The sequence below is a fragment of the Psychrobacter urativorans genome (assembly GCF_001298525.1).
Classification (GTDB): Bacteria; Pseudomonadota; Gammaproteobacteria; order Pseudomonadales; family Moraxellaceae; genus Psychrobacter; species Psychrobacter urativorans_A.
In genome coordinates this window covers 2133841-2191511 of the sequence record NZ_CP012678.1, presented here as the reverse complement: position 1 = coordinate 2191511, position 57671 = coordinate 2133841, and the positions used below count along the sequence as shown (strand labels likewise).

The 57671-nt window shown below is 41.3% G+C and carries 60 protein-coding genes (2 of these 60 only partly in view); 23 read left to right on the top strand and 37 right to left on the bottom strand.

All coding sequences use genetic code 11. The features are described from left to right. Nucleotides 1-1159, bottom strand: partial view of an NADP-specific glutamate dehydrogenase gene (gene gdhA / locus AOC03_RS09425; protein ID WP_062535399.1) — the 5' portion only. 188 nt of this gene lie to the left of the window's left edge; only the first 1159 of its 1347 coding nucleotides appear in the window; the start codon lies at nt 1157-1159; the stop codon falls past the left edge of the window. 639 nt (nt 1160-1798) lie between these two features. Between gdhA and AOC03_RS09420 the strand changes: the two genes are divergently transcribed. The 5 genes from AOC03_RS09420 to AOC03_RS09400 all read left to right on the top strand — a co-directional run bounded on the left by AOC03_RS09420 (nt 1799) and on the right by AOC03_RS09400 (nt 5490). Then, entirely contained in the window at nt 1799-2161 is a 363-nt protein-coding gene (locus AOC03_RS09420; RefSeq protein ID WP_062535395.1) for a roadblock/LC7 domain-containing protein, read from the top strand. 297 nt (nt 2162-2458) lie between these two features. Further along, a complete protein-coding gene (locus tag AOC03_RS09415; RefSeq protein ID WP_062535393.1) occupies nt 2459-2953 on the top strand; it encodes a PAS domain-containing protein in 495 nt (164 codons plus the stop codon). Nucleotides 2954-2956: 3 nt separating this feature from the next. After that, nucleotides 2957-3706, top strand: a complete 750-nt coding sequence (locus AOC03_RS09410) for a PhnD/SsuA/transferrin family substrate-binding protein (protein ID WP_062535391.1) — start codon at nt 2957-2959, stop codon at nt 3704-3706. A gap of 356 nt (nt 3707-4062) precedes the next feature. Next, a complete protein-coding gene (locus AOC03_RS09405) occupies nt 4063-4725 on the top strand; it encodes a hypothetical protein (RefSeq protein ID WP_062535389.1) in 663 nt (220 codons plus the stop codon). 150 nt (nt 4726-4875) lie between these two features. Further along, nucleotides 4876-5490, top strand: coding sequence for a hypothetical protein (locus AOC03_RS09400; RefSeq protein ID WP_062535388.1), 615 nt, complete (start codon nt 4876-4878; stop codon nt 5488-5490). A 21-nt stretch (nt 5491-5511) separates the two neighbouring features. Here AOC03_RS09400 and AOC03_RS09395 read toward each other — a convergent pair whose 3' ends face one another. Continuing rightward, nucleotides 5512-6120 (bottom strand): GNAT family N-acetyltransferase, encoded by a 609-nt coding sequence (locus AOC03_RS09395; protein ID WP_062535386.1) that lies wholly within the window; start codon nt 6118-6120, stop codon nt 5512-5514. A 26-nt stretch (nt 6121-6146) separates the two neighbouring features. Next, nucleotides 6147-6533 carry a tautomerase family protein gene (locus tag AOC03_RS09390; RefSeq protein ID WP_062535384.1) on the bottom strand — a complete coding sequence of 129 codons (387 nt, stop codon included), beginning with the start codon at nt 6531-6533 and terminating at the stop codon, nt 6147-6149. Between the two features lie 218 nt (nt 6534-6751). Here AOC03_RS09390 and AOC03_RS09385 point away from each other — a divergent pair, with 218 nt between their 5' ends. Next, the gene (locus tag AOC03_RS09385) at nt 6752-7000 is read left to right on the top strand and encodes a DUF2164 domain-containing protein (RefSeq protein ID WP_062535382.1); all 249 of its coding nucleotides are present in this window, start codon (nt 6752-6754) and stop codon (nt 6998-7000) included. Between the two features lie 99 nt (nt 7001-7099). Here AOC03_RS09385 and AOC03_RS09380 read toward each other — a convergent pair whose 3' ends face one another. Then, entirely contained in the window at nt 7100-8230 is a 1131-nt protein-coding gene (locus AOC03_RS09380) for an S-(hydroxymethyl)glutathione dehydrogenase/class III alcohol dehydrogenase (protein WP_062535380.1), read from the bottom strand. A 470-nt stretch (nt 8231-8700) separates the two neighbouring features. On the opposite strand from AOC03_RS09380, the gene AOC03_RS09375 reads away from it, so the two are divergent. Beyond that, nucleotides 8701-9249, top strand: a complete 549-nt coding sequence (locus tag AOC03_RS09375; RefSeq protein WP_062535377.1) for a manganese efflux pump MntP family protein — start codon at nt 8701-8703, stop codon at nt 9247-9249. Between the two features lie 56 nt (nt 9250-9305). Here AOC03_RS09375 and AOC03_RS09370 read toward each other — a convergent pair whose 3' ends face one another. The 10 genes from AOC03_RS09370 to AOC03_RS09325 form a co-directional block, all read right to left on the bottom strand. Then, a complete protein-coding gene (locus tag AOC03_RS09370) occupies nt 9306-9746 on the bottom strand; it encodes a CopD family protein (protein WP_062536679.1) in 441 nt (146 codons plus the stop codon). A gap of 124 nt (nt 9747-9870) precedes the next feature. Further along, nucleotides 9871-10569 (bottom strand): molybdate ABC transporter permease subunit, encoded by a 699-nt coding sequence (gene modB / locus AOC03_RS09365; RefSeq protein WP_062535375.1) that lies wholly within the window; start codon nt 10567-10569, stop codon nt 9871-9873. A gap of 37 nt (nt 10570-10606) precedes the next feature. Further along, a complete protein-coding gene (modA, locus tag AOC03_RS09360; RefSeq protein ID WP_084785830.1) occupies nt 10607-11503 on the bottom strand; it encodes a molybdate ABC transporter substrate-binding protein in 897 nt (298 codons plus the stop codon). Between the two features lie 137 nt (nt 11504-11640). Then, nucleotides 11641-12180: a molybdopterin synthase catalytic subunit gene (locus AOC03_RS09355; protein WP_157049307.1), complete on the bottom strand. Its 540-nt coding sequence runs from the start codon at nt 12178-12180 to the stop codon at nt 11641-11643. A gap of 2 nt (nt 12181-12182) precedes the next feature. Next, on the bottom strand, nt 12183-12470 hold the full coding sequence (locus AOC03_RS09350) for a MoaD/ThiS family protein (RefSeq protein ID WP_062535373.1): 288 nt from the start codon (nt 12468-12470) through the stop codon (nt 12183-12185). 36 nt (nt 12471-12506) lie between these two features. Continuing rightward, nucleotides 12507-13037, bottom strand: a complete 531-nt coding sequence (gene moaC / locus AOC03_RS09345; RefSeq protein ID WP_062535372.1) for a cyclic pyranopterin monophosphate synthase MoaC — start codon at nt 13035-13037, stop codon at nt 12507-12509. 37 nt (nt 13038-13074) lie between these two features. Beyond that, nucleotides 13075-13791 carry a molybdenum cofactor guanylyltransferase gene (gene mobA, locus AOC03_RS09340; RefSeq protein ID WP_062535369.1) on the bottom strand — a complete coding sequence of 239 codons (717 nt, stop codon included), beginning with the start codon at nt 13789-13791 and terminating at the stop codon, nt 13075-13077. Then, nucleotides 13784-14314, bottom strand: coding sequence for a molybdenum cofactor biosynthesis protein B (moaB, locus tag AOC03_RS09335; RefSeq protein ID WP_062535367.1), 531 nt, complete (start codon nt 14312-14314; stop codon nt 13784-13786). Before moaB ends, mobA begins: the two co-directional genes overlap by 8 nt. 56 nt (nt 14315-14370) lie before the next feature. Continuing rightward, nucleotides 14371-15522, bottom strand: coding sequence for a GTP 3',8-cyclase MoaA (gene moaA / locus AOC03_RS09330; protein WP_062535365.1), 1152 nt, complete (start codon nt 15520-15522; stop codon nt 14371-14373). A 141-nt stretch (nt 15523-15663) separates the two neighbouring features. Next, on the bottom strand, nt 15664-16953 hold the full coding sequence (locus tag AOC03_RS09325) for a molybdopterin molybdotransferase MoeA (RefSeq protein ID WP_062536673.1): 1290 nt from the start codon (nt 16951-16953) through the stop codon (nt 15664-15666). A 142-nt stretch (nt 16954-17095) separates the two neighbouring features. Here AOC03_RS09325 and AOC03_RS09320 point away from each other — a divergent pair, with 142 nt between their 5' ends. From AOC03_RS09320 to AOC03_RS09310, 3 genes are read left to right on the top strand one after another with little or no spacing between them, the layout of a single operon-like run. Beyond that, nucleotides 17096-19843, top strand: a complete 2748-nt coding sequence (locus AOC03_RS09320; RefSeq protein WP_062535362.1) for an alpha/beta fold hydrolase — start codon at nt 17096-17098, stop codon at nt 19841-19843. After that, nucleotides 19843-20997 (top strand): patatin-like phospholipase family protein, encoded by a 1155-nt coding sequence (locus AOC03_RS09315; protein ID WP_062535361.1) that lies wholly within the window; start codon nt 19843-19845, stop codon nt 20995-20997. Before AOC03_RS09320 ends, AOC03_RS09315 begins: the two co-directional genes overlap by 1 nt. Next, complete coding sequence (locus AOC03_RS09310; RefSeq protein WP_062535359.1) at nt 20994-21848, top strand: SDR family NAD(P)-dependent oxidoreductase; 855 nt, start codon at nt 20994-20996, stop codon at nt 21846-21848. The genes AOC03_RS09315 and AOC03_RS09310 overlap by 4 nt, the downstream gene beginning before the upstream one ends. A 27-nt stretch (nt 21849-21875) precedes the next feature. On the opposite strand, the gene AOC03_RS09305 is transcribed toward AOC03_RS09310, so the two are convergent. The 3 genes from AOC03_RS09305 to AOC03_RS09295 form a co-directional block, all read right to left on the bottom strand. Continuing rightward, nucleotides 21876-22772 carry a phosphatidate cytidylyltransferase gene (locus tag AOC03_RS09305; protein WP_162199620.1) on the bottom strand — a complete coding sequence of 299 codons (897 nt, stop codon included), beginning with the start codon at nt 22770-22772 and terminating at the stop codon, nt 21876-21878. Between the two features lie 34 nt (nt 22773-22806). Continuing rightward, nucleotides 22807-24489, bottom strand: a complete 1683-nt coding sequence (locus AOC03_RS09300; RefSeq protein WP_162199619.1) for a phosphatase PAP2 family protein — start codon at nt 24487-24489, stop codon at nt 22807-22809. 90 nt (nt 24490-24579) lie between these two features. After that, nucleotides 24580-25179, bottom strand: a complete 600-nt coding sequence (locus AOC03_RS09295; RefSeq protein ID WP_062535353.1) for a class I SAM-dependent methyltransferase — start codon at nt 25177-25179, stop codon at nt 24580-24582. Nucleotides 25180-25402: 223 nt separating this feature from the next. Between AOC03_RS09295 and AOC03_RS09290 the strand changes: the two genes are divergently transcribed. Together AOC03_RS09290 and AOC03_RS09285 are read left to right on the top strand one after the other, a co-directional pair. Beyond that, nucleotides 25403-25831, top strand: coding sequence for a hypothetical protein (locus AOC03_RS09290; protein ID WP_062535351.1), 429 nt, complete (start codon nt 25403-25405; stop codon nt 25829-25831). Nucleotides 25832-25952: 121 nt separating this feature from the next. Next, a complete protein-coding gene (locus AOC03_RS09285; protein ID WP_084785829.1) occupies nt 25953-26351 on the top strand; it encodes a DUF1971 domain-containing protein in 399 nt (132 codons plus the stop codon). A gap of 111 nt (nt 26352-26462) precedes the next feature. Here the strand turns inward: AOC03_RS09285 and AOC03_RS09280 are convergent, their stop codons facing one another. Beyond that, nucleotides 26463-26885: a hypothetical protein gene (locus tag AOC03_RS09280; protein ID WP_062535349.1), complete on the bottom strand. Its 423-nt coding sequence runs from the start codon at nt 26883-26885 to the stop codon at nt 26463-26465. 132 nt (nt 26886-27017) lie between these two features. Next, the gene (locus AOC03_RS09275) at nt 27018-28274 is read right to left on the bottom strand and encodes an SEL1-like repeat protein (RefSeq protein ID WP_062535347.1); all 1257 of its coding nucleotides are present in this window, start codon (nt 28272-28274) and stop codon (nt 27018-27020) included. A gap of 336 nt (nt 28275-28610) precedes the next feature. Here AOC03_RS09275 and AOC03_RS09270 point away from each other — a divergent pair, with 336 nt between their 5' ends. Beyond that, nucleotides 28611-29321, top strand: coding sequence for a DUF1345 domain-containing protein (locus AOC03_RS09270; protein WP_062535345.1), 711 nt, complete (start codon nt 28611-28613; stop codon nt 29319-29321). A gap of 76 nt (nt 29322-29397) precedes the next feature. Here AOC03_RS09270 and AOC03_RS09265 read toward each other — a convergent pair whose 3' ends face one another. Next, nucleotides 29398-30384 (bottom strand): glutathione S-transferase family protein, encoded by a 987-nt coding sequence (locus AOC03_RS09265; RefSeq protein ID WP_062535343.1) that lies wholly within the window; start codon nt 30382-30384, stop codon nt 29398-29400. 47 nt (nt 30385-30431) lie between these two features. Next, the gene (locus AOC03_RS09260) at nt 30432-31343 is read right to left on the bottom strand and encodes a pirin family protein (RefSeq protein ID WP_084785827.1); all 912 of its coding nucleotides are present in this window, start codon (nt 31341-31343) and stop codon (nt 30432-30434) included. Nucleotides 31344-31505: 162 nt separating this feature from the next. Here AOC03_RS09260 and AOC03_RS09255 point away from each other — a divergent pair, with 162 nt between their 5' ends. Beyond that, entirely contained in the window at nt 31506-32414 is a 909-nt protein-coding gene (locus AOC03_RS09255) for a LysR family transcriptional regulator (protein WP_062535341.1), read from the top strand. Nucleotides 32415-32437: 23 nt separating this feature from the next. On the opposite strand, the gene AOC03_RS09250 is transcribed toward AOC03_RS09255, so the two are convergent. Continuing rightward, entirely contained in the window at nt 32438-33178 is a 741-nt protein-coding gene (locus AOC03_RS09250) for a M15 family metallopeptidase (RefSeq protein ID WP_062535339.1), read from the bottom strand. Nucleotides 33179-33370: 192 nt separating this feature from the next. Next, nucleotides 33371-33862: a hypothetical protein gene (locus tag AOC03_RS09245; RefSeq protein ID WP_062535337.1), complete on the bottom strand. Its 492-nt coding sequence runs from the start codon at nt 33860-33862 to the stop codon at nt 33371-33373. Between the two features lie 376 nt (nt 33863-34238). On the opposite strand from AOC03_RS09245, the gene AOC03_RS09240 reads away from it, so the two are divergent. After that, entirely contained in the window at nt 34239-35045 is an 807-nt protein-coding gene (locus AOC03_RS09240) for an SEL1-like repeat protein (RefSeq protein ID WP_062535335.1), read from the top strand. A gap of 105 nt (nt 35046-35150) precedes the next feature. On the opposite strand, the gene AOC03_RS09235 is transcribed toward AOC03_RS09240, so the two are convergent. The 7 genes from AOC03_RS09235 to AOC03_RS09205 form a co-directional block, all read right to left on the bottom strand. Then, nucleotides 35151-35693: a DUF3124 domain-containing protein gene (locus AOC03_RS09235; protein ID WP_062535333.1), complete on the bottom strand. Its 543-nt coding sequence runs from the start codon at nt 35691-35693 to the stop codon at nt 35151-35153. Between the two features lie 27 nt (nt 35694-35720). Continuing rightward, nucleotides 35721-36422, bottom strand: coding sequence for a potassium channel family protein (locus AOC03_RS09230; RefSeq protein ID WP_062535331.1), 702 nt, complete (start codon nt 36420-36422; stop codon nt 35721-35723). A 128-nt stretch (nt 36423-36550) separates the two neighbouring features. Further along, a complete protein-coding gene (locus AOC03_RS09225; RefSeq protein WP_062535329.1) occupies nt 36551-38311 on the bottom strand; it encodes a TrkH family potassium uptake protein in 1761 nt (586 codons plus the stop codon). A 266-nt stretch (nt 38312-38577) separates the two neighbouring features. Further along, on the bottom strand, nt 38578-40098 hold the full coding sequence (locus AOC03_RS09220) for a catalase (protein WP_062535327.1): 1521 nt from the start codon (nt 40096-40098) through the stop codon (nt 38578-38580). A 333-nt stretch (nt 40099-40431) separates the two neighbouring features. Next, a complete protein-coding gene (locus AOC03_RS09215; protein ID WP_062535325.1) occupies nt 40432-42084 on the bottom strand; it encodes a sensor histidine kinase in 1653 nt (550 codons plus the stop codon). Between the two features lie 90 nt (nt 42085-42174). Further along, nucleotides 42175-42840, bottom strand: coding sequence for a response regulator (locus tag AOC03_RS09210; RefSeq protein WP_062535323.1), 666 nt, complete (start codon nt 42838-42840; stop codon nt 42175-42177). A 192-nt stretch (nt 42841-43032) separates the two neighbouring features. Next, nucleotides 43033-43617, bottom strand: coding sequence for a PepSY domain-containing protein (locus tag AOC03_RS09205; protein WP_062535322.1), 585 nt, complete (start codon nt 43615-43617; stop codon nt 43033-43035). A gap of 382 nt (nt 43618-43999) precedes the next feature. Here AOC03_RS09205 and AOC03_RS09200 point away from each other — a divergent pair, with 382 nt between their 5' ends. Next, on the top strand, nt 44000-44476 hold the full coding sequence (locus tag AOC03_RS09200) for a nucleoside deaminase (RefSeq protein ID WP_062535320.1): 477 nt from the start codon (nt 44000-44002) through the stop codon (nt 44474-44476). A gap of 137 nt (nt 44477-44613) precedes the next feature. Here AOC03_RS09200 and AOC03_RS09195 read toward each other — a convergent pair whose 3' ends face one another. Then, nucleotides 44614-45540, bottom strand: coding sequence for a bestrophin family protein (locus tag AOC03_RS09195; protein ID WP_062535317.1), 927 nt, complete (start codon nt 45538-45540; stop codon nt 44614-44616). Nucleotides 45541-45882: 342 nt separating this feature from the next. Further along, a complete protein-coding gene (locus AOC03_RS09190; protein ID WP_227514225.1) occupies nt 45883-46914 on the bottom strand; it encodes a D-cysteine desulfhydrase family protein in 1032 nt (343 codons plus the stop codon). A 251-nt stretch (nt 46915-47165) separates the two neighbouring features. Here AOC03_RS09190 and AOC03_RS09185 point away from each other — a divergent pair, with 251 nt between their 5' ends. Next, nucleotides 47166-47870, top strand: coding sequence for a hypothetical protein (locus AOC03_RS09185; protein ID WP_062535315.1), 705 nt, complete (start codon nt 47166-47168; stop codon nt 47868-47870). Between the two features lie 76 nt (nt 47871-47946). On the opposite strand, the gene AOC03_RS09180 is transcribed toward AOC03_RS09185, so the two are convergent. Beyond that, nucleotides 47947-48894: a DMT family transporter gene (locus AOC03_RS09180; protein WP_062535312.1), complete on the bottom strand. Its 948-nt coding sequence runs from the start codon at nt 48892-48894 to the stop codon at nt 47947-47949. 164 nt (nt 48895-49058) lie between these two features. Here AOC03_RS09180 and AOC03_RS09175 point away from each other — a divergent pair, with 164 nt between their 5' ends. Together AOC03_RS09175 and AOC03_RS09170 are read left to right on the top strand one after the other, a co-directional pair. Continuing rightward, nucleotides 49059-49580 (top strand): hypothetical protein, encoded by a 522-nt coding sequence (locus AOC03_RS09175; RefSeq protein WP_227514224.1) that lies wholly within the window; start codon nt 49059-49061, stop codon nt 49578-49580. Nucleotides 49581-49869: 289 nt separating this feature from the next. Further along, complete coding sequence (locus tag AOC03_RS09170; RefSeq protein ID WP_062535310.1) at nt 49870-50865, top strand: phosphatase PAP2 family protein; 996 nt, start codon at nt 49870-49872, stop codon at nt 50863-50865. 255 nt (nt 50866-51120) lie between these two features. On the opposite strand, the gene AOC03_RS09165 is transcribed toward AOC03_RS09170, so the two are convergent. The 3 genes from AOC03_RS09165 to AOC03_RS09155 form a co-directional block, all read right to left on the bottom strand. After that, nucleotides 51121-51666, bottom strand: coding sequence for a porin family protein (locus tag AOC03_RS09165; protein ID WP_062535308.1), 546 nt, complete (start codon nt 51664-51666; stop codon nt 51121-51123). 456 nt (nt 51667-52122) lie between these two features. After that, the gene (locus AOC03_RS09160; protein WP_062535306.1) at nt 52123-52629 is read right to left on the bottom strand and encodes an HdeD family acid-resistance protein; all 507 of its coding nucleotides are present in this window, start codon (nt 52627-52629) and stop codon (nt 52123-52125) included. Nucleotides 52630-52811: 182 nt separating this feature from the next. After that, entirely contained in the window at nt 52812-53525 is a 714-nt protein-coding gene (locus AOC03_RS09155) for a DarT1-associated NADAR antitoxin family protein (RefSeq protein ID WP_062536665.1), read from the bottom strand. Nucleotides 53526-53884: 359 nt separating this feature from the next. On the opposite strand from AOC03_RS09155, the gene AOC03_RS09150 reads away from it, so the two are divergent. The 4 genes from AOC03_RS09150 (at nt 53885) to AOC03_RS09135 (ending at nt 57443) form a co-directional block, all read left to right on the top strand. Beyond that, the gene (locus AOC03_RS09150; protein WP_062535304.1) at nt 53885-54892 is read left to right on the top strand and encodes a DUF1852 domain-containing protein; all 1008 of its coding nucleotides are present in this window, start codon (nt 53885-53887) and stop codon (nt 54890-54892) included. A gap of 52 nt (nt 54893-54944) precedes the next feature. Beyond that, entirely contained in the window at nt 54945-55973 is a 1029-nt protein-coding gene (locus tag AOC03_RS09145) for a methionine synthase (RefSeq protein ID WP_062535302.1), read from the top strand. 44 nt (nt 55974-56017) lie between these two features. Beyond that, the gene (locus AOC03_RS09140) at nt 56018-56518 is read left to right on the top strand and encodes a flavin reductase (protein WP_062535300.1); all 501 of its coding nucleotides are present in this window, start codon (nt 56018-56020) and stop codon (nt 56516-56518) included. A 115-nt stretch (nt 56519-56633) separates the two neighbouring features. Then, nucleotides 56634-57443: a sulfite exporter TauE/SafE family protein gene (locus AOC03_RS09135; protein ID WP_062535298.1), complete on the top strand. Its 810-nt coding sequence runs from the start codon at nt 56634-56636 to the stop codon at nt 57441-57443. 126 nt (nt 57444-57569) lie between these two features. On the opposite strand, the gene AOC03_RS09130 is transcribed toward AOC03_RS09135, so the two are convergent. After that, on the bottom strand, nt 57570-57671 hold the 3' end of the coding sequence (locus tag AOC03_RS09130; protein WP_062535296.1) for a hypothetical protein. Its footprint extends 258 nt past the window's final position; 102 of the gene's 360 nt are visible here — the last part of the coding sequence; its start codon lies beyond the right edge, outside the window; the stop codon is at nt 57570-57572.

The window sequence follows — 57671 nt, the reverse complement described above, 5'->3', positions numbered from 1 at the left end:
ACTGACGTACAGAGTTCTGTGACATCTCAAGCGCTGATACTGCAACACCGCCTGCATTAGCGGCTTTACCTGGTGCATAATGCACACGATGTAAGCGAACATAATCAATCGCTTCAGCGGTTAATGGCATATTAGCACCTTCAGCAATATACTTGATGCCATTTTCAACCATTAATTTGGCATCATCTTCATCAACTTCGTTTTGTGTGGCTGATGGAATCGCAATGTCACCTTTGATATGCCATGGTTTTTGCTTAGCCAGCCATTCACCACCAAACACATCAACATACTCTGCTAAAGGTTTGCTTTGTTGCTTTTGCAATTTTAACCAGTCGATTTTCTGTTGATCCATCCCTTTTTCATCATACAAAGTACCTTGTGAATCAGATACGGTCAGTACAATAGCCCCCAACATATGCGCTTTTTCTGCGGCATGTAGTGAGACGTTACCAGCACCGGATACCAATACTTTTTTGCCTTTAATATTGTCTTTTTGAGCTGCAAGCATACTTTCTAAGAAATATACCGCGCCGTAACCAGTCGCTTCAGTACGCATTAAGCTACCGCCAAAGCCCACGCCTTTACCGGTAATTACACCAGTAGACTCGCGCGTTAGGTTTTTATACATGGCATACATATAGCTGACTTCACGACCACCGACACCGATATCACCAGCGGGTACGTCAATGTCTTTATTCACATAATGATATAGCTCACGCATAAAGGCATAGCAAAAACGGCGAATTTCGTTCTCAGATTTGCCTTTAGGATCGAAGTCAGAACCGCCTTTACCGCCGCCGATTGGCAAGCCAGTTAATGCGTTTTTGAAGATTTGTTCAAAGCCTAGGAATTTTAGAACCGATTGAGTAACCGTAGGATGGAATCTGAGACCGCCTTTATAAGGACCTAAGGCGTTGTTGAACTGGACGCGCCAACCGCGGTTAACTTGAACTTCACCTTTATCATTTTCCCAGTTAATACGGAAAGCCACAACACGATCCGGCTCTACTAAACGTTCAAATATTTTTAAGGTTTCATATTCAGGATGCGCTTCATATAAAGGCTTGATGGTAATGGCAACTTCTTTTACTGCTTGAATAAATTCAGGTTGATGCGCGTATTGGGCTTCAATTTTCTTGATGGCTTCACTGATACTCATATATCTTCCTTAGCTATGGAACGAGGTGGTGTACTGAATAACATCCGGGTAATATTGCGTGACAATATACTACAATATGACAAATACCGGTGCAGTATTAAAGAGCCAACTTTTGACTTGACGCAGAATCGGTGGAGACAGACTTAAATACAAGCTGACTCGCTAACCCATTGACGGGTGCACAACGCTATCGTCTATAGCTAAGAATAGGTCACTATAGACAGCTCTCTGGACTACAATTCGTAGATAAATGAGAACATTACAATAACATGAATAGCACGTGAAAGGAGTTTTATGGGTAGACACTTGACTTTGCCTATTTAATTTACAGCGCTGACCAAAAATGTCAATAAATTTTATTAAAAAAATATGATTTGTTACTTATTAAAAAATAGTCATTGGCAAATCTACAATCCCAATAAACGACTTTTGTTTTTAGATTTATCTGAGTGTCATTATAAAAGGTAATATTCAGCCTTTAAACACTATATTTATCTGATTTTTACGGTTTCGTTAAAAATAGCATATCAATGCGCTTAGCAAGGTCTTATACTACACAACCTTGGATAGATTGTAACTTTTGAGTATTATCAATAGTTAGTTTGTATCCATTCAACAATTCGTCATAGAGAGAAAGATATGCGCACAGACTCGTTTCAACAAATCTTAGAAGACTTAAACAACTCATCGGCAGACGTTGAAGCTTCAGCCCTCATTTCGACTGACGGTCTTATGATTGCTTCGGCTTTACCGATAGGTGTGGATGAAGATAGAGTGGGCGCGATGTCAGCGGCATTGCTGTCACTAGGAGATCGTGCGGGTCGTGAATTGGCACGTGGTGCTATTGATCGCATTATGATTCAAGGCGAAAAGGGTTCGGTGATTATGACATCATCAGGCGACGAAGCTGTTTTGACCATTATGGCAAAACCAAACGCTAAGCTTGGCTTAATCTTCCTAGATATTAAACGCGCCTCTGAAGCCTTGTCAAAACTGCTTTAATAACGTTGCTTTAATAACGTTGCTTTAATAAATAAATTACTTTAACAAATAAAACACTGGCTTTATAAGACAGAAGTGATGAAGGGCATTTATTGCTTCTGCATAGTGGCTCAAGTTTGTGACTTTATACCATGTTATTAGAAATACACACTTATAATGTGGTTATTGGTCGGTTATAAGTATGCATTTACCCAACATAGTGTTACGGTAGCGTAAGAAAGTGCTAGATAGTAAACAACACTTTCTGTAATACTCACTTAATAATAATTATTACAACAATGAATAAAGGAGATTATTATGGGTTCTCCACTTCCTGATGCCAATAAGCCTGATATGCCATCTGAGCAAATCACCTTAACTTATCATGATGGAACCTCAAGAATTGTTTATGATTCTGGTGTTGAACGTCCTTATCCCGATGGCAAGCTCATTGTTTCACGTACCGATTTAGACGGTATTCTGACACACGTTAATGATGCTTTTGTGGAAATTAGTGGTTACGGTGTTGACGAGCTTATCAGCCAGCCACAATCTATTTTGCGTCATCCGGATATGCCCAAAGCGGCATACAAGGATTTATGGGCAACTGCTGAGTCTGGGCAAAAATGGCATGGCTATGTCAAAAACTTGTGCAAAGATGGTAGTCATTATTGGGTGTACGCAACGGTCGTGCCCAATGTACGCCACGGCAAAACCGTGGGTTATACCTCAGTACGCCGTAAGCCATCACGCAGCAAGATTGAAGCCGCTATCGCGCAATATGCTGATATGAAACAAAACGAGGAAGGATAAATCATGACGACGCATAATATGTTAATCGCCCCTGATTTTTCGCCTGAGCGTTTTGCAGGCTGGCATATGTTTAATATCTTAATTCAAAAACGTGCCAATTTAAACATGCACTTGAATATGCCCGCCTCTCATGCTGAGCAAGAAGCACTGATTGACGCAGGCGACATTCAAGTCATCTACGCCAATCCTTTTGATGCTGCCACGCTTATCCGTGAGCAAGGCTACCGAGCGGTTGCGCGTCCTATCGGCAAATCTGATGAGATGGTAATTGCGGCTTCGGCAAATAGCGACATCAATTGCTTGGAAGATTTGACTGCGGGCTCGACCATCTCTATGGCAAATAACCGTGATGTGAAGCTCATTGGTTTACGCTTGCTTGAAGCGGTTGATTTGGAAGAAGCTGACCTTAACTGGACAGTGACCGAAACTTATCAAGCAGCAGCGCGTCAAGTTATCAAAGGTGACTCTCAAGCAGGCTTCTTTTTGGCTGAAGTTTTTCATAGCTTTTCACGCCTCACTAAGACTCAGCTTAATGTGCTTATTGAGAGTGATTTGGCAGATATCAGTCATGTACTGCTTATTAAAGAGGATTTCCCTGATACCGAAATTCTAATGAATGCCATTCTAAATTTGCATAACGATGACGATGGTAAAGAAGCCTTGACTGAACTTGGTATGCCTCAAGGTTTTGAGCCGATGAGTGAAGAAGATGCAGAGTTTATGCTAGATTTGATGGAAACGTTGATGGATTAACCATTTAAACGGTTATTGCATGACTTTTTGAATAGATGATTTAAATAGATCATTTGAATAGATCATTTGAATAGATCATTTGAATAGATCATTTGAATAGATAAAAAGTTATCCATAAATGCTGGTCGTTAATTGATTGTTGGTAATGATTGAGTGTTAGTAATGATTCATTGTTGCTAATGATTAATTATTAACTAACAATCACTGATAAGCGTTTATGGATAATGTCTTGATAAACCATAGGTTACACGCCTCACCCACGTATTTTTATGATAACGATTGATCATAACGGCTTGCCATCATTATGGCAGCTCTCATCACCTACAGCACTGACCTAAGATATAAAGGATACCGTCATGGCCGACTTACCTGCGACCGATGAGAGTGAACTGGCAGCACGCAAAGCCTTTCGCTATTTCTCTCGCAAGATATTCGTTGTTCCTAATAACCGCTATTATCATGAGCAGCGTATCAATGCCGCCTTACTATTAAATGAAAAAGAACCATTGCAAGGCGCAATGGCTGACTTTTTCTACGCTTGTTGGTATGATATCCCTTATGACGTTGAGGAAATATTTGCACGCATCCAAGGACGCTTGCATCCACAGATAGAACAAGCTTTCCATAACTGTATTAATAAACTCGATTATATTAAATACAGCAGCGTTTTTGCTACCCGCTGGAGTGTATTGGTGACACCATCGCTCAATGTCGATACACACCGTTTGCGTATCAGTAGTGACGATGCGAAAGAAGTTGCCAAAAATATTACCAATGAGCTAATGGAAGCACGTGATAACGAGCATTGGCATACGATTGAACAAATTGAACATGAGTTTTTTGCACATTGCTTAGCCTGTAACGATCGCCTCGCTTTCTCGATTGTTTGGTTCCGTTTAGGCAAAAGTGATTGGCAATTTAACGAGCGCTGGAGTGACTGCCAACAGCGTCTAGAACAAATAGGTGCAAGCCCAGAACCCTTATCTACAGCCACGGCTGAAACTAAAATAGCAATATAATAAAAGCCATAAAATAAAAACAGTACTGGCGCATATCCAATCACGTCTTTAAAAGTAAGTCGTTAATCAAACCTAGCAAATGAATAGTCATGCACATCACTTACCATTTGCGTTAACGCTCTCTTTAAGACTTTTAACAAGGTAGCTTTTATGTCGATTTTTGATAATGCTGACAAAACTTATATTACCCTGACTCCTGCTGGCGTGTTTGAAGCATTTTCGCAAAATGAGCCGACGGCGATGCAGCTGGCATTGCAAGCTTTACTATCATATCGCGAGACCATGCTGGTGGCAACGTGGCTGGAGGAATATCCTGAGCTATGGCTAGATGGTTTTGTGGAACAAGGCTTTATTGAGAAGCTATCGACTTTTTTACCTGCCCCAAACTTACCACTGGATCAGTTTTTACCTTACGTGGTTGCCAGCTTATCCGGTAAACGCCGTGCTGCTATTGCTTCAGACGAGGGCTTTTGCTTGGCACGTATTGGCTATAGTCAGGAAGAAGCGGATATGCTCAGTGTGGCAGCGGCGGATTTCTCAGGTTTTATGCTGCGTCAAAAGCAGCGTGGTTGGTCATTAGGCAGTCGTGCGATTTCATTCTTTCAACAAGTGGATTTATTAATACCTGAAACTAGCTTTGTGTTCTTATGGATTGATAATGATGGCTACGCGCTGATTATCGATGGCGAGCCGTTAACCAATAATCGCGCCTTCGTTGAGCTGATTTGGGGTATTAAAACCTCAGGACTGAAATTTGAAAGCTAGTCGATTTAAAAGCTAAGCCGTTTAATTATTAAAGTTTTTAAGCAAAGTCTGTTTTTTATGGTTTAATTCGCTTTGCCATGCTTGCTGAGTAATCTTATACAAAACCTGCTCAGCAAGGACATGGTTTGGTGGCAGCGCAGGATGATGAAAGTTATCCTGCGTATCAGTCATACCGATACGCTCCATCAGCCGTTGTGAGCGCTTATTGATAACCGCAGTGAAGGCAACAACTTCATCAAGTGCCAACGCCTCAAAAGCAAACTTTAAAGCCGCTTTTGCCGCTTCAGTCGCATAGCCCTGCCCCCAATAGTCCTTGTGCAGTCGCCAAGCCATCTCAACGCAAGGTGCAAACACCATATCTGTATGCGTCTGATTTAAGCCCACAAAACCGATAAAGGCATCGCTCTTTTCTAAACCGTCTTTTAGACTGACCGCCCAAAATCCCCAACCCTTATCTTGAATAAGCTGCTGGCATTTATGCGCAATCATATCACTCACTACCGTAGATAATAGCTTAGGGAAATATTGCATAACCTCTGGATCGGCATTCATCTCAGCAAATATCGCAAAATCACTTGGCTGCCATTGACGCAAATAAAGACGTTCTGTTTCTAATGTTGATACAGTCATAAAACTCAATCCCCACCTAATCTGTATTAAACATTAACGTTATATTTTAAATCTCGTGCCTCATCACCCGTCATACCGCGAAAGCCCCAACAATGCGCTGGCTGCTCTTTTATAGTGATTTCAATATCTATCGGTAAGATGCCAACCTGTAACTCAATCTGTTGAAATAATGCTTTAATCAGTGCTTTTTTGGTGGCAACCGTACGCCCTTGCATCATATTAATCTCGATAACGGTATAAGCGGCGGTTCTACCTTCAGGATAGTAAAAATCGTCAGCATCCAAAGGAATAAAGCGTTGGGCGCGTTTGTCTTCGGGCAATCCTAACACCGAGTGCATACAGCTATGAATCACGTCGGATAGTTGGGCTTTAATAGGATTAAGGTGTTCTTTTATGCCATAGATAACAATCATAATAAACTCTCTAATGAATATAAAAATAAACAATTGTGGCGATAATTAGTTTTAATATCAATCGCTTATTTTAGTTATTAATCACTAAATGGAATGCTTAATAATAAGGGTTTAATGGGCGCGTTTCTGTCTGTACGCAGGCTATCTGTTACACTCTCCTATCAACATTAAAATATTTCGCATTTAGATATAGATGAAATTTTCATTAGAGAATGAATATGAGTAAAGACAAGTTAATAAAACTATCAGATGAAGCAGAAGTGATGGTTTTGGATCAGCTCAGAGATTATATGTCAGAAGAGTTTGAGCTTGATATTGGTAATTTACCGGCTAAATTTTTATTAGATTTTATTATTGAAACGCTGAGTCCACATTTATATAACCAAGTGGTTGATGATATGGAGCCGTGGTTATACGATAGATTTACGGGTATCTTAGAAGATATGCACAGCGTTAAAAAAGATTAGTTCTTTAAATATTTAAAGATAAATCTATTAAAATGAAAAATGCTGCCCGATAAAGGACAGCATTTTTATTACTTTTTATAAAGCCGTAAGCGTTACTTACTATTTATCAAAATGAATAACGGTACGAATACTTTTGCCTTCATGCATTAAGTCAAATGCTTCGTTGATGCCCTCAAGCGGCATGGTGTGGGTGATAAAATCTTGCAATGGAATCTCACCTGCCAAGTAACGCTCAACGTAACCAGGTAATTCTGAACGACCTTTTACGCCACCAAATGCTGAACCGCGCCAGACGCGACCAGTCACTAGCTGGAATGGACGGGTTGAGATTTCTTTACCCGCGCCCGCAACGCCAATAATGACCGACTCGCCCCAACCTTTATGACAACATTCAAGTGCTGAGCGCATGATGTCGACGTTGCCAATACATTCAAACGAGTAATCAACACCGCCATCTGTTAATTCAACAATAACGTCCTGAATTGGCTTGTCATAATCTTTTGGATTGATGCAATCAGTTGCGCCAAGCTTTCTTGCTAGCTCAAACTTGCTTTCGTTAATATCAATGGCGATGATACGACTGGCTTTTGCCATTGCCGCACCAATGACCGCAGATAGTCCGATACCGCCGAGACCAAAGATAGCGACGGTTGCGCCCTCTTCAACTTTTGCGGTATTCATTACCGCGCCCATGCCGGTAGTCACGCCACAACCGAGTAGACAGACTTCTTCTAACGGCGCTGATTTATTAACTTTGGCTAAAGAAATTTCTGGTAAAACGGTATATTCAGAGAAGGTTGAGCAACCCATATAGTGATAAATCGGCTGACCGTCTTTATAAAAACGGGTCGTGCTATCAGGCATTAAGCCTTTACCTTGGGTTTCACGTACAGCTGAGCATAGATTGGTTTTGCCTGAGGTACACATTTTACATACGCCACATTCTGCGGTGTATAACGGAATCACATGGTCACCAACTTGGACGCTGGTCACGCCTTCGCCGATTTGCTCAACGATACCGCCGCCTTCATGACCTAAAATCGCAGGAAAAACGCCTTCTGGGTCTTCACCAGATAAGGTATAAGCATCCGTATGACACACGCCACTGGCGATGATTTTTACCAATACCTCGCCTTTGCGCGGCAACATAACATCCACTTCTTCGATGGATAAAGGTTGGTTGGGTCCCCACGCAATGGCGGCTTTAGATTTAATAAATTGGTCTGACATAACAATCCTTATTTTTTTGATAGTTAAATTTTTAACACTTTAGATTTTGATAATAATCAGTATCGCCTATTAAACATGGGCAAGGTGCTAATTTCAATGGCTTTATAGTGAGCAGATTTTAGTCGTTATATACTGACGTTAGCATAAGCTAAAATATATTCTAGTTCATACGACCATTTTATACTGTTTCTACATTAATGATAATATACTGTCATTGCGAATATCTTATATTGTCTTATACATTATTTATCTTTGTTATTCTCAATGATACCTGCCCTCTTTTTGAGCGCTAATTGAGCATAATACCGCTAAAATTTAAACAAAAACTGGCAACTTTATATGGAGTTTTACTCTCTTACTACTTATCTTACTATTGCGCCGTTTGAGTTTGCACTCTCGTATTTTGAGAGACATATTATTTAATGTCATGTCAGTCCATCTAATCACTCTTACAAGAGAACTATTTTATTATGTTAGAGATATTCTTATTGGCGTTAGCACTGGCGGCAGATGCATTTGCAGCCGCGATTGGTCTTGGCGCGACGCATCAAAACGAGGCTAAATCACAGTTTTTAAAAATGGCGTTGCTGATTGGGTTATATTTTGGCGTGGCGCAAGGGCTGATGCCACTGATTGGCTATGCACTTGGATTTACCATGCTCGGTTGGTTGGCTGACGGGGCTTCTTGGATTGCCTTTCTGATACTCGTCGCCCTTGGCATCAAGATGCTGTATGAATCACGCTCCGTTAATGACGATGATATGCGGATTAATCTAAGCCATCGGACGTTGCTGTCATTAGCCATAGCCACCAGTATTGATGCCATGGCAGCGGGTTTTACGTTAAACCTATTGTCCATCAATGCCTACTTAGCCTGTCTCATTATTGCGCTCACCACCGCAATTTTAAGTATTTTGGGCGCATATATAGGACAAAAATCAGGAACTTGGCTGGGCAGTTGGGCAGAAGCGCTGGGCGGCTTGGTGCTGATAGCCATTGGAATAAACATGGTGATTTAATGCCACGTTCAAGATCACACTGGCTGTGATTCTATTTTAAAATCGTCTTAGACACGTTAGCTTAACCCTGTACGAAATAAAGTACCCACAATCACAAAGCTTACTGATAACAGGGTAATTAAAATAATATTGATTGAGAATGCGTTCAAGGTGCTTGCAGATAAGGTTGGAATCACGCGAAAGCGAGCATGTAACGCGACGAGAATAGTCGCCACTAATAATGATATTTTAAGAGTAATTAACTTGCTAATATCATTATCAAAGGCAAACCACGCGCCAAAATCAGGTATTAATCTGTGCGCCATCCACAATCCAGTGAGAACTTGCACCACTAAAGCAGGTATGCCGACCTTTTCAAAATTCTGCTCAAACTGCAGCAGCATATCGAGGTTACGCGTAGATAGGGTTTTGGGTAAAATCACCAAAGATAAAATTAAATGACCACCTGTCCAAATAGTCGCTCCTAATAAATGCATGATGAGCACATAATTAATCATAATATTAAATTCCACAAAAAAGGCGCTTGGAGCTATTGATAATAACGAGTGCAAAAAATCAAACAATTATATAATCAGTAATAAGTTAACGCTGCTAAATCCTCAAGAAATATAGAGACTTTTATTAACGCTGAATCACTCTATTTACGCTTGCGATTAACGTCACCATTATCATTCCCATAACAATCAGAACGGCTGACATGATATGTGCAGTATCATAATTCAGCGCTTCTACTTGCTCATATATCGCGATAGAGATGACTTTTGTCTCACCAGAAATGCTACCGCCTATCATGAGTACCACGCCAAACTCGCCAATGGTATGCGCGAAACTAATGAGACTGCCAAGGACGATACCGACACGGGCTTGCGGTAGCGCCACTTTTATAAAGCATCTTAGACGACTCGGTTCTAATAAATGCGCCATTTCCAACACGCTTTTTGGAATACGTAAAAACTGCGCATAAACAGGCTGCACATAAAACGGTAGCGAATAAATAATAGAACCGATGACCAAACCTTCAAAGGTGAATATAAAGGTGCTGATATGATGCTCAGTCAGCCATTTCCCCAAGCCAGAGGTGGGACTCATCAGCAGCAATAAATAAAACCCAATGGCCGTGGGCGGCAATACCAAGGGCATGGCGATAACGCCCATCAATACAACCTTAATACGCCCAACAATATATCGACGGCTGGGTTTGGCGAGCCAGTAGGCTATCGGCGTAGCAAACAGTAATAAACATAAGGTCGTAATACTAGCAAGCTTAACGCTGACCCAAAATGGCGTCAACATCTCTGTTATCAAGGCTTGAGCCATCATATAAATTGCCCATTACCAACATTATCTCTATTGCGCATTATCTCACTTCTAAATAGCCCGCTTTGGCAAAATATTGCTGTCCTGTCGGGGATAATAAATAGCTGGTAAAGTCTGTTGCCACGGCAGCATCACTAATGACCACGCCAGCTTGCAAAATCGCTGGATAGGCATCAGCAGGTAAAATGTAGAATTGTTCAGGCGTGGCTTTAATCGCGATGACTTGCGACTGCGCCACAAAACCATAATCCACGCTGCCCGTATGCGCATATTGAAAAGCTTGACCGATATTTTCTGCCTGTATGATGCGTTTTTGGTTATTGAGGGTGTCATAGACATTTTGGGTTTGTAGATACGATTTTGCCGATTCACCATAAGGTGCAAGCTCAGGGTTGGCGATGGTAATTTTACTGGCTTTTTGACTGATAAGCAGCTCTGCTAGTGTGGCAGGTGTGAGCTTACTCACGGGTTTGGTCACGCTATAAACTGACAATTGACCTTGGGTATAAGTGAATGGTTTATGAGCCGTTGCAGTTGTTGGACGTTCTTTTACCCATTTTTCCGGAAATTCTTGATTGGCGGATAAAAAGAGATCATAAGGTGCACCCGCTTTGATTTGAGCATAAAGCTTACCGGAGGAGGCATAAGTAACCTCGATGTTCTGCTGAGGGAGGTTCCTATACACTTTATAACCTTCGATAACATTAGGGAGGACATCAGATAAGTTGGCAGCCGCAGCAATATGAATCGTTTGTGTATGTTCGGGAGTATCATTAATCGCAGCTTGGTCGACCGTATTATTGCTTTCTTTAGTACAAGCAGTCAGCGCTAACGCTAAGCAAGTAAAGCTGCTGAACGTTAACAGCACGTTTAATGCGGATGTAAAACACTGCATTGGATTTAGATTATCGCGATGAGCCCATGCATTAATTTTCATAGCCTACCCTATTTATAAATGCCTACAGATGATGGTTATAATTACAGTACAACACGAAAACGACTAAGCAAAAATAGCTTACTAACCACCTTTACTTAGCCGTTATTACTTTACCTTTACTAAATTAGCAGTGCTACTCAACCATTGTTACTCAGCCATTTAGAGGGCTTATCTTCGTAATATTCTTGCTTCCAAATGGGAATGTCTGCCTTAATAGTGTCCAGTATCCAACGACAAGCGTCAAATGCAGGGTAACGATGTGCCGAAACCACCCCAATCCATACCGCGATATCGCCGATCTCTAACGCGCCAATACGGTGAATGGCGACAGCATGGGTAATGTCAAATTTAAGCTTGGCTTCTTCGATGATTTGCCGACCTTGATTAATGGCTAATGCTTCGTAGCCATAATAACTTAAGCGCTCAACGCTCGTGGCATTATTATGATTACGTACGCGCCCTTCAAAGCTCGCAAACGCCCCGCAGCTGTCGTCATCGAGCATTGCTTTAAGTCTACTCTCGTCAATAGCGATATCGAGTAACGCAAAACCATCACGCTGAGCGATTGTATAAGCATCATCAACGCTACGTTTGATACGCATAGATTGACTGTGTACGTCCTTGCTTTCATTTTCTATATCAGCATTTATATGCATACTATTTACGCTATCGTTCATGATTAACCACCTGCTACCGGTAAAATAAACACCACATTATCGCCATCATTAAGCACTTCTATCCACTTCACGAAGTAATCATTTACCGCGACCCGTAATTCGGATTGGGGACGGCTAAAACGATGCTTTTGACTTAACTGCTCGTATAAATCAGTGAGCGAGGTGGACTTTTGAACAGTGATTTTTTCTTCATGACAATTGGCTTCATCTGCTAAACCAGCAAAATATAAAACATTAATATCCATGGTGTTATCTATAGGACTATCTGTAATTTTTGTGGTAACGCTCATAGATTTCTCCTGTAGTCGCTATTTAATATGCTGTCATCAATTTGATGGATGGTAATAATCCGATTTGCCACCTGTTTTATTTATCAGGTGAATATTATCAATAACAATATCATGCGATAAGGCTTTGGTCATATCATATATCGTCAAACAGGCAATACTGACAGCGGTTAACGCTTCCATTTCGACACCGGTTTTATGCGTCACTTTTACCGTTGCCGTCACGGTGATTGCCTGAAGATTGTCGTCAAAAGTAAAGGTTAGATTAATCTTATCGAGCGGTAAAGGGTGACAAAGTGGAATCAAATCATGGGTACGCTTTGCCGCCATAATCCCCGCAATATGCGCAGTTTGGGTGATACTACCTTTTTTCGTCATGCCATCAGCCGCTTTAATCTTCTCATAAATATCTATGGGAAAACGCACTTGCCCGCTGGCATGCGCTTCTCTCGTCGTTGCGGTCTTGCCACTCACATCGACCATATTGATATCGCCATTAGCGTCTAAATGCGATAAAGATGACGTTAATTTAGCAGGTATATTTTGATCAGTATTGGTATTAGCGGTCATTGGCAAACTCTCATTATTTTATTTATCATAAAGTGTATCATTTGTCTAAAGTAGTACAAGCGCGCTTAAAGTCTTCAGGAGTATTTAAATTGGTAAGTGGCAGCCATGCTTGAGGTACGGGAACTGCTTGTGTAATAGGTTTAATAAATCGCATCACTTTTCGCTCACCACAGTCAATATAAGCACGTAATTCATGCTCAATACTTAATTGATAAAGCCCTAATAACGGATATAAATGCGCGTCATCTGTGAGACAAATGACCGACTTATCAGTTGCTTGAGCGCTAAAAGGTTGTAGCTTTTGCCAAAGCTCACTAGCCGGAATTAAACTATCACAACTGATGACCAGTAACCATGATTCTGATTTATTTTTTATTGGAGTAGAATCATTTAAGTTTACTAACGTTTGTAGTGCTGACTCAATTGCCACTAAAGCGCCGCCCGTATCATTTGGATTAGTCGTGATTGTAGTGTCGTAAACGGTAGAATCATAATCAGCAATATGAAAAATAGGTAATTTTGGATTATTTGCTAATAACTCGGAATCAACCGTAAAACCACGCGCATTATCCGCAATCATAATAGGCACATTTAACATAAGCGCTTGCCTGACATGATAGTTCAGTAAGGTTTCATTGGTAGGTAACATCAGCGCTGCTTTAGGCGAACCCATACGCTTGGACGCACCGCCTGCTAAAATTACCACACCCGCCAAACTATGTGACCCGTGTGACTTATCCGTACTATCAGTCATGGCTAGGATTGCTACGCATAAAGTGCGGTACAAAGTTGCACGGACGCGTACGGCTATCAAACTGCGCTTTTAATATATCTTCCCAACCAGTACGGCAAGCACCCGTTGAACCGGGCAAACAAAAAATACCGGTACTGTTTGCCATACCTGCAATCGCGCGCGACTGTATCGTTGACATACCAATATCATCTTTTGAGATTAAGCGGAACATTTCCCCAAAGCCATCAATCGACTTATCAAATAGGACAGTGACCGCCTCGGGCATACTGTCTCTGATAAAAAATCCAGTGCCGCCAGTTGTTATAACCGCATGTATTTTTGGATCAGCAATCCAACCGCTAATCACTGCACGAATCTGATAAATGTCATCGGTAATAATTTGACGGTCTGCCAAATGATGTCCCGCTGCCGTTAGACTGTCTGCTAAATACTGTCCTGAGGTGTCTTGCTCTAACGTGCGACTATCGGATACGCATAGCACCGCAATATTAAGCGGGATAAATTTGGCAATGGGCTTAGACATAGAGTTTCCTTAACGAAAATAATGATGAAAAACTTTAGTAGTAAATAGAAAAGTAGTTAACCGCCAATGATGGATAAATTATGCATGATACCGCTATTAGCTTCATGCAAATGATGATGCTCAGGCTTAATCGGCATAAAACTTTGTAGTGTTGTAATCAAACCCGCCACATCATTTTGGCGTAAGTAGTGACGAATATCGTAGTTGCCTTGGTCGAATAAACACAAATGCACTTTGCCAACACTACTCACGCGCAAACGATTGCAGTTGTCACAAAAGTGCGCGGCATACGGGGCAATCATACCAATACGCCCAAGATAATCCGGATGACTGTATTCTATCGCAGGACCATCGGCATGACCGCGCGCATTTGCCTGCCAACCGCGCGCTAATAAATAATCCGTAATACTATCGGCTTGGGCATGCTGCGCAAAAAATAAATCGCTATTATCACTGGTCTGCATAAATTCAATAAAACGATAAGTGACTGGACGAGTTTTGACATAATTCATGGCATCTAACAGATTTTGAAATGCTGTTTCTGCCATTAATACGCCATTTATTTTGAGCTTAATATCTGTCGTCTCTAACAACTTATCCATATTGCTCATTAATTGAGGCAATATATTAAAGCCGGTCATCTTATGAAAAATATTAGCATCAAAGCTGTCCATACTGATATTTAACTGATTTAATCCCGCACTTTGCCAATCGGCTAAATGTTTACCGAGCTTGTAGCCATTACTGCTCATCGCTACGGTTTTAATACCAGTAGTATTTTTAATAGTATCAATAATATCAACGACATCACGGCGAATAGACGGCTCACCGCCAGTAATGCGTACTTTTTCAGTGCCTACTTGCGCAAAGGCACGTATCAAAGTGGCAATTTCAGGCACGCTTAACTCTTCATCAGGACGCTTGCCCTGATAACCATTGGGCAAACAATATTCACAGCGAAAATTACAAACATCGGTAATGGATAAGCGCAGATAGGTCAAACGCCGTGAAAAACTATCCGTTAATTGCTGTTCATTATCACTATATGAGTCAGCAGGCGCTGTATCAGTAAGGCGGTTTGAAGACGTACTGGCAACAGAATCTACCAAAAAATCGCTACTCAAAGGACTGTGACCATCAACACTAACCGACGTTGCAACAGGCGTATATAATTGCGCGTTCTGTATTTTTGGGGCGTGATAGGTCATAGTATATTACCGTTCATCTTGCATCGCTGTGTAAATAATAACGTCACTATCATAATATCTAAAAGGCGTGGTTATGATGTTAAGAATGGTTGTTTATTAGGCGTTGCTGTTCATCAATTGTCATCAAAAATAAATGCTTCTTTATGACCAAGGAAATGGCTGCACCTGCACCATCTCGCCTGCTGCTACGTTGCCTGTTTCTTGCGCTAACACAATCATACAATTGGCTTGACTGAGGTATTTAATGCGATGAGATTGCTGCTTTGCAAAGCCGACGACTTCAAAATTGCCCTTACTATCTTGAGATAAGATGCCCCGTTGGAAATCTTTGCGTCCGACTGATTTTTTAATGTCTTCTTTAAGTGTTGCTTGCACGGTCAATGCCATCGGTAAATTATAAGCGCGCACGCCAGATAAGCGCCATAACGCGGGCATGACCAATTGCAACGTCCCAACCACGGTAGACAATGGATTACCGGGTAAGCCAAAGTACAATACGGGCTTATCGACACCTCTATTTAACTCACCAAAAACGAACGGTTTACCCGGTTTCATGGCGACTTTATAGTGGTTTATTTTCCCTAATTGCTCAATGACTAGCGTTAAAAAGTCATAATCGCCGACGGACACGCCAGCGGTAGAAATCAGCACATCACACTCATGCATGGCTTTGGTGACGGCACTGGTAGTCTGCTCTAAACTGTCAGGAATAATGCCATAGTCGCGTATGGTAATGGGTAAATCGGACAGCATACTTTTAAGCGTGGGCGTATTGGAGTTATAAATTTGCGCCAAATGGGTCAATGGTTCACCTAACGCCACCAACTCATCGCCCGTAGCTAATAAGCCAACCACAAGCGGTTTATAAACATTAACTTTATCGATACCGAGATTGGCAAGTAAGCTAATATCAGCAGGATTCAAGCGTTTACCTACAGTTAACACCACCTCATTTAAATTGATTTCTTCACCTTGTTTGCGAATATTACTATCAACTGTAGCCAGTTCAGATAACGTTATTAGATATGGTTGCGACTTATCAATGGTGTTTTTTATAACTGCAAAATTGGTATTCTCTTGCATAATGACAGTATTGCAGTCGCTAGGAACAACAGCGCCAGTAAAAATACGCACGCCTTGCCCTGCTTGCAAGCTACCAGAAAATGGTGTGCCCGCTTGCGACTCGCCAATAATTTCGATAGTCGCATCTTTACTTAAATCACTGCCTGCCGCAATACCATAACCGTCCATCGCTGATACGTCTTGTCGAGGAATCGTCAATGGCGAGGCAATATCTTGGGCGAGAATATGGTTTTGGCTATCTAATAACGTGCACGTTTGCGTCTCTCTTTTAGCGATAGGAAAATCAGTTTGGTTATAAGTGTCAATACGCTGCGTGATGGCTTGCTGAAGGTCTTCAAGGGTAATCATAAAGGGAGACTCTTTATCAATATTATTATTTAGCATGAATACTTTGCTAAGATGTGTCAACATCATAGCGAGATTTACGATACATTACGGTAGTGATTTTATTAAATAGCTAAGTCATTAAATAGCTAGGTCAATTTAAGATATGGTACGATTCATTACTCTTATTAATAAAAAATATGGTGTTATGTCGGTCTATCAGCTCAAATCTCAGTTTCAAAATCAGCTGCGTCCCATCAGCAATGAGCTAGTGCGACTTGGAGTTACAGCAAATCAAATTACTATCAGCGCGATTGTTCTGAGTGCAGGAACGGCTTATCTTATTGCCACATCGGCACACTATCAAAGAAAACATAAGGTATGGTGGATACTACCGCTATCCCTATTTGCACGTATGTCACTCAATGCCATCGACGGTATGATGGCGCGTGAACATGGTCAAGCATCACAAATGGGAGCGATACTTAATGAAGTAGGAGATATCATCTCTGATAGTCTATTAATTGCCAGTTTGTCTCCATCTTTACACGCCGTTTTTTCTGAAGCATCAGATATTTATATTGTAGATTTTAATCATAAGCATTCGGCTTACTCTTTATCATCGCCCCACTCACATCTCCGCTTGATTAATGGCTTAAGCACACTAACCGAGTTGATTGCTATTTTCTCTAATGTATCAACGAGTCAACGCGCCAATCATGGACCACTGGGTAAAAGCGATAGAGCATTAGAGCTTGGTCTTATTGGTGCGCTCGTGGCATTAGGCAATCATCACTATGCTCATCGAGCCATTCACTATATTCGGCTGTTATTTTGGCTAAACGAGTGGTTATTAATCAAGACCTGCTTTAATCGACTTAGTTTTATTGCTCATTATTATTTTGACAGTATGTATCCCGCGCCGATGCTCAGAGTTTTAAATAAGCAATCAAAACCTTTATCAGCGTCGTATATGCAACAGCCTATTCAAGGAAACGCCATTATGAACAACGACCTTAATATTAATACAGCCGCTAGTCCTATTATTGCTCAGCAAAGCTGTTTTAATGCTTATGATGGCACCGCGATTTATTATCGCTATTGGTTAACGATGCCGTTAGCAGAGGTTGCCAAACGGTCAGCTCAGGCGATTGATGACCCGCAAAAGCAAGTCATTCTCTTACATCGCGGGCATGAGCATTCTGGGCGTTTAAATGAGCTTGGGGAGTGTTTTGCACAAGCTGGCTATCAGGTATTCGCATGGGATGCGCGGGGCAATGGACGTTCTGGTGGCATTAAAGACCATGCCGATAGCGTCACTGAACTTGAGCGCGATTTGAATGATTTTGTTAATTTGGTAATAGCGCAAACAGGGATTGCTATAGAAAACACCATGATTATCGCGAGTAGTATCGGTGCGACGCTAGCCGCAGCATGGGTTCATGATTATGCGCCGACTATTCGCGGCATGATACTGGGCACGCCAGCCATTAGCATTCGTCTTTACCTGCCACTTGCCATTCCTGTCCTAAAAATTGCGCGTAAATTTGGACTGATGTCACGAGTCTCAAGCTATGTTAAAGCGCAAGTATTAACCCATGATAAAGCAGCGCAAGCCGCCTACAATGCTGACCCGCTCATCTCAGGCTCTATATCTAGCGATTTACTCATCGATACTCACGCCACAGGTCAGCGTTTATTAGACGATGCCAGTGCCATAACTGTACCGACCTTTATACTTTGTGCGGGCAAAGATTATGTAGTAGACAAACAAGCGGAGCGTGATTTTTACGACCAACTCAGTGCACCCATTAAACGCTGGCAATTGTATCCCGACAGCTTTCATGCCATTTTTCATGAAACCAATAAAGCGGACATTTTTGCCGACTGTATTGGGTTTGCCGATAGCTTATTTGTCCAACCTGTTAAAACGGTTGATTTGACCAACGCACACCAGAGTAGCGCCAGTAAAGACAAAGTTGACCGTCTTGCTATCAAGCCCTTTAACCCAAACTTTGCCTTCACACGCTTTGCCATGCAAAAATTTGGGCACGTGAGCGACGCTATTGCCACCGGACTTGAGCATGGTTTTGACTCTGGCAGCTCACTGGATAAAGTATATGTCAATACCCCAAATGGTAAAAATTACTTTGGCAAAGTCGTCGATAAGTTCTATCTAAGCAATATCGGTTGGCAAGGTATTCGTATTCGCCGCGAGCACTTACTTGAGCTTGCCCGTATTGCCATTGCCAAGCGTTCACACGCTGATGACCACTATAATAACTACTCTACACAATCGCTGCGAGTGTTAGACATTGCCAGTGGTAATGGCTATTACGTGTTTGATTTATTAGCTGAGTTTGACTCTTTACACGCTGAGCTGAGAGATTATGACCGTCATAATGTGCAAGTACTCACTGATAGAGCTAATGAGCTCGGCGTTAGTGAGCGTGTGATGGCGTTGGAAAAAGATGCTTTTGACCTAACAAGTTATACGTCTATTATTGCTGATACCGCTGCTGATAACACAAACAACCTTTTCGATATCGCCATTGCCTCAGGAATTTTCGAATTATTCTCAGACAATACCTTGGTAAGTACCGCACTCACTGGCATTCATAGCAGCTTAGCAGCAGGCGGTTATCTGCTTTACACCAATCAACCTTGGCACCCTGAACAAGAATTTATTAGTAAAACTCTGAATAATCATCGTGGTAGCAATTGGGTGATGCGTTGCCGCTCGCAAGCGGAAATGGATCAATTGGTCACCCAAGCGGGTTTTACTAAGCTCGATATGCGTATCGACCGCTTTGGCATTTTCACGGTGTCTTTAGCCGTTAAGCAAGAAATGGTGAATATTAAAGACTTGAGTAGTCAATCGCTTACTCAAACAATCAACGATAAATCCGCCTGATGACTGCGCCTTATACGCGTGTTCAATTATTCTCTGGTGGCGGCGCACGCTTTGGCTATTATCTCGGCAGCTACGCGGCATTATGTGAGCATAATCTCAAGCCTGATTTAATCATCGCCAGTTGCGGTGGTAGTTTAGCCGCCTTATTGGTAGACATAGCGCCCGAGCCTAAACAGCTTCAAGCACTCTCTATTAGCCAAGAGTTATTTAACGTGGTACGTGCTAGCCAACCGCGTGTGCCAAATCATGGAAATAGACACTCTCTATTATCAAAAACGGGCTATTTCCCCCAAGCCATAAAACGCTGGTTATTATCAAAACATGAACATAGGCTCAATCACTTTCATCGCACGGATACGCATGACAGCTTGCTTAGCGAACTTCAACATTTTGCTATGTTTGACATAATAGACGAAGCAGATTGGCTTGAAAGTTTAATGAGCCTTAAAGATAGTACAACAAATGCTTCTTATAAATTTACAGCTTTAACAGCGCCAGATATTGCGATTATTGCCAGTCGCTTATTACCTGCTCATGCCTCAATCGCGCCTGCCTTTTTACAAGAGGTATTATTCGCACCCACCAATATAGTCGCTCAAAGCCAGTTTAGTTTCGACTGCCCTATTCATGCCTATGCACCGCAAAGAATTGCACCGTCTATTCACATGATTGAAAAGTGGGATATTAGCCAAGCCGTAAGAGTATCAATGGCGGATATGTACTATCTACAACCACGATATATAGAAGATTTAGGATGGTGTCTGGGCGGCGTTATTGACCTGACACCCATTGAATTGGCAAGCCAGTTAGGACAACGCATATTTGCTGAAACAAAAGCGCCGTATGATAAACACTTGGCAACGCCTGCTATCAAGCGCATATTTGGCTTTGACCCAAACAGTCGTTTAAATGCCGTACATAATTTTAAATCAAATCATCTGCAACATAACGCCCAAATCCACTGGTTGCCATTTGCCGATAATGGACAAGCGTTAGCCGGACAACATGTACAAAAGCGGATGAATTTTAGAGCAGGTCTGATAGAGCTGATTCATCCTGAATACGATGGCTTTGTGCAGCAGATGCAGGCGCAATGGCAATATGGCTATGAGCGTACTCGTGACTTTCTTGAACACTCAAGGCTATCAATATGAATATAAAGCTGCCCTGCCAATACGTTAATAATAAATCGCACAAACCTTGCGTCATTATTATCGGTGGCACCAGCGGTATTGGGCTAGCGTTAGCGCTTGAGCATATAAAGCTTGGCTGGGATGTCATTGTAGTTGGTAGCAGTTTAGAGAAAATTCAGGCTTTAAATAAGTACTATCCAATGCTAACGACCATTCAAAACGATGTTAGCAAACCTGACAATCGACAAAAATTATTCCAACAACTTAATGAACAATTCAACGCGCAACCCTTTGAGCGCCTGATATATTGTGCGGGTTGGTATCTTAATGAGCGCGTTACGACACTCAATCAAGTAGATAGCGCCCACTCATTAGCCGTTAATCTACAAGCTTTTAATGATATTTTTGCATGGGCAAGTGAAAATTTAAAGCAGCAGGATTATGACAATGAATACAAATCACAGCGTTATAGCGACCAATATCCCTCTCAAAAGCCAGCATTGATATGTTTGTCCTCTATCGCTGGGTTACTAGATTATCCGTATACCAGTCTGTATGCCAAATGCAAACGTGCCATGATTGCCACCGCTAGCGCCTACCGACTTGCTCTCGCGCCTTTTAATATTCAAGTCACCTGCATTGCTTCAGGCTATGTAAATACGCAAGCATTGCGCGATTTAAACGATGGTGATACCAGTCACAAACCCTTTATTATGTCTGAACAGACGGCGGTAAAACATATCATGCATGCTATAAATCATGACGTCGTATTGGCAATTTTTCCAAAACGTATGCGCTATCTAATCCATATTCTAAACAGTCTGCCTTCACCACTGCTTAACATCATCATGCGGCAAAAGTTGGACAAGTAACATCAATTTAGCAAATATAAATAACCCTTAATACATCAGCCAATAAATTACAGTAAAAAGCGGCACGCCTATCAATAAACTATCAATCCTATCTAGTATTCCACCATGTCCGGGTAATATCGTACCCGTATCTTTAATACCGTGATGGCGCTTAAATGCCGATTCTAATAAATCCCCCATAATACCGCTGACTGCCAATAAAATAGCAAAGGCAAAGCTTGTGACCCAACTAAAGGGCGTTACTAAGATGCCTAATATGGTCGCCAAACTTGCAGATAATAAGCTACCAAACAATGCGCCTTCGATGGTTTTATTAGGGCTTACACGTGGTGCTAATTTGCGCTGAAATAAGCGACCACCCAATAATCGCCCACATAGATATTGGCTAATGTCATTAAATTGACTGGCAAATAGGACAAACAACAGCACGCCATCCATACTACGATTGAAACTTAAATGATGCAGCGCCAATAGGCTAATAATCAAGCAAACTAGCAGCATTAATAACCCTATATCTAATATTCCCCTGTGAGAAACAGACAATAAACTAAGGTTAGAAACGTTAAGGCTAGAAGCACTATTATGAGCGTTAATTTGACTGGATTGTTGAGCAGCGAGCTTTTGTAGAAGTTTGTTTTTACTAGGCAGTCGCCATAGTCTAAATATCTCATACAGCCCTTGTAGACCAATGACGATAAACAACCCATCGAGCACCCACCAGTAAATATAATCTCCGAACGCATTGGTGATTTGTGCCAATAAATAACACCCAAACAGTAACGCTAGCATCCACCACCATGAGCGGGTAATAAGATATATCGACGGCAGTTTTTTGCGATTTTTTGGAATTGATAACACTATCCATACCAGTATATTAATCGACAGGATACTGATAATAAAGATATGGTCTGGGTTCAGTGTCATGCGCCACGCTCTCTCACGATATTGATACAAGCCATCAATGTATAGGGTTACGCTTATCATTGGCAATAGCCAGTACCAAAGACGCAGGCAAATAACCCTCCGCCAGTCGCGCATGCGGATAATAGTGCGCAATCCACGCGCGATAACTGTCCGTCGTCAGCGTGCCACAATAGACCAAATAGAGCACTTGCACGCCCACACTGCGTGATAATCCCATCACGCAATGAAAGTTAATGAGCGTTATATCCGTAGGATTACCCGCTATGTTATTTTTATCAGTAACCGCAGTAGGCTGAATATCATTCGATAGGGTTAACGCGTCAAGTTGCTGAAACAAGTGAATATAGTCTTTGGGCGATACGTCACTTAATGAGCGCAAATCTAATAGTGGAAAATAAAAATAATGGCAATGACCATTAAACTTAAATTTTGCACGTGCCTTGCTGCTAGCCTTGCTGATGTTATTACTGCAACATTGTGACGCTACCTTTAGCTTATTAATATGACTGGACACCTCTACAGCAAAATCAACCACGATAATTTGATACGGTACAATTGGTATAGCTGATGCTAATAAACCAGAACTGGATAACCAATGCGTGAGATAACCCTCTACATTGGCTTGTGCGAGCCGCGGTGAGGCAACGATAAAGAGACTATGATTGATCGGATATAATATGGGCGCAGTGACTTGCGCGTTGTTCTTTTTGAGTTTCGTTTTGAGCTTGGTTTTGAGCCTTGCCTTAAAATAGCGTTGCCCTATCAGCGATATCCCATTATAAATCAGTAGCATAGGCGCGAATTTAATCCAAGTAGATAAAGCTAATTCCCCCCTACTGTTCTTTTGAAACCCATTGTTGTCCAACGCAGCATTAGGCTGCTGATGTGCCCACGCTAGAGTCATAAAACTCACTAACCAATAGAGTGCAATCACAATCGATAGGTTTTCTATCACCGACCGTTCAGCAAGTGTGGTCATAATTATCATGGTACTGATATAAAATCCTGCAATGGCAATCAATAAAAACCCCATCATGCCCAATACAAGATACTGGCTGACTTGCGTATTGCGGATTAAATGTGAGAGCTGAAACACGATTCCGGCGAGTATTATTCCGCCTACTACATCGAGTAAATGATGCTGATAAGTCAGCACAGTTGAGGCAATAATGAACCCACATACGCTCACAAGCAACAGTCGATAGCTGCTTAACAGCCATATCTTATTGGCGTCGATGACATTCCATAGCGACAATCCTATTAATAGGGCATAGCTGACGTGCAACGATGGTAATTGATTAAACGGCTTATCGGTGACCATTAAAAACTGATAACCAATCTGTGTCCAATCATCAGGCATTGGTCGATGCAATGAGAATCGAGCGGGATAGCAATAAAAAATCAAGCAAGCCATTATCGTTGCTACTATTAAACGCCGCGTCAGTAAGACCAACTGCAACATCGTACGTACCATAAAAAAGCTGGCAACAAACAATAGCAACGACCAACTGTACGGCACAATCATCACTGGAATAAATGGAATTGCATTATCGAATGTAATGGCTAAATTGTGGACTCGTGAGGGCGCTATCTCGTACAGCGTAGCGCTATAGCTGTTGGTTAAGGTATACAACAAATAAAATATCGCTAACGTCAGCGCTAAATATCGAACGCGTACTGAGTTCGATACAGCATGAGCCATGGGCAAAGTATTCAATAAAATAGCCCTTACATATTCATGCAACTATGGGAATACGGACATGCTGCAAACATTCGGATTTTTTAGCCTAGAGTGCCGCTTTACTAATTATTCTTTATAACCGACAAATTGCACAACTGCGCTGAGACCTTTGTGACGCTTGCCTTCTGATAGACTCCGGTGCTTTTCAATACCGATAACTTCATGGAGCACGGCAAGCTCCATTTGTAATTTTGCTAGTGACATAAATCTATCTTTTTGTGAGGCATCAGGTCCACCGATACCTGCCATTTTGGTTTGCTCATAAGTATAGGCTTCAAGGATAAAGACACCACCATGTTTTAACGCCGGTTCAATTTGTGCATGAACCTGCTGACGCAAGGTATCAGGCAGATGTACTGAAATAGACACAATGCCATCCCATTGCTGATTGCCAAAATCGTATTCAGCCAAATCTGCAACTTGCGTAGTGATATGAACGCCCTTATCACTGGCTAATTTTAGGGCTTTTTTTAAGCCGACTTCAGATAAATCAATCGCAGTCACTTCATAGCCTTGTTCAGCTAAAAAAACCGCATTTCTGCCTTCGCCTTCCGCTAAACACAGCACGCGTCCGCCTGAGGGTATTCTCTGAAACACCTCTTTTAGAAAGTCATTAGGTTCTGTGCCAAAGACATACTCTGCTTCACTGTAGCGTTGATCCCACATGATTATCTTCCTTTTAAGATTCAAAGTGATGCCTTAATCTAGCATTTAATCACTGGTATTGTCTGTACAGAATCTTCACCAAAAAACTTCATTGGGCCTTCAATTGACCATCAATCTTACCTAAAAACTGACAAACATTAATTTTTGTCAAATATAGTTTGGTAGCTATACGTTATCGTGCTAAAACCTATAATACAATTATAAACGTTAGGGAATACATCATATGCGAACCTTTAGAACTCAACTATTTGTCGTCGCGACATTATTTATAGTGGCTATTCCTGCTTATGCTGATGATTATTTATGTAGTTATAGCGCCCGTATCTCTTACGCGGATAAACACAACTCCAATGGTGTGTCCATTGCAAATAACTATAGTAATAGCACCGTTGCGGGCATTCTTAGACAAGATAGAGCCAACTTTTATGTCTTTAATAAGAAAGATCGCGAAGATGAAAAAGATTGTATCTTTCACTCTAAAGCGGCAAGAGCGAATATGCAAAAATCAATTGCAGCCGGTAGCATTCCCCAGTATGCAAAACAAATCATCGTCGATGAAAATCCGTTAATCAACGTTGACGTTTATAGTGGTCATGTCGATATTAAAATTATTGAGTCGAGCTACACACCACCTCGTAGTACCATTCGATAATGGTTAATGGTATTGTTAAGTTAAAAGGCATTGAATCAAAAAGTATTGCATTACAAAGTACTATTAATGATAATTTAAAATAAAAGGGTATCAAACGAATCCTATTCATCGAGGAGTTAGCATGAGCCACCCAATCATCCCGAGCCATTGGAAAATAAAACGTTCTACGCACTTTTTTACCAAGGATAAAGTACCCAAAGCCCTATTAACCCATCACAACACCGCAGCAGGCGTATACGGTCAAATTTGCGTCATGCAAGGCACGGTCACCTTTTACGGCTTTGCTGATGAAGCCGCTACCGTACCTGAGCAAACTATCGTCATTCAGGCAGGACAATTTGCCGTCAGTCCGCCCGAATATTGGCACCGCGTCGAACTCAGTGATGACGCCCAGTTTAATATTAATTTTTGGACTGAAAGCGATGCCGGTAATAAATCAATGTTCAATGCGTCGACTATTCACACTAAACCGATTGAAGCCTTGTTTGAGCAGACAGATAGCGATAAACCTGCTGAATAATACGAAAATAAACACGAAAATAACTACTTAATTTATACCTATTTTATAGGCGCTGACTCTACAGAATCAGCGCCTTAACTTTTTATGCTGCTCATAGATTATTAAGCAAATTTACTCTGCAGTTAGCTTAACCAATAAGTCATGTATTTCGTTCTTCAATACTTTATCTTCAATTTTATTACAGCTGATTTTTGCATTTTGTAGATTAGTGATAGCCGCTTCCGTTTGACCCAATTCAATTTGCAATACCGCCATTGAAAAGGCAATCGACGACATAAAGTCTTTCGAATTTATCGCAATGGCTTTTGCAAGCGCTTTTTCGTAGATAACCAATGCCTCTTCCAATTCCTCGGTAAAATCAGCAAGGGTTTCCCATTGTACGGGATGATCTTTATCCGTATTTTCGTTATCCGTACATATCGCCTGCAAGGTGGCATAAAGCGTATCAAAAGCTTCTTGATTACCTCTATTATTAGCTTCCAACAATTCTTCAGCTAAAATATAGACGGATTGATATATTTTGGTATTAACCATGACTGGTTTCCTTTTTTACGACTCATAAATGAATAATGTCTAGACACTCGAACAGAATATAAAAACTCTGCACATAGTAACCGCTGATAGCGTAAAAGCCAGTTATTTTAAATTTTAAGCGCGATGAAGGTTCTAAATAGTACGGTTGATGTTCAGCTTGAGTCGTTCATGATGCTCACAGCCACTACGAGACCCGTTATTGCAAGCGATGGCATACCACTCAGCTGCTTTAACTTTATCCTGAAGTAAGCCTTCGCCATTTTCATACATCAGACCAAGATTGAACTGCGCATGGACATTATTAAGGGTGGCAGCTCTTTGGAACCACTCGGCGGCTTTCTGATAATCTTGTTGCACGCCTTCACCTTTTTTGTACAGGATGCCAAGGTTGAACTGAGCATGGCTGTTATTTTGATTGGCTGCTCTTAGAAACCATTCAGCTGCTTGGGTGTCATCTTCAGGCACACCTTCGCCTTTTTCATAGAGGGCGCCAAGGTTAAATTGAGCGTGGTCATTATTTTGATCCGCCGCTTTCTGTAACCATTCAGCAGCCTTTTTATAGTCTTGGGGTACGCCTTCACCTTTCTTGTACATGATGCCAAGATTATATTGAGCATGACTATTATTTTGTTCCGCCGCTTTTTGAAACCACTTCGCCGCCTTAGCATTATCCTGAAGCACGCCTTCGCCTTTTTTATACAGTACGCCAAGATTAAACTGAGCAACCGCATGACCTTGATTGGCAGCTTTTTGGTAGCGTTCCACGGCTGTAGCATCATTCAGAGAGATGCCATCATTACTAAGCACTTCAAGATAATACTGAGCAATAGCGTGCCCTTGATGATCGGCAGCTTTTTGATGCCATTTAGCACCTCTGACATCATCTTGCGAGACACTATTGGTATAAATTAAGCCCAAAATGTACTGGGCAACAGTATGACCTTGGTCAGCGGCTTTTTGATACCATTCAGAACCTTTCGCCTCATCCTGAACGACACCTCTGCCATTACTATACATAGAGCCAAGACTAAACTGTGCTTCGGCATAGCCTTGGCTTGCAGATTTTTGGTACCATGCCGCGGCTTTAGTATTATCCTGAATGACCCCTTCGCCTTTTTCATACTGACGCCCCAGCCGAAACTGGGCTATAGCATGACCTTGATTGGCAGCTTTTTGAAACCATGTAGCGGCTTTAGCGTTATCCTGAAACACGTCTTCGCCATTTTCATACATCAGCCCAAGATTGAATTGAGCTTCAGCCTGACCTTTAAATGCCAATAGTTTAGTATGAGCAACCTCTACCGCACTGGCTGATATTGGTAGCTTAAGCCGTTTGCCTACAGCTAATGTTTTATAAATAAAGGTTCGTTTTGGTATTTGCCAACTCATTATTATTCCTTTAAACAATACAAGTAATTCAGCCTTTGCCATTATGATAAGCAGCACGATGACTATTATAGGCAGCACTTAGGTTCAATTCGTTATTATTTTAAATATCTTATACTCACTGCTATTTTACTGCTGTTTTTTAGCATCATATCGCTATATGAATTTCTATGCTATAGCGTTGTCTAGTGCATGGCCGCTGCCTTAATGATATATGTCACTCATCAATAGTAGGGGTGGTCGCAGTTACAGAGATATTATGTGCTAACATCCAGTATAAAATCGCTATACACTTCCGCTGTGACTTACCAATAGGTTTTATTAATAGGACTCTATCTTATGATAGTTAGGTTGAATAATTACTTGCAGCATCATTGGCTTATAAGCCATTGGCGGTTGATAGGAAGTCTCATAGGTGGTGCGATTATCGGTACGATTATCGCGATAATATGGGCGGTGTCCTTTAGTACCAGCTTTATCATCGGCTGGGATAGTGCCATTTTAATCTATATCGTCAGTATCGTCGTTATGATGCGCAAGAATACTATTCATGACCATCTGATCCAAGTGCATGAAGGCAAGGTCATTATTTTAACCCTCATTATGATGGCAAGTTTGATTTGTTTATTAGCAATCGTTAGGCAAACGCAAATTGGCAAAGACTATCAAGGTATGGAGCGCATTTTCACTCCTGTACTCACGGTGAGTACTATTTTTATTAATTGGCTGATGATACAAATTATTTTTGCGCTGCAATATGGTTATTTATATTTTGCTGAGCAACGTCAAGACGCACTGCTGCCTTTTATGTTTCCCGAATCTATGGCAGCGGTTAACAATCCCAGTGATACGACTGCCATGACGGTAGATGCTAAATTTGAAGACTTCTTTTATTGTGCCGTTGCCATTGGTACGTCCGGTCAGACGGCTGATATTGCGTTTACGTCAAAAGCAGGTAGAGGGCTTGCTACTCTTCATAGCATCATTGCCTTTGTATTTAACTTAGTGATTATCTCTTTATTAATTAATATCATCGCCAGTTACATCTAGGTTTTTTATAACTGAATAATTTCTTATAACCACATAAACGCTTAGAAATATGATCCACCGAAAAATTATCAATACCTCATGAATCTGCTAGTAGTTCACGACCATGCGGCGCATTAAAATCAATCTCAGGTCCAATAGGTATAATATGGGTTGGATTAATCGTGTCGTGACTCCCGTAGTAGTGCATTTTGGTATAGGGAATATTGACGGTTTCAGCAATACCTGCCACCTGATATAAATCTCGCAAATAACCCCAAAGATTTGGGTAATCGACAATGCGATGTAAATTACATTTAAAATGACCGACATAAACGCTATCAAAACGCACTAAGGTGGTAAATAATCGCCAATCCGCTTCTGTTATCGTGCTGCCCGTTAAGTAACGACGATTATCTAATCTAACTTCTAATACATCTAGTGCATTAAATAACTCGATTACCGCATTATCATAAGCGTCTTGGGTGGTGGCAAAACCAGCACGATACACGCCGTTATTGATGGCTGGATAAATATAGTCATTAAGCGCATCGATTTCTGCTAATAATTCTGGCGGTGAAAAATCTCCTGCCAATGCGCCAACCTCGTCAAATGCACTATTAAACATGCGAATGATTTCAGAGGATTCATTACTCACGATAGTGTTGGTTGTTTTATCCCATAAAATAGGCACAGTGACGCGACCCGTATAATCTGCTTGCGCAGCGATATAGATATCATATAAATGGGTGGCGTTAAAAATGGGATCAGCAATCACGCCCTCGCCATCATTAAATGTCCAACCTTCATCGCGCATAATAGGATTGACCACCGACATACTAATCATGTCTTCTAGACCTTTGAGTTTGCGATAGATAATGGTGCGGTGCGCCCAAGGACAGGCAAGCGAGACATATAAATGATAGCGATTCGGCTCAGCTTTAAAACCGCCGACCCCTGATGAACCCGCGCTGCCATCTGTGGTGACCCAATTTCTAAAACTGGATTCTTTACGCTCAAAGCTGCCACCAGTAGATTTGGTATCGTACCACTGATTTTGCCATTGTCCGTCTACTAATAAGCCCATATTGATTTCCTACTTATATTTATGTTATTTTTAATGGCGGAATTCCTTTAAAACTTTCCGCTATGAAAGTCGTCAAATGCTTGCACTATCTCAGCTCTAGTATTCATCACAAAAGGACCACCGCGAGCGATAGGCTCATGCAAAGGTTGTCCTGCGATTAATAAGAAACGCGCCCCATCATCACCACTACGTACCACAACCTGCTCACCCTGAGTCAGTATCCCAAGTTTTTGTGCTGCCAATGTATTGTTCTGATATTCAGCTACATCACTTTTACTATCGCTATCCGCATTCAATACACTGACATCACCTTCTATCATATAAACAAAGGCGTTGTGTTCCGTTGGTAGGGTCTGCTCAAAATCGGTATGGGCTGGGAGAGTAACATCGAGATAGGTTGGATAAGTATGATTATTAACCACGGGTCCAACCGTACCTTGATTCGTTTTCCCTGCGATGACTCGAATGGTCGACCCGTTTTCACGGCGCTCAAGCGGAGTCGATTCTGGTGGAAACTCTTGATATATCGGGTCACTCATTTTCGCGGTAGCTGGTAGATTGACCCACAGCTGAAAGCCTTTTAACAAACCTTCTTCCTGCTCTGGCATCTCTGAGTGCAGAATACCTCTTGCCGCGGTCATCCATTGCACGCCACCCGATTCAATCACCCCTTCATGACCGGCATTGTCCTTATGGCGCATACGTCCGTTAAGCAGATAAGTGACGGTCTCAAAACCTCGGTGCGGATGGGTCGGAAAGCCGCCCATATAATCATTGGCATCGTCACTTTCAAAACAGTCGAGCAATAAAAACGGGTCGAGCATATTCAGATGCGGTGAACCAATAATACGGGTGATCTTTACCCCATCACCGTCAGCAGTTTGAATACCGGAAAATTGTTGATGCAGCGTGCGATTTAGCACCGATTCGTGCTTATTGTTTTCAATAGTCATATCCATAACTATACTCCCGTATGGCGCTAACGCTTCTTATGCAGCTAAAGCGTATCGCTTTGATTTGAGTGTTTGCCTTTAATCAAACAATGATAAAATCATAACGGTTAACTCAATATAGATAAATAACCATAATTACAAATACAAGTTCTGTTTTGGAGAACAGTCATGGGTCAGCTAGAAGATATGGCGATGTTCGTACGGGTTGTTGATGCCGGTAGTATCACTCGCGCGGCTGAACAGCTCGATATCGCCAAGTCAGCCGTGAGCCGCCGACTAAAAGAGCTAGAAACGCGCATCGGTACACAACTCCTGAGCCGAACCACCCGTAAATCGAATTTAACAGCAGCGGGCGCGCACTATTATCAACAAGCAAAAACCATCTTGGATAAAGTGGATGTGCTGAATGAGCAAACGAGCGGCGCACCTACCACTGTCGAAGGCACACTCAAGATGACCGCGCCACTCTCATTCGGCTTGATGCACCTCAATACGGTGATTCATGACTATGCCAACCAGCATCCTAACTTGACCTTTGAGCTAGATTTTTCTGATCGGCAAGCTAATTTGATTGAAGAAGGCTACGAATTGGCTATTCGTATTGGAGAATTGAAAGACTCTAGTTATCAAGCCAAACGCTTAACGCCTATCCGCTCGGTGATTTGCGCCAGTCCGGAATATCTAAGAAAAATGGGCACGCCCAAAGTGATTAAAGATTTAAAGCATCACAGGGTTTTACAATATAGTCTGAGCAAGCACAACCACCTAGAGTTAACGGATACGCAAAGACAAACCCATATCTTATCAATGAATTCAAAAATGAAGGTCAATAATGGGGATTTTTTGCTAGATATGGCAATAAAAGGTCATGGTATCGTTTTCTTGCCTACCTTTATCGTCTATAAGACCTTGGCACGCGGTGAGTTAGTGCCCATACTGCAGAACTATCGGTTACCTGTATCCAATGCTTATGCGGTATATCCAAACAATCGCTTTTTATCGCAACGCTGCCGCTTGCTCATTGACCTTATTGTTGAGCGTTTCGGTGACAATCCGTATTGGGATGAGCTTTATTGAAAAGAACTTTATTGAGATGAATGTTAATTAAAATGAGGTTCAGTGAATGCTTGTATTGAGTTGCCAATATCAGATTCCTCTTCCCAATGCGCAGCGCCATAAATGGCATGGTTCTGTTGGTTGTGATGTGCCCACAGTGGATTACCATAATCAAAATGCCACCACTCTGTCGGTAGATTGCTAAAGCCTACTTGCGTCATCACCGTATACAATAAGCGTCTGTTATCACAAGCCGGATGCTCTGGCTGAGCTTCATAAAAATAGGTGTATGAGCGTTCGGTTGGCTCATCAAAGTCAGCACCCATATCCAGCCACTGACCAGTTGCCCGCTCAAATAACGTGATATCGACAGAACCTCCTGTCAAATGCGGGCTAATGAAATCTGAGCGAACAGGCGCCACAAACTGTGAGAGCAGTTGCTGCTGTTCAATGAGGCTAAGGTTTGGATATTTGATTTTGATAATATCGCCAACTTCATCTTGAACCGCTTGTTGCACAGCGCGTGAGCGCCATGCATCAAGTACCACAATACCTAAATGCTCCGGAAGCAAATCAGCTGCTTGTTGTAATTTTTGCACAACCGATTGTCTTGCCACGCAAATATTAATGGCATGCGCTACATTATGATCAAAATAAATGGGGAATTGCTTTAAATTCTCAATATTTGGAATCGTTTGTAACGGCTCATTGGATTCAATAATAGGAATTTTTTCTATATCTTGCCAGTTATGTGGGGCTTGTGTGGGTATGGGAGCTAACAGCATTTTATTCCTTAACATTGTCTTATTGTTGATGACTTTCTGGTTGATAACTTTCTAAGTAAATGATATCAATACCCTATTTTAATTTACGGTAGCTTAGTTGATAGAGGTTGGCATAAAATAAAAATGGTCAATAGTAACTATTGACCTTAATACTGCTTATAAAAATATTTGGTTATTGATTGCCCATGCTGATTAAACGCCTGCTTCACAAGTAATGGTTTTTTGTGTCTTATCAAAGCTTAAACTCAGATAACCACCCTGTTCGATTTCATAGCCGCTGGCATCATTTTTCACTATTGTTATATATTCATTTTCTTCTTTATCAATTTTTGGTAATTTAAATTGGGGACGTAAGGCGGTGAATTTACTATCCTTAAAATATAGTTTTAAATAATACCACTCATAGCCCTGTAGATATTCGACCTTTATTAGTGGCTGTCCGAATGCGTTAGCGTTCTTCAAGGTATAGGTAGTATAGACCTCTTCGCCCTCAATCTTTGGGTTACCTTTTACTTTGGTACTGGCAATGGATGCTTTATAACGTGCAGGTAGCTTGTCAGTAGGATTGACATAGCCACATCCTGACAACATTGGCTTCAAATAAGGTGTCCAATCCGTTGCTGCATTAGCAAAAGTGGTTTGCCCTAGAAAAATAACACTCAAAAACAGTAATGATTTTTTCATGATATCTACTCTTCTATGATATTTACTAAATTTAATAATACTAAAGGTACGATATACTTAAGATATTTTACATTTAAGGTACTTTATATTTTTAGCACTGCCAGTCATTTTTTATCTTATAAGCAGTGGCGCTTTAATTAAGATAGTAGCGGAAGCTCATAAATCTGTCGACTGAATTGGGCAAATGATTATTTATACCGTTGCATATTATTGATTGAATCATCTTTGATGAGGTGAACAAAATTAATATAGACGATGGTCATTCTTGAGTTTACGGTATTGATATATTGCTATGCTAGGATGAGTGTAATTGGCTATGTATCTTGCTACATAATCCTTAACGGCTAACCCAAATTCACTGGCGAGGAAAATCATCATGCGTTCATTAAAACAGCAGGTCATTTATAAAGCAGTGATTTATAAAGTAGTGATTGCGGTCTTCGCACTTGGGCTGACAATGAATGTTTGGGCTACCGATTTTTCCACTATACAAGCGGCAGCAAATCAAGGCGATGTTTCCGCTCAATATAATCTAGGTATGATGTACGAGCTTGGCAAAGGTGTGCAGCAGAATGATAGAAAAGCACTGGAATGGCTGCAAAAATCAGCACAGCAAGACGATATCGATGCGCAGTATAATCTTGGGATGAAGTATTATTTAGGTAAGGGCGTTGCTCAAGATAATAAGCAGGCGATTAAGTGGTGGCAACAGGCAGCCAACCAAGGTCATGCCAGCGCCCAATATAATCTAGGCGTGATGTATAGCAATGGCATCGGAGTTGCGCAGAATTACGCTAAAGCGTTTGATTGGTATCAAAAGGCAGCTGAGCAAGGAGAAGCGGAAGCGCAAAACAATCTTGGCGCGATGTACGAGAACAGCAAAGGCGTGCCGCAAGATTATGTGAAGGCAGTAGAATGGTATAAAAAGGCAGCGGCTCAGGACGAATATGCCTCCCAATATAATCTTGGATGGATGTACGAAAAAGGTTATGGCGTTCCAAAAGATAAAAAAACAGCATTCATGTGGTATCAAAAATCCGCTATTCAAGGTGATTCTATGGCGCAATATGTGATTGGCACGATGTATAAATACGGTGATGGTGTGGCAGCAGATAATGCTCAAGCAAAATTATGGTTGAGTAAAGCTTGTGATAATGGCATGCAAATCAGCTGCGATGAGTAAGACACACCAAGTACATAAAATAGAGTCAGCAGTAATAGCGTATTAAAGCATTTACCTTATAGTTTTCTTTTTATAATCAATAAACGACTTATTTAACTATTTGTATCATTGCGCAACGGGCGTACCCTCTGTGGTAAAAGCAAAGGCTTTATTACTATAGTCCGCTATCATCACCGCCTCGATAACTGGGGTAACCGTATCATCTATACCTTCCACTTCAATGATAAAGTTCGCGCCAGAGCCGCCCTTATCTTCTTCTTTTTCAACGATATAATTAAGTGTACCCATAGCACGTATCTCTACGGGGTTTTTGACATAAGACTTTAAAAGAGTGCCATCCGTACTGTAGTAATCAATTTTATTAATATAAAGCGATTTTTTTAGAGTTGTATTACGGACGCTAAGCGTGGCTGACAGTAAGGCTTTGCGGTTTTCTTTATCGGTATAAATGTCTGAATAAATCGGCACATAAAAGGTTTCTTTGTAGCGAAACTTACTACGGTCTACCTTGGCTGTGGTTTCAAGCTGGGTAATTGGGTCTTGATGCTTTTCTGAGTACAGAATATTGGGGTCATCTAAAGACTTATCACAGCTTGTCAGCACCCCTAAGCTCGAAATAAATAAGGCGGAGATATAGTATTTATTCATTATATTACCCTTTATGACCGTGATTGCTTAGTGTGCTTTTACCCCGACACTACGCAGAAACTGATTGATATCTTTATTAGCGCCATAAACTACCAGCACATCATTTTCTTGTAGCACTTGCTCTGGCGTCGCTAAGCCTTGAATATGAGGTCTGCGTTGCGAGCGACTAAAACTGTCTTCATAATGCTCATAGCACATAGTACTTAACAGTTTCAAATTAAACTTCTGTTCCATTTGAAGTGCGGCAACCGTTTTACCAATTAAAGCTTCTGGAATACCAATTTCAACGATACTAAAATTATCCGTCAAACTATACGAGTCTACAAAATAACGTAATGACAAGCGCTTTGCCCAGCGCATCGCTGATTCTTTTTCGGGGTGGAAGATATCATCAACCCCAATCGCTTGCAGCACTTTTTCGTGCAGTGGGTTAATACTGCGACTGATTAGACGCTTTGCTTTTAACGTTTTAAACAATGCCGTCGCCATGACATTTGCCCCTTGGTCTTCCCCAATGGCCACCACGACAATATCGGTATCGACAATCGGTAGACCATTGACCGTATATTCGTCGGTCGCGTCCATACAAATGGTATGGGTAATCAGCTCTTTATAAGCTTCGACCTTTTGCATACGGCTATCAATGGCAATCACTTCATGACCTTGACTGGTAAGCGCCATACCAAGTGAAGAACCAAAACTTCCTAAACCTGCAATGATAAATTTCATACTCTTCCTTGTGACGTGCGTATCTTTCAGTGCAATAGTAATCCAATACGTTAGTAATCTAATACTGTAATCATCTAAGACGCTAATAATACGATACTGTAATGAGGCAGTACGGCTCTATAGTATGATTAGTTAATAGTAATCTCTTCGGTGGGATAACGATAGTTACCTTGATGCTTGTTTTTAACCAAGGCGATAAAAATCGTTAACATCCCCACGCGCCCAACAAACATAATGACCGCCACCACCAATTTATTAAAAGTAGACAAATCAGCGGTTAGATTTAAACTTAAACCTACCGTACTATAAGCAGAAAAACATTCAAACACGACTTTGATTAAATCAAGCTCAGGCTGGTCGTAACTGATGAGCGTAACGCCAGTGCCAATCACTAACAACGATAACCACATGATTGAGAACGCCCGACGAATAGAGATGTCTGCAATTTCACGCCGGAATACTTCCACTTTGGTTTGACCACGAGCAATGCTCAGCGTATTTAACAGCGCAATGGCAAACGTGCTGGTTTTGATACCGCCACCAGTCGAATTGGGCGATGCACCAACCCACATCAAAAAAATGGTCAGCATAATCGTCGGGAACGCTAGCGCATCCATATCAGCGATATTAAACCCCGCGGTTCGCGGAGTAGCCGCTGTAAATAACCCCGTGATTACTTTACCAAAAAAGCTGGTGTGCTCCGCAAGGATGCCATGATATTCAAATATCATCACTCCAATCAGCCCTATCAGCAATAACGCGCCCGAGGTGACTAAGGTAATACGGCTATTCAGACTCAACAACCACGGCTGATAAGCATAGCGCTGACTGTCTCGATAAAACAAGCGCTGAGCTTGGTGGCACAAATAGCGCAGCAGATTGGCGACAATTAGAAACCCCATGCCCCCAAATAAAAACGTGGTACTAATAATCAGCTGTAAAGGATAATTAAAGCGCAGCGACTCATCATACAATCCTGCACTAAAAGTCGAAAACCCTGCATTACAAAATGCAGAAATCGCATGAAATCCCGAAAAGAATACCCGCTCAGAAAAAGTCATATTGGGTAAATCATAAATACTGATATAAATCAGAATAGCCGCTAACGCCTCAACCCCAAAAGTCACATACAGGATAGATTTCAGAGTCGTGACCGCATCACCCATTCGCCGTGCATAGGTCATCTCGCCAATACTCAGCTGAGTCTCATAACTGACCCCACCCTTAAAAAAGTAGCTAAAATAAGTCACAAACGTCAGAATGCCAAGCCCGCCAATTTGAATCAGCCCAATAATAATCACTTGCCCAAACGTGGTAAACCGCGTTGCCGTATCCACCACAATCAGCCCTGTGACGCATACCGCACTAGTCGCTGTGAATAGTGCATCAATAAACGATATCGGCTGCGTAGTGGCATTTGGCATCATTAATAATAGCGAGCCGACCAACACCACCGATAAAAAACTGAGTATAAAAAACTGTCCCGGTCTTAAAAAAGCCCGATTGAGATTAAAATCATTATCGGATATTTCACGAATAAAGGTGACTAATACCGCAATCTTAATGCTCGTAAAGCCATCAACGGGCATAGATAGTCCTGCGCGTAACACTGCCGTGAAATATACTGCCAGTAAGATAAGAATGGCGGCGCTGGTAAGCAAATCAAAAATCGCAACTTTATTGATTACCAGCGGTATTTTTGAATGAATATAACGCCCTACCGTGGCAACAAGCCCAAGTAACACAATCGCTAGATAGAAAATATGAAAGAGTTGTTGCAGCCATATCGAGAGCGTAAATCCGCTCTCAACCAAGGCAACCCCGACCCCAATGAGGCTGATAACAATCATAAATTTATTTAACAAACGATACGGTAGCGTTACGCGCATAGCTCAAATCCAAAATAGGAGAAACCAGCATACTTATACTCCTTTTTTTCGTCATCTGCTAAGACTGATTTTTAAGAATAGTAACCAGTTATGACTTTTTTTCTAACAAGTTTTAGGCGTATATGGATAAAAGTAAATATTAAAGCACGCCTTTAGTGTTGCCATCAGATCAATAATAAAAATATTTATGCATAAAAAAATACCGCTCTAGATATTCTAGAGCGGTATTTTTATTTAATTAAAGGCTTTTAATTAAACGTTAATGGTTATAAAAAGCTTGGTAAATGACGTGCTGGGTCAGTTTCGCGTGCTTTGATGGCATCTTCAACGGTCATGCCAAGGGCTTTGGCAACGCCTTCGCCATACGCAGGGTCACACATATTACAGTTACGAATGTGACGGTACTTGATAAATTCCAACGCGTCACCCATTCCTCGCGCGGTATTATCAAATAATACTTGCTGTTGCTCATCGCTCATCAAATGAAACAAGGCGCGTGGCTGACTGAAATAGTCGCTATCATCTTCACGGAAGTCATAATGCGCGGCATCACCATCAATCTTTAATGGTGGCTCAGCATAATCTGGCTGCTCTTGCCACTGGCTAAAGCTGTTTGGCTCATAGTGTGGACGACTACCATAGTTGTCATCGACACGCCCTTCACCATCACGATGATTGCTCATTACAGGGCAGCGTGGTTTGTTCACCGGAATCTGCTGATGATTGACACCGACACGGTAACGCTGAGCATCGGCGTAATTGATCAAACGATTTTGTAGCATTTTATCCGGTGAAACACTGATACCGGGTACTAGATTACTTGGGGCAAATGCCGCTTGTTCGACATCGACGAAGTAGTTGTCAGAATTTTTATTTAATTCAAATTCGCCGACTTCAATCAGCGGATAGTCACCTTTTGGCCATACTTTGGTCAAGTCAAACGGATGATAAGGGACGGTATCCGCCTCAGCTTCTGGCATGATTTGCACGTACATTTTCCACTTAGGAAAATCGCTATTTTCGATAGCATCGTACAAATCTTTTTGATGACTTTCACGATCCGAACCAACGATATCTGCCGCTTCTGCATCGGTTAAGTTTTTGATGCCTTGTTGCGTGCGGAAATGAAATTTGACCCAAAAACGCTCGCCGGCGGTATTCCAAAAACTATAGGTGTGCGAACCAAAACCATGCATATTTCTATAGGACGCAGGAAGACCGCGATCACTCATAACGATAGTGACCTGATGCAAGGCTTCTGGTAGTAACGTCCAAAAATCCCAGTTATTGGTTGCCGAACGCATATTGGTACGTGGGTCACGTTTGACGGCTTTGTTTAAGTCTGGAAATTTGCGCGGATCACGTAAGAAGAATACTGGCGTATTATTACCCACCATATCCCAGTTACCCTCTTCAGTATAAAACTTTAGGGCAAAACCGCGAATATCACGTTCCGCATCAGCTGCGCCGCGCTCGCCTGCTACGGTACTAAAGCGCGCAAACATTTCAGTTTGCTTACCCACTTCGCTAAAGATTTTGGCACGCGTATATTGAGTAATGTCGTTGGTGACCGTAAAGGTACCAAATGCGCCTGAACCTTTAGCGTGCATGCGACGCTCTGGAATCACTTCGCGGGCAAAGTTAGCGAGCTTTTCATTGAGCCAAATATCTTGTGCTAATAATGGACCACGCTTACCTGCGGTGAGACTGTTTTGATTGTCTGCAACTGGTGCGCCATTACCCATAGTCAACTGGGTCGGTGCATAAGGACATTTTTTATCGCTCATGGTATTTCTCCTTTAAGGAATAAATTAGCGTGTGATGTATCAACACAAATCTAATAGCGCGTAAACAGTATTAAGAAGTAGGCTTAATAGGGATACAATCAGAGTTACTATGCAAATTGTTATGCAACCTTACTACGCAAAAATCTCACCCTAGCAACGTTCATTACAGCAATAAAATTAGCATACTTTGGTTTGCTTATGTATTCTATTACACCCTTTTTTTATGTATTTGTATAATCAATTAATTATAAGCTTTAGTTTTATTTTTTAAAACCAGTCTTGTCTTTAAAAATAAACCATTAGCAGTCACCACACACATAAATTCTTTAGTCATCAAAATATAAGGGTCACACACAGCCCACTTTTTTCATCATCATTATTGGTAGCCGTCAATATAGAAGTCGTCATAAACACATCAATACCTGCCTGCTCACAAATAGTCTTCACAATGGATAGCCCCAATCCTGTACCTTCTATTTCATCAGATTTTTTTATGACACTGTCAGAACGCAATAGATTGTCAGACGTTTTAGCGGTCTGACTCAATCTTATGAATGGTTCAAAAACACTGGCATAATCATTGGGATGAATACCTGTGCCTGAATCCATAATTTGTAATACCAGTCTGTCATTGGAATCGGTAGAAATCTGCTTAACTTTTCCAGAGTGAATCACTTGTGTACCAAAACTAGCGCGTGCATTTAATACTGGGGTTTTTAGGTCTTTGTGATTCTGTTTGATATGAAACAATTTCACTGCGACCTGACCATTATCTGGGGTATAAATAATGGCGTTTTGGATAAGGTTTTTAATCAGCATTAATAATGCCGTCTCATCAATATTCACTTTATCATCAGCGGATAATTGCACGGTCAGCGCTATATTTTTGTGATCCGCAATGGGTACTAATAGATCAATGACTTGTTCGATAACAGCTTTGACAGAGACGGGCTCATGCTTAGCATCATTGGTAATATTGATATTTCCGGCACGAGCAAGCGTTAGCAGTTGTTCGACCAATCCTTGATTCCGCTTCAGGCGAATGGCAAGTTTATCTAAACCTGCGCTCATGACCTCATCATGACTGATACGTTGTAAGCGTTGCAGCTGTAGTGATACAGCGGTAAGAGGTGAGCGCAGCTCGTGCGCAGCATCCGCGATAAAGCGTTGCTGACGTTCAATACTGACTTTTACCAAGGCTAGTAGACGGTTTAACGACTGCGCTAGCGGTAATAATTCTGTGGGTAGATTATTGATAGATAATGGGCTTAAATCACTTTCTTGACGGCTGTTAATTTCACTGTGAAGTTGGCGTACGGGTTTGAGCATCCGCCACATGATAAAGGGTAACAGCACCATCAAAAATGCAATGGCAATGATTAATGGCAAAAAGGCTTGCATCGCATTGGCTTTCGCTAAATCTTCTTGAAACTCGGTGCGCTGACGTACAATAATGACACGACTCTCATGGTCACTGCGATAGACGCGCCATACTTTGTTATCTATGGTTTGAGTACTGATACCTGATGGGATTAAAGGGAGGTTTTTTAAACTAATATCATCGGAGCTGATATTGTCAACGTTGATATCGCTATTGCTATCTTTAGGACTGATATCTTTAAGATCGCCATTGTCGGAATCTTTATTGCGCTTCGTTTTATTCTTTTGCGGTGATTTGTCTGTTTTTGCTGGTGTCCATGCCTTATTTAGCACATCAACGGTGATACTGCCTTCATCTTCATCCGTCTCAAAGTGGATTTTTTTCTTCTTTTGCAGTGGACTGGCATCAGAATCTTTGATATCAATGGTTTGTGCCAGTAAGGCGGACATACTTTTAAGATTGTCATCTTGAAAGTCATTAAAATCCTCATAACTGTACCAAAACCCATAGCCACCGGCGACGATTGCTAATAATAGCAGTGCTGACACTGACCAAAAAATCAGCTGAAACTGCATCGACTTAGAGAGTTGGCGGATAGAAGGCATGTTATGAGTCTCTAAATATAAGGTCAGTTTTTTAAAGTAAGTTCTGTAAAATAGGTTCTGTAGCCGATTAAGGTAGTAGCATATTTATTCTTAAGCCTTACTATTACTGATATACCAGCCAAGTCCACGGACATTTTTAATTCTATTTTGCCCAATTTTCTTTCTAAGACTGTGAATCAGAAACTCAATCGCATTACTTTCCACTTCCCCGCCCCAACCATAGAGCGAGTCTTCCAGCTCAGTTTTTGACATGACTTTTTCAGGCGATAGCATAAATGTGGTAAGCAGCATATATTCTTTAGCGGTCAAATCGACAGGAACCGTATCCATGAGCACGCGCTTGTGTGCGGTATCGAGGCTCAGATTACCTACCATGATTTGGTTATCGGCTTTACCTTGCGCACGGCGAATCAGTACCCGCATTCGTGCAAATATTTCCCCAAGCTCAAACGGCTTCACCACATAATCATCCGCGCCAGAATCTAGCCCAGCAATGCGGTCTTTGACATCATCGCGAGCGGTAATAATCAATACTGGCGTGTCAATTTTGGCATCGCGAATGGCGGTTAATACGCCCATACCATCAATCTCAGGTAAGCCCAAATCCAATAATATAATGTCATAAGGCTGCACTCTTAAGGTCAAAATAGCTTGGCGACCATCTTTGACCCAATCGACGGTATAAGCTTCGTCCTGCAAGGCTTCGCTGAGGCTTTCGCCAATCATCAAATCGTCTTCGACCACTAATACGCGCATGGATTATCCTTATTTTTATCATTATTATTATAGTTATTGAGAATATTGAACAGCCAATTATCTGTGCCATTTGTCGCTTAAAGTATAGAGGAAACGATTGCCAAAAGCTCCAAGCGATACGGTCGTATTGCTTAGAGCTTTTTATAAAATATGAGCAGTGTGTTGGCGGGCTACTTTAAATTTGCCATGCGCTTATTTGTGCGCCGCCTTAACTTGATTACTAATGACTTGCCCCGTCATACTGTCGATAGCTATTTTATTGACTTGAGTACCGTTAGCAATTTTTACTTCATAAATTGACTTGCCATTATCAATATCAAACTCAGCTTCAAGTACTCTTCCGTTCACGGTTTGCGTCGCTTTTTGAATCGCTTGAGTCAACGTCATTTTAGACTGTTTCATCGCGCTATATTCTGCCATATCTTCTTTATCAAGTTTTTCTTGTTTCGTTTTTAACACTTTACCAGTGTTGGCATCAATATTTACTTCGTGCTCCACCCCATTGCCAACGAATTTAACTTCATATTCACCGCCAGCCGTATGATCATTTTTCTCAAATTCAGCACTGACCACATCACCTTGTACGGTTTTGCTCGCAATAAGGATAGCTTGTTGTAGGCTAATTTTGCTCTGCACAACAGCGGCTGCATCAGTCATTTTGGCATTAACATTAGTATTGGCAGCAGTCGGTTGTATGACCGCAAGCGCAGCGGTACTGACACCAGTAACACTGAGTATCATAAGGAATAATTTGCTTAACGTTGAGATACTTTTCATGATGTTACCCTCTGTTTTATTTAATTTTTGGTCACAGCCTGCATTGGGATAGTCATGCTGTGTTCATGTTTCCATCATACAAAATAAGACATAGGAGAAACTTAGCGCAGATTAAGGGTTAAATTAGGGATAATATTTAAACCAAAATTCTTAGCCTTCAAAGTGCCTATTAAAAATACTCATCCAAAGTGCCTATTAATAGACTTAATCTTAGCGCCTTGACAACTCTCATAGGGTTGACGATACTCTTATGCTTGAGCGCTTGTCTAAAACTCTCATATCGAGGTGCAAAAACAGTGATGTTTAGTCACCTGAGACATAGCGTTGCCTAATTTAGGCGCAAGGTTAAATAAAATAATACTAACGTATCAAGGATAAAATAATGGACAGTCAGTTAACCGATTTTGATAAAAAAATGATAAAACGCTCGATTGAGCTAGCGGTTGCGAACGTAGAAAAAGGGGGCGAACCTTTTGGCGCGGTTTTGACCAAAGGGCAAGAAGTGATTACGGAAGCGGTGAATGAAGCTTATATTAATAACGACATTACAGCCCATGCAGAAATGCAAGCCATTCGTCAGGCAGGTGAAACGCTTACTCAGCCCCGTGACGCTGATATCACCATCTATGCCAGTGGTAAGCCGTGCGGTATGTGTATGGCAGCCATGCTACAAGCTAAAATCTCTCGCATTGTTTTTGCCGCCGATGATGAGTTGGGTGAAGCTTATGGTTGGGGCACACAGCCTTTATATGATAATTTGAAAAAAGATTTTGGCAAGCAAGGTATCGACGTTATCAATTGTCCTGATGCTAGCAGTAAAGATGCGTTTGTCGCCTATGCTAATAAGCACAACGCATAACATCTTAAGAAATATCACTTTATTAACAACTTACTCAGAATTTAATAAGACGCTTATCATGCGTGGTAAGCGTTTTTTTGTGCCTGCTGCTTTAGTAATGATTATCCATACTATGCCTCGCTTTTATTACCAACCATTTATTGTAAATACCCTTTTATAGGAACGATATCAGGTGGCAGCTCACTTTCCCCTAACGCTTCTAATAGATTGATTTCGATAGTGCGTGATATCGTTGTCAGTGGCAAATGGTTCGCCGCCACTCCAAAAGGATCGGTTATCTCTTCACTGAGCGCATCGAGACCAAAAAAGGTATAGGCAATGACGCCACAGATTAAAGGCGTGACCCAGCCCAAAGACGTTGCCAAGCCAAAAGGCAACATAAAGCAATACAGATAAGTGGTGCGATGTACTAATAAAATATAGGCAAATGGTAACGGCGTACTATGAATGCGTTCGCACGCCGCCAAAACTATCGTCATCGAGGTCAGGCGTTCATCCATATTTTGTATCATCAAATCTGAGGTCAACTGCTGACGGCGACAATGACTGAGCTGCTTGCCCATCAGCCGCAGCAGATATTCAGGTAAGTTTCGCGCTTGACGCATACTGTCATGGTATTCAACATCCACAAGACGATCCACGTCCTCCCACGGCGACGAACCCCGAAGCCTGTGTCGTAGTGCATGGGTAAAAGCAATATTAAGGTGAATGATACGGCGCTGAGTATCGCGTCCGGTCTCTGTTTCCTCATCTATAAAGGAGAGCACTTGCCGCGTTAAGCTACGCGAATCAAATACCAACTGCCCCCACAAACACCGACCTTCCCACCAACGCTGATAACTGGCATTGTTACGAAAGCCTAAAAACAGCGATAGCGCGATACCCAGCAAAGTGAATGGCGCGGTGCTGTAAGAGCTAAAATAGCTGGGAATCCAGTGCTGAACGGCTGATATTAAGGCACTCAGCAGAGTAATAAGTAACACTTGGGGATAAATATGGGGGATTACAGAGCCGCGCAGGGTAAAAAGGATTTTGAATGCATTTGGTGTCTGCCGGATTATCATGAGAGTTTCCTAGCGAGGTTCGATGAGCGCGATGCTAACGTCAAGGTACGAGGTAATTCGAGTATAGAATTAAAGAATGTGATATTAAAAGCGGCATAACCGCTATATAGCGATAGCTTGCAAAGTCATTAGCTTTTAATGTTAGCAGATTTTTGCGTTCTCAGCTTTTAGCGAGATAATATATCATTAAGCGCTTTTAGAATAAATATGAGTATGAACAAGGTAGTCAATAAGGGGTAAATTATGCAAAAACAAAACGCCACTTCAATGCAGTGACGCTTGTTATAAAAGACACTTGTGATAAAAGACACTTGTGATAAAAAAAATATTTATCCTACCTTGTTAATTCTGTTGCGTGACCTCTAAATTATCGGCATAAGCAAATAACGCGGGCGCACCGCCAGTATGCCAAAACAATACACTGTCCGTTTTCTTAATTTTGCCAGAGCGAATCATATCTATTAGTCCGCCCATCGCTCTGCCCGTATAAACAGGATCAACTAAAATGCCCTCAGTTTGCGCAGTCATGGCAATGGCTTCATTTTCTAATGTGCCAATCACTCCATAGCCTTCGCCAACATAATCAGAGTTAAGAATTAAATCGGACGCTGAAAAGTCATACTCTGCACCGATTAAGGTTGCCGTACTATTCGCCAACGCCACGATATATTGATCAAAAGGCACTTTATCCGTTTCCCCTTTATCAATATTGATACCCACGATTTGATAAGCGGTATTGAAGATTTTATTGCCCAACATTAAGCCAGCGTGTGTGCCTCCAGAACTTGAAGCAAAAATGATATGAGTCAATGAGATATTCATACTTTGACGTTGCGACTCTAGCTCTCTAAAAGCTTCTACAAAAGCTAACGCGCCGCGCTCATTCGAGCCACCATATGGGACAATATAAGGTTTTTTGCCTTCTTTTTTTAATTGTTCAACGATTTTAGGAATGTCTTCGCCTTTACGATTGCTGCCCGCCCAATGAATATGGCAGCCAAAAATTTTATCCAATAATAGGTTGCCATTTGCATGATTAGGTTCTTGCCCACCTAAAACTAAATGACACTCCAATCCTAAACTCGCTGCCGCAGCGGCGGTTTGGCGACAATGATTGGATTGCGCTGCACCTGCCGTAATAATCGTATCCGCACCTTGAGCGAGCGCGTCTCCGATAATATATTCGAGCTTTCTGGTTTTATTACCACCCAATGCAAGACCCGTATTGTCATCCCGTTTCATGAAAATCTTTGGACCATCAAGCTTTTGGCTTAATTTAGTCAGCTCAATTAACGGCGTTGGGAAAAACCCTAATAGCTCTCTTGGCAGGTCTGCATAGTTAATATCTGCATTTTTCATAGCTGCATTGTTCATAAGTTATCCATTTCAATATGAGGGTGAATGACGGATACAGTTGCATGATATCCAACCGTAATAACACTGTAGCTGATAGCGATATTATACAATGATAAGCGGTAAATGTGAGCGGTATCGACAGTATCACAGACTGTTTTACTAGATTCAGATAGGTTAAGATTGCAAATAACTGACAGATGTCATTGGCTTAAAATGCAATTATAGTAAAGATTAAAATAATTTCTCTCAATAATTTTAAGGATAAAATCATGAAAAAACTAGGATTGGGCGTTGCGGTTGCGCTAAGTTTAAGCGCCTGTACGAGTATGAATGGTGGCACATCAATTGGTAATGGCAATCAAAACACGGTTGTCACTCAATATCCCGTCGAAACGGCAATGCTCAACATTTATACCAAAGCACGTAGCCAGAACTTGGTGGCGGTTGTCGATAACCAAAATCTATCAGCCGAAATCAAAGTCACGCCTAAAGGCAGTATGGTATTTAACAATAAACAAGTTCAAGGTGCTGAAGTCAATACGATTAATAAATCGGACAATCAAGTGGTCAATCAATCCGTCAGTATCAACTACTTCACCCTTTCACCATTAGTGTTCCATGGCTATACCAGCAGCTCCGGTGAATATTCAGTATCGACACAGACGACGACTATCCCAAAAATGGCTCAGGTTGGTGAGGCAAGTCCATTAATCACAGAAACGGTCTATAGTGATAGCAGTCAACGTAAAAGAATAGGCGTATATAACCAATCTTGGTCTTTGCTGCAAGATAGCAATAAAACCGCGTGGTTTTGTATCAACAGCTCAGCCAATGCCTTATTGGCGGTTGATCCCAATGGCAGCGCCGCAGAATGTTACAAAATCAATGCCAAAGGTGACATCTTAGATAGTAAATTAACCATTACAGTGCCTACTGCTAATGGTACTCAAACGATAAATTTTACCAGTAAATAGTAATTGCCTTAATATTTTATTAAAAGTATCAATGAAAAACCCACCTGACTGTTATTAGCAGCACGGCGTGGGTTTTTTATTCACTTTTTTTGGGCAATGACGCTGTCATTTTTATGCCACCCCATGTCACCAAGCCAACACCAAGCGCAATGAGAGATGCGCCTAGAATAATTCCATCCGGTACGCTTTCCCCTTGTACAAATACTGCGACAGGAACGCCAACGATTGCCCCAACTGACCCCAGTAAACTTAATAACACCGGACCACCCGTTTTTTGTAGTAAAAACAACAGTAAGAATTGTCCTGCAAAAATACAAGCTTGTAGCGCAATGAGAGCAAGCGGTAGGATTTCGCCATGAGGAACCGCCAGTGAAAAGTCTGATAATACACTCACCATCCCTAGCCAAATTGCCGCCGCAATTAACATACCCGGTGCAAGCGCACTCGGAGAGGCTTTATCTGGCCATCTTAATGTACGATAGATATTGCCAATGGCAAGCAAAACGGGACCACAGAGTGCGATTAAAATCCAAAATATACTGGCATCGGGTGCGGAAAACTTGCGTACAGCTAATACCCCCGCACCGGCAAGTGCCGCAGCAACCCCAAAAGCGCGCATGGTATTGAAGCGCTCTATCCGCAATGCTAGAGCTCCAAGATAAGTAAGCAGCGGTGGTAGCGCAATCATCATTGCCACAAACCCTGCACCGACATGCGGAATGGCGGAGAAAAATATTAAATTAGAACCAGCCACACTGACCAGCGCAGCCACAAAATAATATTCAAAACCACGTGCGCTTAAAGGCGGATGCTCATGCCGTAACAGCGCCACTACTGACAAAATAATTGCAGCGCCCGTGATCGACCAGAATAAAAAAGCCAGTGGCGTTAAGCCGATATTACCTGCGTATTTTGCTATATTGGTAGAGATACCGAGTAGTAAACCGCCCACTAAAAGACAAATAAAGGGAATCAACCACGCATGATTGTGGCGAGATACCTCTTGCTTTGTGAATTCACTCATGAACTATCCTTGGAATGGCATAATAAAATTAGTCTACATCTTTTATTACTTATTGAAACTTATGATATACAGACAGCTAAATCAGTAAGGTGGTAAGGTCTATGTTAGTAACACAACAGTTAGTCACACAAAACTAAAAACAACATCACTATAGGGATTAAATCATGAGTAACTCTAAAGCTACGGATAACAATAAGCACAACGATACTAAACACGAAGACACTAAGCACGAAAATACTAAGCACGATGACACTAAACACGACGATATTAAAGAGTCTGACGCTAAAGACAATAAAGATAACAAAGAATCTGGCGCTAAAGACAATAAAGATAACAAAGAATCTGGCGCTAAAGACAGTAAAGATGACAAAGAGTCTGACGTTAAAGACAATAAAGATGCCAAAGAGTCTGACGCTAAAGACAGTAAAGATGCCAAAGAGTCTGACGCTAAAGACAGTAAAGATGCCAAAGAGTCTGACGCTAAAGACAGTGAGGATACCAAAGAATCAGATGCTAAAGACAGTGAGGATACCAAAGAATCAGATGCTAAAGATAGTGAAGATGCCTCTTTAACAGAGTCTGCTATTACTAAAGCAAAAGAGGTCGTTGGGTCATTAGCTGATAAAGCGGCAGATGTGATGGAATTGGCTGCTAAGAAAATTAAAGAAGCTCGTAAAGAAGATTAATCTATCAAATTGCTTAAAAAGCCCTGCAAGTTGCAGGGCTTTTTATTACCTAAGAATTGACCTTCGAAATTGCTCTTTAAATAACCATACTGTTTTCATTCATAATTGCCTTGTCATTGGGAATTACCACTATTATTCTTTAAATCTTTATTATCCTCTAAACCTTTATAAAGCCGACGGTTTCATGAATACTGTCATATCTGTTTGATCGAAAAATAGATTGTTAAAAAAATAAACCATTCAGCGAGCAAACCCACAAAAAGTGCTCCACAAGGAAAAACCTTCAACCATGATGACACTCATCCAATCCAATCAGCAGTTATTCACCTTAGGACTCCTGCTTGGATTCATGATTATTTTTTTGTGGGTTTTGCAGTACGTGATTATTCATTATGGCGAGAAAACGCTTACTCAAGTGATGCGAAATTGGATACGTTTTAAACAGTATTTTGAGAAAAACAAACAATTTATTCGATTAAAAAAGAGTTATCCAAAAACTTATCATTTTTTAGCACAACGGTTTCACGTACAGCATTTTTATGGCTTACCTTTGACACTGCTATTTATAGTTATGGCTTATATCGTGTCACTGTTTATCGGACTGGTTGAAGATGTCGTCACTTCAGATTCTATTGTGGCAATGGACTATTTTGTGTCCCACCAGATGAGTATGCTGCGTACGTCGCCCATCGTGGATTTTTTTATTCTGATTACCAGTTTCGCGTCTACCGCAACGACCTGTTTAGTGGTGTTTTTAGTCTGTGTTATATGCTGGACTATTCGCCAACGCTATCTATTGATTGGATTGCTGGTAGCTACTTTAGGGAGTACTGTATTTACCTTTCTCAGTAAGCTGTTATTTCATCGCGCGCGACCCGCAGATATTTTACTGTTTGAGCAGACCGATTCCTTTCCGAGCGGACATGCGACGATTGCGGTTGCTCTATATGGATTTATTGCTTACCTTGCTATTCGTTTTAGTCAAAATTTTATCCGACAAATCCGTATATTCGTCATTACTGTCTTTTTTTCTATATTGGTAGGATTGAGCAGAATTGTGCTGAATGAGCATTATTTGAGTGATGTGTTGGGAGGGTATTTAGTAGGCGCATTGTGGCTGACTGTCGCGATTAGTGTGACCGAATGGCTCACTGCAAGGCATAAAATTAAATGGCAAATACAGTGGTCAACGTCTCAAATTTATATGATTTGGCTGAGTGTGGCTGGGGTGCTGATTGGCACTCTGATATATGCTAACGTTTATCAATTCCCACTTTTACTTTAAGTAAATTGGATATACGCTCTCGTAAATAAGTTATCAAAACCGATGATCACTACACGTTTATATTGATTGAAATTTGCAAATAATTAAAAATGTATGCTCATCGGCTCAGTTAATAACTATCGCAGTCATTAAATATATGCTCTATTTATCTCGTAATCCTTTAGTAACCACATACATATATTCAACCCATAAAAAAACGACCACTTAATATGATCGTTTTTTATTTTCTTAGGAATATAACTTTAAAATCTTAAATTAGAATTTGAAGTTAGCGCCAACAGTTAATAGATTAGCATCTGCATCACCCTGCATCATAGCGTATTCTGCTTCAATGGCAACATTAGGGTTGACTACATAACCTAAACCAAGACCACCAGCAATACCGGTATCACTACCAGATTCGCTGTATCCTAGGAATGACACTTCTGTTTCTACTTTAGCAATACCGAGCTTGCCTTTAGCATAGAGTGCAGTATTTGGGAATTGATAACGATAAGTACCATACGCACCATATGTTTTTACATTATATTCAGCGTTAAAACCGTCAAGACTAACATCTGCATCACTCGAACCTACATATTCAACTTCAACACCAACATTAGGGGTAAAGTTATAACCACCATAAACGCCATATGCAGTAGCGTCATCAAGACTATCAAGTCCATCATCATCTAACATGAACTTACCTACTTTTGCACCAATATATGGTTGACCATTACCATAAGACATTGCTGCTTGCGCACTAACGCTTAGGAAACAACCCGTGATTAATGCAAGTAGAGCTTTCTGTGAAGTTTTCATTATATTTACCTTAAAATGGGATTCAATATCGTTTTAAAAAAAGCTCTGTATAATAACAAATATAAAACATAAAAGAAATATTTTGAAATAAATTTTTAGAAAACCGTAAGATTGTCGTCTGATCAAGCAACAGGAGTTACACAGTTTAGAGCGTGATCATAGAATTTTCTGATAGTAAAAGAGAAGAGTTGTTTGCTAATATAGTATCTCTAATACTCATGACATATCGTATAGAACTACTCACTTTGACAGTATTAATAGTCTCCTATATGTAGTAGAAAAAGCCGAAAGGTATAACTCAAGTTCCCGAAAGTTATTAGTATTAAAGTTAAAATTAAAGAAACTGATAGAACCTAATCCTAATAGCCACATCAATAAAAGCCCCTTATTAAGGAGCATTTTATTGATGTTTGTTATCGTCTTGATAAAGCACTTAACGTATCGCTAATGTCACGTTTATGCTGGTTGAATGCGTGAGTACATCACTAACGATATTCCGTTAGAAATAAGCTCAACGGCAAGTAAAACACCGAGTATATACGTGGCTGACTGTGGATAACCAGAAAAGATCATTATTGCTAATACAAACGAAACTAAGCCAGAAAGTAAAACCGGTATAAATGCTGGTGTTCCGCGCAAACCGAAGGCAAATACCGTTCTGACAATACCTGTCGCCATAAACAAGATAGCAACGACCATCGTTAACGTTAAGATACCTTGAAGTGGCTCACGTAATAGCTCAAAACCTAGTAACAAACCAATCACACCGCCGACAGCAGCGAACACTTTACCCATAGTCGTCGGAGCAAGAAATAGTACGAAAATCTGTAAAGTACCTACGAATAAAAATAACCAACCTGCCAACTGCTCAGCAGCGAATGTCGCACTGAGTGGATTTAATAGGGCAAAAATACCCCCAAGAATACTGATGATGCCAACTACCAACCAGAACATACGATTCATAAGGTTACCTTACCTATAACGTAATAGAATATATAGTATAACCTGTGGATATCGGTCGCGTGTATGACCGCAGTTATCTATAAATACAATTATGTTAACGTCAGTTTTTTCTCATTGTATTCTGCTGAACTCTCTGCTAACTGACCGCGATATAGGTCATTGACCAAGATATAGTCTCGCTATCAGATCCAACCCGCTTCTAAAAGATGCTCGGTATTACTTATTTTAAATTCATGATATAAGTTAAAAAATACTGCAGGGTCTTCAATATTATCGAGCAGCTCTCGTTTATTGAGCGCTACAAACATCGCCAGCGCATAAGCCGCACAATGGATAGACTTTTTGGGATTAAACTCCATATCAGTAAACGCTTGATATTGCATGACCTCTTCATGTAGCTGAGTGTTTTGCTTGAGAGCATTCACATACAGCCAATCATAAAACGCGGTCAGTGGCTCTACGCTCCACTCTATACCAAAATAATTGTAGCTAATTAATTCACCCGAAGTTATTAAGCGCTCATCTTTTTTGGCTTGTCTTGGCGGCGCTGTCAGCAAGTCGGTATAAGGACCACCGTCCTCAAAAACACCACTGCTTTGAAAGGCATTTTCGACACTATATTGCTTACCATCATACTCATTAGTTAGCTTTAAGCTTAATGGACTGAGCAAAAAACTCAGTTTATTACCAGATTTACTTGATAGCTCTAAGACATTATTAAACCCATATTTCTTGCGAATCACTTGATGCATATCATTGATGGATTTTTTCTTTTGTCTACTGGCGAATCCCACATGACGCTCAAACCTAACCATGTCCGTTTTTACCAGATTGTCACTGTTGACTCTAGGCATGAAGACGGGTTTGTGTTCTACCGCGTTTTGAGTTTGTTCCATAGGGTTCTGTCTTGGTTCCATAGCAATGTGCCTTATATCGATGTTCTTTTGTTAATGTCTTTATAGCACTGCCCTTTTGCAAATGCTCGGACAGTCAAGCGTAAAGAAGTTTATCTTATTATCAGTTATTTATCCCACTCTATATTGGCACTGCATTAAATAAGTCGTTAAAAAATCAGTCGTCAAAACTTCCGCTATTCAATCCTTTTTTATACCATAAACACACTAAAATGAATTTTATTCATCTTTAATTCAATTTAAGTCGTTTTTATTCATGTTTTGATTGAGGTATGATTCATCTCATACACCAATTTGCTTTTATCTCAAATAATGAGAATAGATTAAGGTAGCGAATCACCATGAGTAATGAATTTAGCTGTTCAATTAAGCGCATACGTTTTGATGAAAACTATCAGCCTGCGGGCAGCACCCGTTTGACCACGAACTTTGCAAATTTGGCTCGTGGCGAGCAGCGTGAAGAGAACTTACGCAAAACGTTAAACATGATTAATAATCGTTTTAACACCCTTGCGCATTGGGATAATCCAACCGCAGACCGTTATTCTGTTGAGGTTGATATTGTATCTGTTGATATGGATATTGAAGGTAATGGTAATAGTTTTCCTATCATAGAGATGTTGCAAACGACGATTGTTGACCATAAAGATAACACGCGTATTGACGGTATGATTGGCAACAGTTTCTCATCTTACGTGCGCGATTATGACTTTAGCGTCGTCCTGTTAGAGCATTACAATAATAATCCAACCTCAAACTCACCGGCACAATTTGGTGATTTGCATGGCAAACTGTTTCAATACTTATTGAATTCTGAGACCTATCAAGCCAATTTTAATAAAACGCCAGTCATTTGCCTGAGTGTATCAACCAGTAAAACCTATCACCGTACGACCAATCAGCATCCGGTACTGGGCGTTGAATACAGACAAGATGAATACTCGTTGACTGATGAGTATTTTCACAAAATGGGCTTAACCGTGCGCTACTTTATGCCTGCTGGTAGTGTGGCGCCATTCGCGTTTTACTTTGCTGGTGACTTGGTCAGTGATTATACCGACCTTGAACTAATCAGCGCAATCAGTACGATGGAAGCTTTCCAAAAGATTTACCGTCCTGAGATTTATAATGCCAATTCGACAGCCGCGCAAGTGTATCAACCCAGCTTGAAGTACCAAGATTACTCTCTGACGCAAGTGGTGTATGACCGTGAAGAGCGCAGCAAAATGGCAGTGACGCAAGGCAAATTTACTGAAGAACAGTTTATTAAGCCTTACCAAGCCATTCTTGAGCAATGGGCAGCAACCTATGATGTCGAAAAACAGGCTGTAAAAAAGTGCGTTGCTTAATCCATTAAAATTTAGCCGAAATATAAAAATAAAATATAAACAGTGAATAAATATGAAACTACTATTACCGACCTCAACCGCTGGCAGCTTACCAAAACCGTCTTGGCTTGCTGAACCTGAAACCCTGTGGTCACCTTGGAAGCTCGAGGGTGATGAGCTGATTGAAGCCAAACAAGATGCCCTACGCTTGTCATTGCAGGAACAAGTTCATTCAGGGCTGGATATCGTCAGTGATGGCGAGCAGACTCGTCAGCATTTTGTGACCACCTTTATTGAACATCTTGACGGCGTGGATTTTAAACAGCGTGAAACAGTGCGCATTCGTAATCGCTATGATGCGAGTGTGCCGTCAGTTGTTGGTGCGGTGAGCCGTCAAAAGCCTGTATTTGTTGACGATGCTAAGTTTCTACGGGCGCAAACTAATCAGCCGATTAAGTGGGCGCTACCTGGTCCGATGACGATGATCGATACGCTATATGATGGTCATTATAAAAGCCGTGAAAAACTGGCGTGGGAATTTGCTAAAATACTTAATCAAGAAGCGCGAGAATTAGAAGCGGCTGGGGTTGATATTATCCAATTCGACGAACCAGCATTTAATGTGTTCTTTGATGACGTGAACGACTGGGGTATTGCCACTTTAGAACGTGCCATTGAAGGGCTAAAATGTGAGACGGCAGTGCATATATGCTACGGCTATGGTATCAAAGCCAATAATGATTGGAAAAAGACACTGGGTTCAGAGTGGCGCCAATATGAGCAAGCGTTTCCTAAGTTGCAGCAGTCTAAAATTGATATCATATCGTTAGAGTGTCAAAATTCACATGTACCCATGGATTTGATTGAATTAATTCGTGGTAAAAAAGTGATGATCGGTGCCATTGATGTGGCAACCAATACCATTGAAACACCAGAAGAAGTGGCAAATACGCTACGTAAAGCGCTACAATTTGTGGATGCTGACAAACTTTATCCGTCGACCAACTGTGGCATGGCACCCTTGCCTCGCGACGTGGCACGAGGTAAGCTGCAGGCATTAAGCGCAGGTGCGGCAATCGTTCGTAAAGAATTGACGGCTTAAGCGCTTATCAGACAAAAGCAATAGTTAAATTTGGAATGTAAGTGATGATTGAAGAAATCGATTTTAAAAATGGCATGGCGTTGTTAACTACTGCAGTTAGCGTGATCACCACCAAAGATGCATCGGGTGCTCATGGGTTTACGGCATCTGCGGTATGTAGCGTCACCGATACGCCACCAACCTTGCTGGTCTGTATGAATCACACATCACGCTCACATGCCCATTTTATTGATAATAAAATTTTGAGTGTCAATGTATTAGGCGCACAGCATGAACTCATATCCAATACCTTTGCCTCTAAACTGGGTTCAGAAGAGCGGTTTGAGCAAGGTTCTTGGACCGAACTAACCACAGGCGCTCCTGTTTTAGAAGATGCGCTGGTCAGTTTTGATTGTGAGATTGAACAAATTCAGCAAGTTGGCACGCATAGTATTTTTATGTGTCGTGTTGTGGCCATCAAGCAAAGCCAACAAAATGAGAGTTTGATATATTTTAATCGGGCTTATCATCAAGTTGGGCAAGTCGCTGAAGTAGAAAGCGCTTAAATCAGTACTTACATCACTGTATTAGGGTCTGTTAAAATTTAACAGACCCTAATTGTTATCTGACCACAATACCCTTCAACCATTTAACTCAATCTAATTAAGAAGTAACTGTCTCGTGGAATTAATCATTTTTTTAATCATAGGTGCGCTAGCAGGATTTGCAGCTGGGCTGTTTGGTGTGGGCGGTGGCACTATCATCGTACCCTTGCTGTTTATTGTCTTTACCAAAATGGGTTACCCTGCTGACACGATTATGCATTTGGCTCTAGGTACGTCACTGGCGACCATTGTTGTCACCTCTATCAGCTCCTTAATGGCACACAATAAAAAGGGTGGCGTCATCTGGTCGGTATTTAAAAACCTGACACCGGGGATGGCGATAGGATCCTTTGTTGGTGCAGGAATTGCTGGATGGCTGTCTGGGGTTCATCTTCAGGTAATGGTTGGACTATTTTTACTTTGGGTTGCCTTTACTATGTTTAAGGGTGGCAAAAAACAGACCGCTACCAATGCCAATGATAAAACACTACCGTCCACGCCGAAGCAATTAGCGGCAGGGGCTGGTATCGGTGTGGCTTCTGCCATTTTTGGTATCGGTGGCGGTAGCTTAACCGTTCCTTATCTCACACGTTATGGTGTGGTCATGCAAAAAGCGGTTGGCACGTCAGCAGCGTGTGGTCTACCCATTGCGATTGCAGGTGCGTTAGGATTTATGGTTTTTGGGATGAAGGCGCAAGTCACTGTTCCTAATACGATTGGCTTTGTCCACATTTATGCCTTTTTAGGGATTAGCATTATGAGTTTTTTCACCGCTAAAGTAGGTGCCAAAGTCGCTCATATGTTATCACCACAACTATTAAAAAAATGTTTTGCGGTGTTATTAATGGTTATAGGAAGTTTTTTCCTTGTAAAAGGGCTGCTGTGAGTAGTTATATGTAAGTTTCTAAAATACACTGCTTAGTCTTATATCTATTATAACTCATTGCTCTAAATAAGGATTTAGACAGTATTGTGACTCCTCTACCAAGCGGAGATGTGTATGATAAATAACCTAATCAAGTCTTTCAGCACGTATAACCCACTCCCACGGCTCTCTTTTATCATCGTGCATAGCGTCAATGCGTTTTTTAGATTCCATCGCTGGTATTAATAC

Bases quoted from the DNA above. Each gene is read 5' to 3' on its own strand.
- modA (WP_084785830.1), bottom strand. From the start codon at position 11,503: ATGAAAATTAATGCATGGGCTCATCGCGATAATCTAAATCCAATGCAG.
- AOC03_RS09275 (WP_062535347.1), bottom strand. From the start codon at position 28,274: ATGAGTTGGCAAATACCAAAACGAACCTTTATTTATAAAACATTAGCT.
- AOC03_RS09200 (WP_062535320.1), top strand. From the start codon at position 44,000: ATGGACAGTCAGTTAACCGATTTTGATAAAAAAATGATAAAACGCTCG.
- AOC03_RS09325 (WP_062536673.1), bottom strand. From the start codon at position 16,953: ATGATTACCCTTGAAGACCTTCAGCAAGCCATCACGCAGCGTATTGAC.
- AOC03_RS09175 (WP_227514224.1), top strand. From the start codon at position 49,059: ATGAGTAACTCTAAAGCTACGGATAACAATAAGCACAACGATACTAAA.
- AOC03_RS09165 (WP_062535308.1), bottom strand. From the start codon at position 51,666: ATGAAAACTTCACAGAAAGCTCTACTTGCATTAATCACGGGTTGTTTC.
- moaB (WP_062535367.1), bottom strand. From the start codon at position 14,314: ATGTCTAAGCCCATTGCCAAATTTATCCCGCTTAATATTGCGGTGCTA.
- AOC03_RS09210 (WP_062535323.1), bottom strand. From the start codon at position 42,840: ATGCGCGTATTAGTGGTCGAAGACGATTTGATGATTGGCGAAAGCCTC.
- AOC03_RS09310 (WP_062535359.1), top strand. From the start codon at position 20,994: ATGAATATAAAGCTGCCCTGCCAATACGTTAATAATAAATCGCACAAA.
- AOC03_RS09315 (WP_062535361.1), top strand. From the start codon at position 19,843: ATGACTGCGCCTTATACGCGTGTTCAATTATTCTCTGGTGGCGGCGCA.
- AOC03_RS09285 (WP_084785829.1), top strand. From the start codon at position 25,953: ATGAGCCACCCAATCATCCCGAGCCATTGGAAAATAAAACGTTCTACG.
- AOC03_RS09160 (WP_062535306.1), bottom strand. From the start codon at position 52,629: ATGAATCGTATGTTCTGGTTGGTAGTTGGCATCATCAGTATTCTTGGG.
- AOC03_RS09265 (WP_062535343.1), bottom strand. From the start codon at position 30,384: ATGGGCTTATTAGTAGACGGACAATGGCAAAATCAGTGGTACGATACC.
- AOC03_RS09215 (WP_062535325.1), bottom strand. From the start codon at position 42,084: ATGCCTTCTATCCGCCAACTCTCTAAGTCGATGCAGTTTCAGCTGATT.
- AOC03_RS09180 (WP_062535312.1), bottom strand. From the start codon at position 48,894: ATGAGTGAATTCACAAAGCAAGAGGTATCTCGCCACAATCATGCGTGG.
- AOC03_RS09400 (WP_062535388.1), top strand. From the start codon at position 4,876: ATGTCGATTTTTGATAATGCTGACAAAACTTATATTACCCTGACTCCT.
- AOC03_RS09240 (WP_062535335.1), top strand. From the start codon at position 34,239: ATGCGTTCATTAAAACAGCAGGTCATTTATAAAGCAGTGATTTATAAA.
- AOC03_RS09405 (WP_062535389.1), top strand. From the start codon at position 4,063: ATGGCCGACTTACCTGCGACCGATGAGAGTGAACTGGCAGCACGCAAA.
- moaC (WP_062535372.1), bottom strand. From the start codon at position 13,037: ATGACCGCTAATACCAATACTGATCAAAATATACCTGCTAAATTAACG.
- AOC03_RS09350 (WP_062535373.1), bottom strand. From the start codon at position 12,470: ATGAGCGTTACCACAAAAATTACAGATAGTCCTATAGATAACACCATG.
- AOC03_RS09355 (WP_157049307.1), bottom strand. From the start codon at position 12,180: ATGAACGATAGCGTAAATAGTATGCATATAAATGCTGATATAGAAAAT.
- AOC03_RS09415 (WP_062535393.1), top strand. From the start codon at position 2,459: ATGGGTTCTCCACTTCCTGATGCCAATAAGCCTGATATGCCATCTGAG.
- AOC03_RS09250 (WP_062535339.1), bottom strand. From the start codon at position 33,178: ATGCTGTTAGCTCCCATACCCACACAAGCCCCACATAACTGGCAAGAT.
- AOC03_RS09380 (WP_062535380.1), bottom strand. From the start codon at position 8,230: ATGTCAGACCAATTTATTAAATCTAAAGCCGCCATTGCGTGGGGACCC.
- AOC03_RS09385 (WP_062535382.1), top strand. From the start codon at position 6,752: ATGAGTAAAGACAAGTTAATAAAACTATCAGATGAAGCAGAAGTGATG.
- AOC03_RS09320 (WP_062535362.1), top strand. From the start codon at position 17,096: ATGGTACGATTCATTACTCTTATTAATAAAAAATATGGTGTTATGTCG.
- AOC03_RS09150 (WP_062535304.1), top strand. From the start codon at position 53,885: ATGAGTAATGAATTTAGCTGTTCAATTAAGCGCATACGTTTTGATGAA.
- AOC03_RS09395 (WP_062535386.1), bottom strand. From the start codon at position 6,120: ATGACTGTATCAACATTAGAAACAGAACGTCTTTATTTGCGTCAATGG.
- AOC03_RS09390 (WP_062535384.1), bottom strand. From the start codon at position 6,533: ATGATTGTTATCTATGGCATAAAAGAACACCTTAATCCTATTAAAGCC.
- AOC03_RS09205 (WP_062535322.1), bottom strand. From the start codon at position 43,617: ATGAAAAGTATCTCAACGTTAAGCAAATTATTCCTTATGATACTCAGT.
- AOC03_RS09235 (WP_062535333.1), bottom strand. From the start codon at position 35,693: ATGAATAAATACTATATCTCCGCCTTATTTATTTCGAGCTTAGGGGTG.
- AOC03_RS09295 (WP_062535353.1), bottom strand. From the start codon at position 25,179: ATGTGGGATCAACGCTACAGTGAAGCAGAGTATGTCTTTGGCACAGAA.
- mobA (WP_062535369.1), bottom strand. From the start codon at position 13,791: ATGACTGATAGTACGGATAAGTCACACGGGTCACATAGTTTGGCGGGT.
- AOC03_RS09140 (WP_062535300.1), top strand. From the start codon at position 56,018: ATGATTGAAGAAATCGATTTTAAAAATGGCATGGCGTTGTTAACTACT.
- AOC03_RS09225 (WP_062535329.1), bottom strand. From the start codon at position 38,311: ATGCGCGTAACGCTACCGTATCGTTTGTTAAATAAATTTATGATTGTT.
- AOC03_RS09185 (WP_062535315.1), top strand. From the start codon at position 47,166: ATGAAAAAACTAGGATTGGGCGTTGCGGTTGCGCTAAGTTTAAGCGCC.
- moaA (WP_062535365.1), bottom strand. From the start codon at position 15,522: ATGACCTATCACGCCCCAAAAATACAGAACGCGCAATTATATACGCCT.
- AOC03_RS09245 (WP_062535337.1), bottom strand. From the start codon at position 33,862: ATGAAAAAATCATTACTGTTTTTGAGTGTTATTTTTCTAGGGCAAACC.
- AOC03_RS09260 (WP_084785827.1), bottom strand. From the start codon at position 31,343: ATGGATATGACTATTGAAAACAATAAGCACGAATCGGTGCTAAATCGC.
- AOC03_RS09370 (WP_062536679.1), bottom strand. From the start codon at position 9,746: ATGATTAATTATGTGCTCATCATGCATTTATTAGGAGCGACTATTTGG.
- AOC03_RS09270 (WP_062535345.1), top strand. From the start codon at position 28,611: ATGATAGTTAGGTTGAATAATTACTTGCAGCATCATTGGCTTATAAGC.
- AOC03_RS09280 (WP_062535349.1), bottom strand. From the start codon at position 26,885: ATGGTTAATACCAAAATATATCAATCCGTCTATATTTTAGCTGAAGAA.
- AOC03_RS09290 (WP_062535351.1), top strand. From the start codon at position 25,403: ATGCGAACCTTTAGAACTCAACTATTTGTCGTCGCGACATTATTTATA.
- AOC03_RS09410 (WP_062535391.1), top strand. From the start codon at position 2,957: ATGACGACGCATAATATGTTAATCGCCCCTGATTTTTCGCCTGAGCGT.
- modB (WP_062535375.1), bottom strand. From the start codon at position 10,569: ATGATGGCTCAAGCCTTGATAACAGAGATGTTGACGCCATTTTGGGTC.
- AOC03_RS09420 (WP_062535395.1), top strand. From the start codon at position 1,799: ATGCGCACAGACTCGTTTCAACAAATCTTAGAAGACTTAAACAACTCA.
- AOC03_RS09220 (WP_062535327.1), bottom strand. From the start codon at position 40,098: ATGAGCGATAAAAAATGTCCTTATGCACCGACCCAGTTGACTATGGGT.
- AOC03_RS09230 (WP_062535331.1), bottom strand. From the start codon at position 36,422: ATGAAATTTATCATTGCAGGTTTAGGAAGTTTTGGTTCTTCACTTGGT.
- AOC03_RS09190 (WP_227514225.1), bottom strand. From the start codon at position 46,914: ATGAACAATGCAGCTATGAAAAATGCAGATATTAACTATGCAGACCTG.
- AOC03_RS09375 (WP_062535377.1), top strand. From the start codon at position 8,701: ATGTTAGAGATATTCTTATTGGCGTTAGCACTGGCGGCAGATGCATTT.
- AOC03_RS09170 (WP_062535310.1), top strand. From the start codon at position 49,870: ATGATGACACTCATCCAATCCAATCAGCAGTTATTCACCTTAGGACTC.
- AOC03_RS09145 (WP_062535302.1), top strand. From the start codon at position 54,945: ATGAAACTACTATTACCGACCTCAACCGCTGGCAGCTTACCAAAACCG.
- AOC03_RS09195 (WP_062535317.1), bottom strand. From the start codon at position 45,540: ATGATAATCCGGCAGACACCAAATGCATTCAAAATCCTTTTTACCCTG.
- AOC03_RS09305 (WP_162199620.1), bottom strand. From the start codon at position 22,772: ATGACACTGAACCCAGACCATATCTTTATTATCAGTATCCTGTCGATT.
- AOC03_RS09155 (WP_062536665.1), bottom strand. From the start codon at position 53,525: ATGGAACAAACTCAAAACGCGGTAGAACACAAACCCGTCTTCATGCCT.
- AOC03_RS09255 (WP_062535341.1), top strand. From the start codon at position 31,506: ATGGGTCAGCTAGAAGATATGGCGATGTTCGTACGGGTTGTTGATGCC.